The sequence below is a fragment of the Sporosarcina soli genome (genome assembly GCF_042655805.1).
GTDB classification, from domain to species: Bacteria; Bacillota; Bacilli; order Bacillales_A; family Planococcaceae; genus Sporosarcina; species Sporosarcina soli.
The window spans coordinates 115,343-173,013 of the sequence record NZ_JBHSNO010000005.1 but is presented as its reverse complement, the minus strand read 5'-3'; the positions used below and the strand labels follow the sequence as shown (position 1 = coordinate 173,013).

61 protein-coding genes and 1 other RNA gene (1 of these 62 cut by a window edge) are annotated in these 57,671 nt (G+C 45.7%); 54 read left to right on the top strand and 8 right to left on the bottom strand.

Features of this window, described 5'->3' with window-relative positions; genetic code table 11:
* Positions 1 to 406 precede the first annotated feature (406 nt).
* From folE to ACFPRA_RS05065, 21 genes are all read left to right on the top strand, one after another.
* Complete coding sequence (folE, locus tag ACFPRA_RS05165; protein ID WP_381431426.1) at positions 407 to 976, top strand: GTP cyclohydrolase I FolE; 570 nt, start codon at positions 407 to 409, stop codon at positions 974 to 976.
* Between the two features lie 69 nt (positions 977 to 1,045).
* Complete coding sequence (gene mtrB, locus ACFPRA_RS05160) at positions 1,046 to 1,270, top strand: trp RNA-binding attenuation protein MtrB (protein WP_381431424.1); 225 nt, start codon at positions 1,046 to 1,048, stop codon at positions 1,268 to 1,270.
* A 50-nt stretch (positions 1,271 to 1,320) separates the two neighbouring features.
* On the top strand, positions 1,321 to 2,046 hold the full coding sequence (locus ACFPRA_RS05155) for a heptaprenyl diphosphate synthase component 1 (protein ID WP_381431422.1): 726 nt from the start codon (positions 1,321 to 1,323) through the stop codon (positions 2,044 to 2,046).
* Between the two features lie 93 nt (positions 2,047 to 2,139).
* The gene (locus ACFPRA_RS05150) at positions 2,140 to 2,838 is read left to right on the top strand and encodes a demethylmenaquinone methyltransferase (RefSeq protein WP_381431421.1); all 699 of its coding nucleotides are present in this window, start codon (positions 2,140 to 2,142) and stop codon (positions 2,836 to 2,838) included.
* Positions 2,839 to 2,861: 23 nt separating this feature from the next.
* Entirely contained in the window at positions 2,862 to 3,836 is a 975-nt protein-coding gene (locus ACFPRA_RS05145) for a polyprenyl synthetase family protein (RefSeq protein ID WP_381431419.1), read from the top strand.
* Between the two features lie 84 nt (positions 3,837 to 3,920).
* Complete coding sequence (gene ndk, locus ACFPRA_RS05140) at positions 3,921 to 4,367, top strand: nucleoside-diphosphate kinase (protein ID WP_381431417.1); 447 nt, start codon at positions 3,921 to 3,923, stop codon at positions 4,365 to 4,367.
* A 188-nt stretch (positions 4,368 to 4,555) separates the two neighbouring features.
* On the top strand, positions 4,556 to 5,326 hold the full coding sequence (locus ACFPRA_RS05135) for a CheR family methyltransferase (RefSeq protein ID WP_381431414.1): 771 nt from the start codon (positions 4,556 to 4,558) through the stop codon (positions 5,324 to 5,326).
* 226 nt (positions 5,327 to 5,552) lie between these two features.
* Complete coding sequence (gene aroC / locus ACFPRA_RS05130) at positions 5,553 to 6,734, top strand: chorismate synthase (RefSeq protein WP_381431412.1); 1,182 nt, start codon at positions 5,553 to 5,555, stop codon at positions 6,732 to 6,734.
* Position 6,735: 1 nt separating this feature from the next.
* On the top strand, positions 6,736 to 7,842 hold the full coding sequence (gene aroB / locus ACFPRA_RS05125; RefSeq protein WP_381431410.1) for a 3-dehydroquinate synthase: 1,107 nt from the start codon (positions 6,736 to 6,738) through the stop codon (positions 7,840 to 7,842).
* Positions 7,839 to 8,204 carry a chorismate mutase gene (gene aroH / locus ACFPRA_RS05120; RefSeq protein WP_381431408.1) on the top strand — a complete coding sequence of 122 codons (366 nt, stop codon included), beginning with the start codon at positions 7,839 to 7,841 and terminating at the stop codon, positions 8,202 to 8,204. Before aroB ends, aroH begins: the two co-directional genes overlap by 4 nt.
* A 32-nt stretch (positions 8,205 to 8,236) precedes the next feature.
* On the top strand, positions 8,237 to 9,349 hold the full coding sequence (locus tag ACFPRA_RS05115; RefSeq protein WP_381431406.1) for a prephenate dehydrogenase: 1,113 nt from the start codon (positions 8,237 to 8,239) through the stop codon (positions 9,347 to 9,349).
* A gap of 18 nt (positions 9,350 to 9,367) precedes the next feature.
* Positions 9,368 to 10,675 carry a 3-phosphoshikimate 1-carboxyvinyltransferase gene (aroA, locus tag ACFPRA_RS05110; protein WP_381431404.1) on the top strand — a complete coding sequence of 436 codons (1,308 nt, stop codon included), beginning with the start codon at positions 9,368 to 9,370 and terminating at the stop codon, positions 10,673 to 10,675.
* A gap of 38 nt (positions 10,676 to 10,713) precedes the next feature.
* Positions 10,714 to 11,979, top strand: coding sequence for a tetratricopeptide repeat protein (locus tag ACFPRA_RS05105; protein ID WP_381431402.1), 1,266 nt, complete (start codon positions 10,714 to 10,716; stop codon positions 11,977 to 11,979).
* A gap of 1 nt (position 11,980) precedes the next feature.
* Positions 11,981 to 12,532, top strand: a complete 552-nt coding sequence (locus tag ACFPRA_RS05100) for a ReoY family proteolytic degradation factor (protein ID WP_381431400.1) — start codon at positions 11,981 to 11,983, stop codon at positions 12,530 to 12,532.
* A 65-nt stretch (positions 12,533 to 12,597) separates the two neighbouring features.
* Positions 12,598 to 13,047 (top strand): DUF2487 family protein, encoded by a 450-nt coding sequence (locus ACFPRA_RS05095; protein ID WP_381431398.1) that lies wholly within the window; start codon positions 12,598 to 12,600, stop codon positions 13,045 to 13,047.
* Positions 13,048 to 13,221: 174 nt separating this feature from the next.
* Positions 13,222 to 13,359 carry a hypothetical protein gene (locus tag ACFPRA_RS05090; RefSeq protein WP_381431396.1) on the top strand — a complete coding sequence of 46 codons (138 nt, stop codon included), beginning with the start codon at positions 13,222 to 13,224 and terminating at the stop codon, positions 13,357 to 13,359.
* Positions 13,360 to 13,605: 246 nt separating this feature from the next.
* Positions 13,606 to 14,112, top strand: coding sequence for a QcrA and Rieske domain-containing protein (locus ACFPRA_RS05085; RefSeq protein WP_381431394.1), 507 nt, complete (start codon positions 13,606 to 13,608; stop codon positions 14,110 to 14,112).
* A gap of 23 nt (positions 14,113 to 14,135) precedes the next feature.
* Positions 14,136 to 14,810: a menaquinol-cytochrome c reductase cytochrome b subunit gene (qcrB, locus tag ACFPRA_RS05080; protein WP_381431392.1), complete on the top strand. Its 675-nt coding sequence runs from the start codon at positions 14,136 to 14,138 to the stop codon at positions 14,808 to 14,810.
* A 40-nt stretch (positions 14,811 to 14,850) separates the two neighbouring features.
* Positions 14,851 to 15,618, top strand: coding sequence for a menaquinol-cytochrome c reductase cytochrome b/c subunit (locus ACFPRA_RS05075; RefSeq protein WP_381431390.1), 768 nt, complete (start codon positions 14,851 to 14,853; stop codon positions 15,616 to 15,618).
* Between the two features lie 112 nt (positions 15,619 to 15,730).
* On the top strand, positions 15,731 to 16,339 hold the full coding sequence (gene lhaT / locus ACFPRA_RS05070) for a lipoprotein heptaprenylglyceryl N-acetyltransferase LhaT (RefSeq protein WP_381431388.1): 609 nt from the start codon (positions 15,731 to 15,733) through the stop codon (positions 16,337 to 16,339).
* A gap of 59 nt (positions 16,340 to 16,398) precedes the next feature.
* A complete protein-coding gene (locus ACFPRA_RS05065) occupies positions 16,399 to 17,070 on the top strand; it encodes a zinc metallopeptidase (protein WP_381431386.1) in 672 nt (223 codons plus the stop codon).
* A gap of 119 nt (positions 17,071 to 17,189) precedes the next feature.
* Here ACFPRA_RS05065 and ACFPRA_RS05060 read toward each other — a convergent pair whose 3' ends face one another.
* Complete coding sequence (locus ACFPRA_RS05060) at positions 17,190 to 18,062, bottom strand: YitT family protein (RefSeq protein WP_381431384.1); 873 nt, start codon at positions 18,060 to 18,062, stop codon at positions 17,190 to 17,192.
* A 106-nt stretch (positions 18,063 to 18,168) separates the two neighbouring features.
* On the opposite strand from ACFPRA_RS05060, the gene ACFPRA_RS05055 reads away from it, so the two are divergent.
* The 15 genes from ACFPRA_RS05055 (at position 18,169) to ACFPRA_RS04985 (ending at position 31,989) form a co-directional block, all read left to right on the top strand.
* Positions 18,169 to 18,507: a nucleotide pyrophosphohydrolase gene (locus ACFPRA_RS05055; protein WP_381431382.1), complete on the top strand. Its 339-nt coding sequence runs from the start codon at positions 18,169 to 18,171 to the stop codon at positions 18,505 to 18,507.
* Complete coding sequence (gene dapB / locus ACFPRA_RS05050) at positions 18,504 to 19,304, top strand: 4-hydroxy-tetrahydrodipicolinate reductase (protein ID WP_381431380.1); 801 nt, start codon at positions 18,504 to 18,506, stop codon at positions 19,302 to 19,304. Before ACFPRA_RS05055 ends, dapB begins: the two co-directional genes overlap by 4 nt.
* A gap of 37 nt (positions 19,305 to 19,341) precedes the next feature.
* The gene (gene bshA, locus ACFPRA_RS05045) at positions 19,342 to 20,475 is read left to right on the top strand and encodes an N-acetyl-alpha-D-glucosaminyl L-malate synthase BshA (protein WP_381431378.1); all 1,134 of its coding nucleotides are present in this window, start codon (positions 19,342 to 19,344) and stop codon (positions 20,473 to 20,475) included.
* Complete coding sequence (locus ACFPRA_RS05040) at positions 20,472 to 21,662, top strand: CCA tRNA nucleotidyltransferase (RefSeq protein WP_381431376.1); 1,191 nt, start codon at positions 20,472 to 20,474, stop codon at positions 21,660 to 21,662. The genes bshA and ACFPRA_RS05040 overlap by 4 nt, the downstream gene beginning before the upstream one ends.
* Positions 21,640 to 22,623 carry a biotin--[acetyl-CoA-carboxylase] ligase gene (locus ACFPRA_RS05035; protein ID WP_381431374.1) on the top strand — a complete coding sequence of 328 codons (984 nt, stop codon included), beginning with the start codon at positions 21,640 to 21,642 and terminating at the stop codon, positions 22,621 to 22,623. Before ACFPRA_RS05040 ends, ACFPRA_RS05035 begins: the two co-directional genes overlap by 23 nt.
* Before the next feature lie 231 nt (positions 22,624 to 22,854).
* On the top strand, positions 22,855 to 23,700 hold the full coding sequence (panB, locus tag ACFPRA_RS05030) for a 3-methyl-2-oxobutanoate hydroxymethyltransferase (protein WP_381434731.1): 846 nt from the start codon (positions 22,855 to 22,857) through the stop codon (positions 23,698 to 23,700).
* Positions 23,690 to 24,577, top strand: coding sequence for a pantoate--beta-alanine ligase (gene panC, locus ACFPRA_RS05025; RefSeq protein WP_381431372.1), 888 nt, complete (start codon positions 23,690 to 23,692; stop codon positions 24,575 to 24,577). Before panB ends, panC begins: the two co-directional genes overlap by 11 nt.
* 174 nt (positions 24,578 to 24,751) lie before the next feature.
* Complete coding sequence (panD, locus tag ACFPRA_RS05020; RefSeq protein WP_381431370.1) at positions 24,752 to 25,132, top strand: aspartate 1-decarboxylase; 381 nt, start codon at positions 24,752 to 24,754, stop codon at positions 25,130 to 25,132.
* Between the two features lie 339 nt (positions 25,133 to 25,471).
* On the top strand, positions 25,472 to 28,249 hold the full coding sequence (dinG, locus tag ACFPRA_RS05015) for an ATP-dependent DNA helicase DinG (RefSeq protein WP_381431368.1): 2,778 nt from the start codon (positions 25,472 to 25,474) through the stop codon (positions 28,247 to 28,249).
* 40 nt (positions 28,250 to 28,289) lie between these two features.
* A complete protein-coding gene (locus ACFPRA_RS05010; protein WP_381431366.1) occupies positions 28,290 to 28,517 on the top strand; it encodes a hypothetical protein in 228 nt (75 codons plus the stop codon).
* A gap of 27 nt (positions 28,518 to 28,544) precedes the next feature.
* Positions 28,545 to 29,024, top strand: a complete 480-nt coding sequence (locus ACFPRA_RS05005) for a cell wall elongation regulator TseB-like domain-containing protein (RefSeq protein WP_381431365.1) — start codon at positions 28,545 to 28,547, stop codon at positions 29,022 to 29,024.
* 14 nt (positions 29,025 to 29,038) lie between these two features.
* Positions 29,039 to 30,232: a pyridoxal phosphate-dependent aminotransferase gene (locus ACFPRA_RS05000; RefSeq protein ID WP_381431364.1), complete on the top strand. Its 1,194-nt coding sequence runs from the start codon at positions 29,039 to 29,041 to the stop codon at positions 30,230 to 30,232.
* 41 nt (positions 30,233 to 30,273) lie between these two features.
* A complete protein-coding gene (locus tag ACFPRA_RS04995) occupies positions 30,274 to 30,987 on the top strand; it encodes a DnaD domain-containing protein (RefSeq protein ID WP_381431362.1) in 714 nt (237 codons plus the stop codon).
* Between the two features lie 10 nt (positions 30,988 to 30,997).
* Positions 30,998 to 31,645 (top strand): endonuclease III, encoded by a 648-nt coding sequence (gene nth / locus ACFPRA_RS04990; RefSeq protein ID WP_381431360.1) that lies wholly within the window; start codon positions 30,998 to 31,000, stop codon positions 31,643 to 31,645.
* Positions 31,642 to 31,989 carry a YpoC family protein gene (locus ACFPRA_RS04985; protein WP_381431358.1) on the top strand — a complete coding sequence of 116 codons (348 nt, stop codon included), beginning with the start codon at positions 31,642 to 31,644 and terminating at the stop codon, positions 31,987 to 31,989. Before nth ends, ACFPRA_RS04985 begins: the two co-directional genes overlap by 4 nt.
* Positions 31,990 to 32,302: 313 nt before the next feature.
* Here the strand turns inward: ACFPRA_RS04985 and ACFPRA_RS04980 are convergent, their stop codons facing one another.
* The 3 genes from ACFPRA_RS04980 to ACFPRA_RS04970 form a co-directional block, all read right to left on the bottom strand.
* Complete coding sequence (locus ACFPRA_RS04980) at positions 32,303 to 34,999, bottom strand: PBP1A family penicillin-binding protein (RefSeq protein WP_381431356.1); 2,697 nt, start codon at positions 34,997 to 34,999, stop codon at positions 32,303 to 32,305.
* Positions 34,996 to 35,631 (bottom strand): Holliday junction resolvase RecU, encoded by a 636-nt coding sequence (gene recU, locus ACFPRA_RS04975; protein ID WP_381431354.1) that lies wholly within the window; start codon positions 35,629 to 35,631, stop codon positions 34,996 to 34,998. Before recU ends, ACFPRA_RS04980 begins: the two co-directional genes overlap by 4 nt.
* Positions 35,632 to 35,949: 318 nt before the next feature.
* The gene (locus ACFPRA_RS04970; protein WP_381431351.1) at positions 35,950 to 36,573 is read right to left on the bottom strand and encodes a hypothetical protein; all 624 of its coding nucleotides are present in this window, start codon (positions 36,571 to 36,573) and stop codon (positions 35,950 to 35,952) included.
* Positions 36,574 to 37,087: 514 nt separating this feature from the next.
* On the opposite strand from ACFPRA_RS04970, the gene ACFPRA_RS04965 reads away from it, so the two are divergent.
* The 7 genes from ACFPRA_RS04965 (at position 37,088) to ACFPRA_RS04935 (ending at position 45,179) form a co-directional block, all read left to right on the top strand.
* Positions 37,088 to 37,459 (top strand): YppE family protein, encoded by a 372-nt coding sequence (locus ACFPRA_RS04965; RefSeq protein WP_381431349.1) that lies wholly within the window; start codon positions 37,088 to 37,090, stop codon positions 37,457 to 37,459.
* Positions 37,456 to 39,738, top strand: coding sequence for a DEAD/DEAH box helicase (locus ACFPRA_RS04960; protein ID WP_381431347.1), 2,283 nt, complete (start codon positions 37,456 to 37,458; stop codon positions 39,736 to 39,738). Before ACFPRA_RS04965 ends, ACFPRA_RS04960 begins: the two co-directional genes overlap by 4 nt.
* Positions 39,728 to 41,008 (top strand): ribonuclease H-like domain-containing protein, encoded by a 1,281-nt coding sequence (locus ACFPRA_RS04955; RefSeq protein ID WP_381431344.1) that lies wholly within the window; start codon positions 39,728 to 39,730, stop codon positions 41,006 to 41,008. Before ACFPRA_RS04960 ends, ACFPRA_RS04955 begins: the two co-directional genes overlap by 11 nt.
* Before the next feature lie 139 nt (positions 41,009 to 41,147).
* Complete coding sequence (gpsB, locus tag ACFPRA_RS04950) at positions 41,148 to 41,444, top strand: cell division regulator GpsB (protein ID WP_381431342.1); 297 nt, start codon at positions 41,148 to 41,150, stop codon at positions 41,442 to 41,444.
* A 63-nt stretch (positions 41,445 to 41,507) separates the two neighbouring features.
* Positions 41,508 to 41,891, top strand: an RNA gene (gene rnpB, locus ACFPRA_RS04945) — RNase P RNA component class B.
* Positions 41,892 to 42,077: 186 nt separating this feature from the next.
* The gene (locus ACFPRA_RS04940) at positions 42,078 to 43,205 is read left to right on the top strand and encodes a THUMP domain-containing class I SAM-dependent RNA methyltransferase (protein WP_381431340.1); all 1,128 of its coding nucleotides are present in this window, start codon (positions 42,078 to 42,080) and stop codon (positions 43,203 to 43,205) included.
* A gap of 63 nt (positions 43,206 to 43,268) precedes the next feature.
* Positions 43,269 to 45,179 (top strand): ATP-dependent DNA helicase, encoded by a 1,911-nt coding sequence (locus ACFPRA_RS04935; protein WP_381431338.1) that lies wholly within the window; start codon positions 43,269 to 43,271, stop codon positions 45,177 to 45,179.
* A 47-nt stretch (positions 45,180 to 45,226) separates the two neighbouring features.
* Here the strand turns inward: ACFPRA_RS04935 and ACFPRA_RS04930 are convergent, their stop codons facing one another.
* Positions 45,227 to 45,685: a chemotaxis protein CheX gene (locus ACFPRA_RS04930; protein ID WP_381431336.1), complete on the bottom strand. Its 459-nt coding sequence runs from the start codon at positions 45,683 to 45,685 to the stop codon at positions 45,227 to 45,229.
* A 128-nt stretch (positions 45,686 to 45,813) separates the two neighbouring features.
* On the opposite strand from ACFPRA_RS04930, the gene ACFPRA_RS04925 reads away from it, so the two are divergent.
* The 4 genes from ACFPRA_RS04925 (at position 45,814) to ACFPRA_RS04910 (ending at position 51,628) form a co-directional block, all read left to right on the top strand.
* Complete coding sequence (locus ACFPRA_RS04925; RefSeq protein ID WP_381431334.1) at positions 45,814 to 49,452, top strand: dynamin family protein; 3,639 nt, start codon at positions 45,814 to 45,816, stop codon at positions 49,450 to 49,452.
* Positions 49,453 to 50,274: a sulfurtransferase gene (locus ACFPRA_RS04920; protein ID WP_381431332.1), complete on the top strand. Its 822-nt coding sequence runs from the start codon at positions 49,453 to 49,455 to the stop codon at positions 50,272 to 50,274.
* Positions 50,275 to 50,339: 65 nt separating this feature from the next.
* Positions 50,340 to 51,011 (top strand): DUF421 domain-containing protein, encoded by a 672-nt coding sequence (locus tag ACFPRA_RS04915; protein WP_381431330.1) that lies wholly within the window; start codon positions 50,340 to 50,342, stop codon positions 51,009 to 51,011.
* A 20-nt stretch (positions 51,012 to 51,031) separates the two neighbouring features.
* Positions 51,032 to 51,628, top strand: a complete 597-nt coding sequence (locus ACFPRA_RS04910) for a metallophosphoesterase family protein (RefSeq protein ID WP_381431328.1) — start codon at positions 51,032 to 51,034, stop codon at positions 51,626 to 51,628.
* 29 nt (positions 51,629 to 51,657) lie between these two features.
* Here the strand turns inward: ACFPRA_RS04910 and ACFPRA_RS04905 are convergent, their stop codons facing one another.
* Positions 51,658 to 52,050 carry a ribonuclease HI family protein gene (locus ACFPRA_RS04905; RefSeq protein ID WP_381431326.1) on the bottom strand — a complete coding sequence of 131 codons (393 nt, stop codon included), beginning with the start codon at positions 52,048 to 52,050 and terminating at the stop codon, positions 51,658 to 51,660.
* Between the two features lie 144 nt (positions 52,051 to 52,194).
* On the opposite strand from ACFPRA_RS04905, the gene ACFPRA_RS04900 reads away from it, so the two are divergent.
* Entirely contained in the window at positions 52,195 to 52,383 is a 189-nt protein-coding gene (locus ACFPRA_RS04900; RefSeq protein WP_381431324.1) for a zinc-finger domain-containing protein, read from the top strand.
* Between the two features lie 127 nt (positions 52,384 to 52,510).
* Here ACFPRA_RS04900 and ACFPRA_RS04895 read toward each other — a convergent pair whose 3' ends face one another.
* Entirely contained in the window at positions 52,511 to 52,720 is a 210-nt protein-coding gene (locus ACFPRA_RS04895; RefSeq protein ID WP_239388536.1) for a cold-shock protein, read from the bottom strand.
* A gap of 200 nt (positions 52,721 to 52,920) precedes the next feature.
* Between ACFPRA_RS04895 and ACFPRA_RS04890 the strand changes: the two genes are divergently transcribed.
* The 4 genes from ACFPRA_RS04890 (at position 52,921) to ACFPRA_RS04875 (ending at position 55,363) form a co-directional block, all read left to right on the top strand.
* Positions 52,921 to 53,550, top strand: coding sequence for an HD domain-containing protein (locus ACFPRA_RS04890; RefSeq protein ID WP_381431321.1), 630 nt, complete (start codon positions 52,921 to 52,923; stop codon positions 53,548 to 53,550).
* A 439-nt stretch (positions 53,551 to 53,989) separates the two neighbouring features.
* Positions 53,990 to 54,169: a YtzI protein gene (locus tag ACFPRA_RS04885; RefSeq protein ID WP_381431319.1), complete on the top strand. Its 180-nt coding sequence runs from the start codon at positions 53,990 to 53,992 to the stop codon at positions 54,167 to 54,169.
* A gap of 139 nt (positions 54,170 to 54,308) precedes the next feature.
* Positions 54,309 to 54,683, top strand: coding sequence for a CidA/LrgA family holin-like protein (locus ACFPRA_RS04880; protein ID WP_381431317.1), 375 nt, complete (start codon positions 54,309 to 54,311; stop codon positions 54,681 to 54,683).
* Positions 54,674 to 55,363 (top strand): LrgB family protein, encoded by a 690-nt coding sequence (locus ACFPRA_RS04875; RefSeq protein WP_381431315.1) that lies wholly within the window; start codon positions 54,674 to 54,676, stop codon positions 55,361 to 55,363. Before ACFPRA_RS04880 ends, ACFPRA_RS04875 begins: the two co-directional genes overlap by 10 nt.
* Before the next feature lie 27 nt (positions 55,364 to 55,390).
* Here the strand turns inward: ACFPRA_RS04875 and ACFPRA_RS04870 are convergent, their stop codons facing one another.
* A complete protein-coding gene (locus ACFPRA_RS04870) occupies positions 55,391 to 55,930 on the bottom strand; it encodes a transcription repressor NadR (RefSeq protein ID WP_381431313.1) in 540 nt (179 codons plus the stop codon).
* Between the two features lie 446 nt (positions 55,931 to 56,376).
* On the opposite strand from ACFPRA_RS04870, the gene proB reads away from it, so the two are divergent.
* Together proB and ACFPRA_RS04860 are read left to right on the top strand one after the other, a co-directional pair.
* Positions 56,377 to 57,477, top strand: a complete 1,101-nt coding sequence (proB, locus tag ACFPRA_RS04865) for a glutamate 5-kinase (RefSeq protein ID WP_381431311.1) — start codon at positions 56,377 to 56,379, stop codon at positions 57,475 to 57,477.
* Positions 57,478 to 57,492: 15 nt separating this feature from the next.
* On the top strand, positions 57,493 to 57,671 hold the beginning of the coding sequence (locus tag ACFPRA_RS04860) for a glutamate-5-semialdehyde dehydrogenase (protein ID WP_381431309.1). It continues 1,069 nt past the right edge of the window; only the first 179 of its 1,248 coding nucleotides appear in the window; it begins with the start codon at positions 57,493 to 57,495; the stop codon falls past the right edge of the window.

The following is a 57,671-nucleotide window of genomic DNA, read 5'->3' as shown; positions in this document are numbered from 1 at the left end:
ATAGGTGCCAGCTGCTACAATTCGAAGCATGCGAATTGTAGCAGCTGGCACCTTTAGGCGAACAGGGTTAGTGAACTGTACTGAAATAGGGGAGTATGCTACTATTCTTGATGGAATGGCTTTATCTTCATTCAGCGAGACACCTGCTGAATGAAGATAAAGCCTCCGGCGGATGTCACAGATTTTGATAGGAGTTAAAGGGAAGGCAGTCTAAGTTCGCGACGTCCTAAAAGGAAAGTGCCTTAATTTCTGCAAAGATCGCAGAAATACGGCAAATCGAACCCTTCGCTGTTCGATTCGCAACGACTGCATGACCTACTTCCAGTAGGCCTCAGGCTCGTTTCAAAATCTGGACGCAATTACGCCGAGGCGTATTTGATTTTGGTTTGAGGAGGATTCAGAATAGATGAGAGATGTTGATTATGAAAAAATAGAGAAGGCAGTGACAATGATCCTTGAAGCGATCGGTGAAGACCCCGAACGCGAAGGATTGATTGATACCCCTTCACGGGTCGCCAAGATGTATGCTGAAGTATTCGAAGGGTTGAATAAAGACCCGAAAGACTATTTCAAAACTGTTTTCAATGAAAATCATGATGAAGTGGTCTTGGTGAAGGATATTCCGTTCCATTCCATGTGCGAACATCATTTGGTTCCGTTCTTTGGACATGCACATGTTGCTTACATACCGCGGGATGGGGTTGTTGCCGGTTTAAGCAAATTGGCAAGAGCCGTCGAAACGACAGCTAGAAGACCTCAGTTGCAAGAGCGGATTACGTCAACTGTGGCCGATGCGATGATGGAAATGCTTAATCCTATAGGCGTTTATGTCGTCATCGAGGCGGAGCATATGTGTATGACGATGCGCGGGATCAAAAAACCCGGAGCTAAAACGGTGACGACCGTAGCAAGGGGAATTTATGAACACGATGATGTGAAACGCGCTGAAATCCTATCATTGATAAAAATGGATTGAGGTTTTTGCGGACACCTCCTTTTCTATGGTATGATGAAGACCGTATATGAACAGACAGGAGAGGTAAAGATGACACAACAATCCGATTATATCGTCATTAAAGCGAAAGAGGATGGCGTGAATGTCATCGGACTGACGAGGGGGAACAACACGAAGTTCCATCACACGGAAAAATTGGATGCCGGTGAAGTGATGATCGCACAGTTTACCGAACATACGTCAGCGATGAAAATACGCGGCAAAGCCGACGTTCATACTGCATATGGTGTCTTGTCAAGCGACACTAAAGAATAATTCGTCTTTGACATACTCTTCCGGAGACGTCTTTGAATGGAGATTCGACGATGGAAAGACAAAAAATGAAACAACATATCGAACACTATAGAGTTGAAGTCGAACAGGCGATTCACGAACCGATCGTCATTCGGGATGTCGGTCGGATGACGATCGACGACGCAAAAGCGTTTTTCACGCTTCTCCCATTACTCAATGGGGAAAGGTGGACAGATCCTATGAACCGGGCTGCTATCGCAGTCGGTGCGGTCCATGCGGCATTTGCTGCACACGATGCGATTGATGTATCGGATGCTACGTCCACCAGACAACAACTTACGGTGTTATCCGGTGATCATTTCAGCGGCATTCATTATCGGTTATTGGCATCGGTACCGGCATACGGCTTTATCCGTTCCCTTTCTGGAATGATTGGTCAGATAAACGAGATGAAAACGACATGCCACCACGAGCCGCCGAGTGGACCTGCTAAAATGATGAAAGCGGTCCGCGTTATTGAAGCGGGGTGCATTGCCGATTTTTTACATACATTCGGTTTCTCCCGATACGTCCCACTCGCTGAATCCGTATTGTCGCTTCTGCGTCTTGACAGTGTGCTGACAGAAGAGACAGGAAGCAGTGTGTATCATTTTTGGAATCCGGTTGATGTTGACCGATCGATGGTTACGTTTCAATCGGAATTGCAAGAAGCACTTGACACAGCGGTTTTCCTTGCGCCTTTTTTACAGCAAGAAATTATGAAGATGGCTACGTCGCTCCTGGGCAAACCGATTTGATTTCATGTCCGGATCGTGCGATTTTCCGCAACGCAGACGAAGCGGCAGTCATGATTACGCCGAGGCGTAATGGATAGAAAAGAGGTTTAAGACTTGGCACTATCAAAAGAAGAGAAGGTCCATAATGTTTTTGAAAAGATATCCGGTGACTATGATAAGATGAATTCCGTCATCAGTTTCAAGCAACATAAAAAATGGCGTGATGACATCATGGCGCGCATGAACGTACAAAAAGGGGACAAGGCGCTGGACGTCTGTTGCGGCACGGCCGACTGGACGATCGCCTTGGCGAATGCCGTAGGGCCCGCCGGAGAGGTGACGGGGCTCGATTTCAGTGAAGGGATGCTGGAAGCGGGACGACCGAAAGTACAAGCGTACCCGAATGTCAAACTCATACAAGGGAATGCCATGGAATTGCCGTTTCCGGACAATACATTTGATGTGGTCACGATCGGTTTCGGTTTGCGCAATGTACCGGATTATTTGACTGTTTTAAAAGAGATGAATCGGGTATTGAAGCCGGGTGGGATGATTGCCTGCTTGGAAACGTCTCAAACGGAGATCCCGGTTTATCGTCAATTATTCCGTTTTTATTTCAAGTTCATCATGCCGTTATTCGGAAAAATTTTTGCGAAAAGTTATCAGGAGTATTCATGGCTACAAGAATCCGCAGATGATTTTCCGGGGATGAAAGAGCTTGCCCAATTATTCACAGAAGCCGGTTTCGTCGATGTGTCCTATAAGCCGTACAGTGGCGGTGCGGCAGCGGGTCATGTAGGATACAAACAATAAGCATGCAGGGGAAGGTAATCGTTTTGGAGAAATTGAAGTTAATGACACTTTATGCTGATTTCCGCAAGGATCTCACTTATATAGAAAAGGAACTTGAACGATCCGTCAATTCATCTTCCCCGATCATCAGACAAGCATCATTGCATCTTCTCCGTGCAGGCGGAAAGCGGATTCGACCTATTTTCGTCATCTTGGCCTCTCAATTCGGTACGTATTCATTGGAAGATGTTGCAAAAGTGGCAGTTTCATTGGAATTGGTACATATGGGGTCACTTGTGCATGATGATGTGATCGATGATTCGGATATGCGCAGAGGTTTTAAAACGGTAAAAGCCCGCTGGGATAACCGGGTTGCGATGTATACAGGCGATTTCATCTTTGCACGGGCGCTTACTTCCATCGGGGAAATAGAGATTCCTGCAGTCCATGAATTGCTTGCTGAGACGATGCTTGAAATCTGTAAAGGCGAGATTATTCAAATCGATCATCAGCGGAGGACCGATCAGACTACGCGGGATTATTTGAGACGCATCAAACGGAAGACAGCTTTGTTGTTATCATCCAGTTGCGAATTAGGAGCACTCGTTTCCGGAGCAGAGCCTTCCATTGTTCGGAAATTGCGTCGTTTCGGCTATTTTGCAGGGATGGCTTATCAAATTATTGACGATATACTTGATATTATTTCGACGGATAAGGCGCTTGGGAAGCCGGCGGGCAGTGATCTGCTCAATGGCCATTTAACGTTGCCGATCTTTTTCATAAAAGACGACGAGGAGTTTCAACCATTCATGGCACGTGCGTTCGATGGCACATTGACGGAAACGGAACGTTTTGAAATGCTTGCCTATATTCGGAAAACGGGTGCCATTGAGAAAGCGCAGGCAGTCAGTGACCTGTATTTGGAAAAAGCGTTAGCTGAAATCGCTTCTCTTCCTGAAAACGATGCTAAAAAAGCATTTATGCAAATCTCGGCCTTTATTGGTAAGCGCAAATATTGATCGGCTAACAGTTGAAAGATCAGGCCCTGGATGGTACGATCGATAAGGGAAAATCCCTATACATACACGAAGGAGTGTTAATACATGGAAAGAACATTTTTAATGGTCAAGCCTGACGGCGTACAACGCAATTTAATCGGTGACATTGTCAGCCGTTTTGAAAGTAAAGGATATCAACTAGTAGGCGGAAAGCTTATGCAAATTTCACAAGAGCTTGCTGAGCAGCACTACGGTGAACATAAAGAGCGCCCGTTCTTCGGCGAACTTGTAGATTTCATCACTTCAGGTCCTGTTTTCGCTATGGTATGGGAAGGCGAAAACGTCATCTCAACTGCACGTCTTATGATGGGAGCGACAAACCCGAAAGAATCAGCACCTGGGACAATCCGCGGTGATTTCGCAGTGACTGTCGGAAAGAATATCATCCACGGTTCCGATTCACCTGAATCAGCAGTTCGCGAAATCGGTCTATTCTTCAAAGAAGAAGAGCTTGTCTCTTATGGAAAAACAATCAACAACTGGATTAACTAATCATTTAATCAAAAACAGCCATGCAGGTGAGCACGGCTGTTTTTTCATATCAAGTTTTCACATCCTGATACTGCACTTTTGTTTTCTTCTAGTCCCCAGACGTCTAAGCAGGCGCTCTACGCTTTTGTCCTTTCGAAACCATTTCCAATCCGTTATAATAAATAGAATATAGAAACGGAGGGGTTGGATTGCCGGATTATGCAACTTTTATCGGTAAGATTAAACAGAAAACGGGGATTGACCTGTCGCTCTATAAAGAAGCGCAGATGAAACGGAGACTCACTTCACTTTATGAAAAGCGGGGATTCCGGAATTTTATTGATTATTACGCTGCCATACATAAAGACCCCGTTTTACTTGAAGAGTTTCTTGATCGGATGACGATCAACGTCTCCGAGTTTTATCGGAACGCACAGCGGTGGGAAGTACTGGACAAAAAGATTTTACCGAAGCTTCTTTCCAACAACAAAAAACTGAAAATTTGGAGTGCGGCCTGTTCAACAGGGGAAGAACCGTATAGTCTCGCGATGGTATTATCTTCTCATGTGCCATTACGCGATATAGCCATCTTGGCAACCGATCTGGACGCGGGAGTCCTCAATCGGGCGAAAGTCGGTCTCTATCCGGAACGCGCATTGAAGGAAGTCCCCTCAGCAGTCGTCAACAAGCATTTTGTCAATGAAGGGCATTATTACCAAGTGAAAGATGACATTAAAAAAACCGTGAACTTTAAGCAGCATAACTTGTTGGACGACCGATACGATACGGGATTCGATTTGATCGTTTGCAGAAATGTGATGATTTACTTCACAGAAGAAGCGAAAGACCAGATTTACATGAACTTTTCCAAATCATTAAAGCCAGGTGGCATTCTTTTTGTAGGAAGCACAGAGCAGATTTTCAATCCCGCGAAATATGGATTTGAATCGGAAGATACTTTCTTTTATCGGAAGGTTTAACTTGCTTCAGCAAATCTTTTTGTACTGAAAGCGAAGCGTCGGCTACAGAAGTCCCCTGCTTCTATAAGTGGCGGGACGAATGCCAGAAATGCATTCAATTCAGTGGGGGTTCAAAATCCGAGGCATATCCATATGTTTTTCATAGCAACATATAGTCAAACTGAGTGTACTTTGGTAAAGTGCTATAAAAGAGAAGACAGCTCAAGCTGTCCAAGGAGGAAATGAAATGAGGTATTTCACTGCCGGTGAATCGCATGGTCCACAGTTGACGGCAATCATCGAAGGGCTTCCTGCCCAACTAGAATTGACAGCAGAAATGATCAATGTTGGACTGTCCAGAAGGCAAGGTGGACATGGACGCGGAAGAAGGATGCAAATTGAAAAGGACCAAGTGGTCATCTCATCGGGTGTACGACATGGCAAAACATTGGGATCGCCCGTCACACTTACGGTCGTGAACGATGACTGGAAACATTGGACATCGATCATGGGCATTGAGCCTTTGGGAGACGATGTGGACCCAGCTGATATTAAACGGCAAATCACTCGACCAAGACCTGGACATGCCGACCTCGTAGGCGGGATGAAATACGGGCATCGCGATTTACGGAATGTGCTCGAACGTTCATCTGCCCGGGAAACGACGATGCGTGTAGCGATCGGTGCGGTTGCCAAGCAGTTTTTACGGGAACTCGGCATCCATACAGTCGCTCATGTGACGGAAATCGGAGGCGTGACAACAAATCCGGATACATATGCAGGAAAAGGGACGGAAGCGTTACGTCCAATCATTGAAAATGATCCAGTCTATTGCGCGGATCCAGAAGCGTCTGCTCGGATGGTCCAAGCGATTGATGATGCGAAGGGGCGTGGCGATACGCTTGGCGGAGTCGTGGAAGTCATTATCGAAGGTTGCCCGCCAGGAATCGGGAGCTATGTCCAATTCGATCGAAAGATGGACGGCAAGCTTGCAGGGGCCATGATGAGCATCAATGCGTTCAAAGGCGTTGAATTCGGTTTAGGTTTTGAAATGGCCAAAAAACCGGGCAGTGAAGTGCATGATGAAATCGCTTGGAATGAGGAGCTCGGTTATTACCGTAAATCGAATCGTCTGGGCGGGTTGGAAGGTGGCATGACAACAGGGATGCCGATTGTCATAAGAGGTGTTATGAAGCCGATCCCGACTTTATACAAACCGCTTGAGAGTGTGGATATTGATACGAAAGAGCCGTTTGTTGCGACGATAGAGCGATCCGATCCTTGTGCTGTGCCTGCTGCTTCTGTCGTGGCGGAACATGTCATTGCAACTGAAATGGCAAAAGCAATCATGGATGAGTTCCGTTCCGATACGATCGACGGACTAAAAAGAGAGATCGAACAATATAGACAGTATGTTAAGGAGTTTTAATATGGGCAAACTTGCAGTCAATATATTGAACCACGAATACGATGTCCATATAGGCCCTGATACTTACCAGCTTTTCCTAACCGAGTATGCCGCACTGCTTGACAGTGCGGATCGGATTGTAATCATTGCGGACAGCTTGGTGGCGGAGGCTCACTTACCGATTCTATTGCAAGCATTGGAAACGGAAGGTCGGGAAGTGCTTGTAAAAACGGTACCTTCCGGAGAAAAATGTAAAACGCCGGCTGTCTATACCGATTGCCTTTCTTTTTTGTTGAATGCGAACTGCACCCGGGACTCGCTCGTCATCGCATTTGGCGGTGGCGCTTGCGGAGACTTGACAGGTTTCGTGGCAGCGACTTTCATGCGGGGAATCCGCTATGTACATTGCCCGACTACGATTTTGGCGCATGATAGCGCGGTAGGCGGGAAGACGGCCATCAATATGCCGGAAGGGAAAAATATGGTCGGAGCTTTCCATCAACCTGCGGGTGTGATTTTCAATACAACGCTTTTTAAAACGTTACCACCACGGGAAATACGATCAGGTATGACAGAGCTGTTAAAGCATGCTTTCATATCGGATGCGGAGTGGACTCAACAGCTACTGAGCAACCCGGACTTCTCACAGCCATCCATTGAATGGCTTGATGTGGAATTGTTAAAAGGGATCGAAGTGAAAGCGAAAATTGTCGCGGAAGACGAATTTGAACGCTCTACTCGGAAGTTTTTGAATTTTGGCCATACGTTTGGTCATGCGGTGGAAGCGGTTTGTGGCTTTGGCGATTTGAGCCATGGGGAGTGCGTCATGATCGGCATGGCGTATAGTTTGATTTTAAGTGAAGAGAACGGTTCGATTGAAAAGGGGCAGACAACTCGGTTGATCGACTTTGCAACCGAACACGGCTATACGTTCCAACCTGTGCATGATCATACTTTTGACGTATTCCTGAATTATATGGAAAAAGATAAAAAAGTTACTTTTGGTAAATTGAATTTTGTGTTGCTTGACGGAATTGGAAAGCCATACGTTACAGAATTGACAAGTGAGCGCTGCGAGGAGGCATTCAACCAATTGAGGCAACGAACGGAAAGGAATGGAACAAAATGACGGTAAGAGGATTAAGAGGTGCAACAACAGTCGAACGTGACGAAGAACAAACCGTTCTACAAGCAACGGAAGCGTTAGTCTCTGAAATGGCAGAAGTGAACGGAATCGATCCACAAGATATTATTTCCGTTCTCCTCTCTACAACAACAGACATCAAATCGACTTTTCCAGCAAAAGCGGTACGGATGATAGAAGGATGGAAGTATGTCCCTGTTATGTGTACAAATGAGATTGATGTTCCGGGTTCCCTGCCATTATGCATTCGTGTACTTATGCATGTGAATTCGGATATTGCACAACAGGATGTCAAGCATATTTATCAAAACGAAGCTGTGAAACTACGTCCTGATTTACAACAATGAGATGAATTACTGACTATCAAGGAGAAGCAAGTATGAAAACAAATGTGACCATCTTCGGACTGGGCTTGATCGGCGGCTCGCTCGGCCTTGCGTTAAAAAGAAACGACGCTGTCCATGTGATTGGATTCGACCGTTCCTATGCGACGGCAGACGAAGCTTACCGCAGAGGGATTATTGATTCGATTGCCCCCTCAGCCCAAGCTGCTGCTGAACAGGCCGATTTTATTATTTTTGCGACACCGGTCAATACGACGGTTGCACTTATGCAAGAGGCGACAACATGGAAATTGAAGAAAGAAGTCATTTTGACGGATACGGGTAGTACAAAAATGCCGATTATGGAAGCCTCTTCCTTGTTGAACGAGCAAGGGCTTACTTTCATCGGTGGACATCCGATGACCGGTTCCCATAAGAGTGGGGTATCTGCTGCTAAGGAGCATTTGTTTGAAAATGCTTATTATATTTTGACACCTTTTGAAGGGACCGATGAAGGGAAAGTTAAACAGCTGCAGCGTTTGCTTGCTCCGACAAAAGGAAAAATTGTTGTTATCGATGCACATGAACATGATCGGATGACAGCGATTGTCAGCCATTTTCCTCATATTATCGCTTCCTCCCTCGTTGGAAGGCTTGCTGACCAGCAGGAAGAACAACCTTTTGTGAAGCATCTCGCGGCAGGAGGATTCCGTGACTTGACGCGAATCGCCTCTGCGGATCCTACGATGTGGCGAGATGTAACGATTCAGAACCGGACAGAATTGTTAAAGCAATTGGACGGATGGCTTGAGGAGATGGGACATATCCGGGAAATGCTTCTTACGAATGATCCGGAAGAAATTTTTGATTTTTATGCACAAGCGAAAGCGTTCCGCGATGCATTGCCGACTACATCACAAGGTGCTGTACAAGGTGCTATCTATATGACATTTGACTTACATATCGATATTCCGGATCACCCAGGTATTATATCGGAAATTACAAAAATTCTTGCCGATGAACGCATCAGTTTGACCAATATTCGAATCGTCGAAACGAGGACTGATGTATACGGGATTCTTGTCATCAGCTTTCAGACGGCCGATGATCGAGAGCGAGCAAGGGTTGCGCTTATGAAGGAGACGGAATTCAGTATGCACATCATCTAAATAGAGGAGCTGTGAACAATGGCAATGAAAAAAGTGGAATTCCAACAGGCTACATTGCAGGGAGAGTTGGTTGTACCGGGAGATAAATCGATTTCTCACCGGGCGGTTATGCTCGGTTCCATTGCGGAAGGGAAAACGGAAATTAGCGGTTTCCTCGATGGGGAAGACTGCTTACAAACCGTTGATATTTTCCAGAAGCTCGGAGTTGTGGTTACGAGGGAAGGGACAAATGTTACCGTCGAGAGCCCTGGCATGAATGGATGGCAAACGCCTACTGAAGAATTGTATGCCGGCAATTCAGGGACGACTGCACGCTTGATGCTCGGTATATTGGCCGGATCGCGTGTGACGTCCGTTTTGACGGGAGATCAATACTTATCCAAGCGACCGATGAATCGCGTAGCGTTACCTTTAGCTTCGATGGGGGCGAACATCGCTGGGGAGGAGGGGAGCAATCTTCTACCTCTTACGATTACGGGCGGATCGCTTGTTGCGATCGATTATGATATGCCGATTGCAAGTGCCCAAGTAAAGTCGGCCATTTTATTTGCCGGTCTGAACGCTGAAGGCACAACGTCCGTTACAGAGCAAACGGTATCTCGTGATCATACGGAACGGATGCTAGAACAATTTGGGGCCTCCATTCAAAGGGAAGGCAATACAGTGCGGGTGGAAGGCGGGCAGTCTCTCCGCGGAACAACGGTCAAAGTGCCTGGCGATATCTCGTCCGCAGCCTTTTTCATGGTAGCCGCGGCTATGACGAAAGGGAGTGCCGTCAGCTTCAAAGATGTCGGGCTCAACCCGACAAGAACCGGCATACTGGACGTCTTACAAGCGATGGGGGCGAACATCCAAATAACGGAACAATCCGATTCGATAGGCGAACCGTTCGGGACTGTCCATGTTTCACATAGTACGTTACGGGGAACGGAAATCGGTGGTGAACTCATTCCACGACTGATCGATGAGCTGCCGATCATCGCTTTGCTGGCGACGCAGGCGGAAGGTACGACCGTTATTAAGAATGCCGAAGAATTACGCGTCAAAGAGACGGATCGAATTGCCGCAGTGACGGCGGAGCTGAAGAAAATGGGTGCGCAAGTAGAGGAGACGGAAGATGGGATGATCATCCACGGGCCGACCGCTTTAACGGGTGCTTCACTTGCATCCTATGGAGACCATCGTCTCGGAATGATGGCCGGCATTGCTTCACTTATTACGACTGGACCTGTTACAATTGATGATGCATCTTGCATCAATATTTCCTACCCAAGGTTTTTCGACGACTTGGAAAAGCTTGCTGTCCCAGCGATCACAAATGGGTGATGGGTAGAGGTATACATTGGGAAAGAACAGGTGAAAATATGGTACAGTTACAAGAAATCGAACGGTATATAGTCGAAGGGGATGTAGAAGCACTTCAACGGATCGTAGAGCAGTTGAACGACTCCATAGATTTGGATTTGTTGTATGAAGCTGCTGGCCTATTTGCCGAGTATGGCTTTATACAAGAGGCGGATCGACTCTATGAAACGATGCGGTTTCATTTGCCCGATGAAGCGCAACTGAAAATCGATCGTGCGGGTACATTGCTTGAGCTCGGCGAAGAAGATGAGGCGCTCCTTTTATTGACGGATGTTCGTCCAGAAGAAGAGGAGTACGTGCAAGCCTTGCTGGCACTCGCTGATTATTATCAGTTAACCGGTATGGCCGAAGCAGCGCTCGAAAAAATCAAGGAAGCGCAAACGATCGCTCCGCATGAACCGGTAATCCAGTTTGCCTATGCAGAGTTGTTACTTGATGCCGGTAAATATGGAGAGGCGGCACGCCACTATGTGAGTCTTCTTGAAGAAACCGATGAGATCGGTGGTGTGAGCCTTGTTGCAAGACTGGCCGAAACGTATAGTGCAGGTGCGGCTTATGAAGAGGCGATACCGTTTTACGAGGAGCTATTGCAGGACAATGTATCCCCTGATACGTTGTTCGGTGCCGCATTTGCCAATTTCCAAAGCGGATATGCAGAGAGAGCGATCCCTCTTCTTGATCAGCTCATTGATATGGATCCAGATTATTATTCCGCTTATATGCTGGCCGGCCAAGCACAGGCAGCGGTAGGGGAAGATCGCAAAGCGTATGATCTATTCAAGGATGGCATTCGCCGAGACGAATATGACAAAGAATTGTGCTTAGCGGCAGGTAAATCTGCATTGAAGCTCGGACTACCGGAAGAGGCGGAAGCTCATTTACGTGAAGCGCTCGTCCTGGATCCTGAATATGTGGAAGCACTCATTACGCTTGCTTCTTTGTATGACCAAAAGGAACAGTCCGAGGAATTGTTGGAGTTGTTGGCTTATTCGAAGGAAGAGTACGGAGACATTCCGCTGTTGAGCGCATTTTCTGCCTACGCGTATGAACGTGAGGAACAATTTGAAGACGCATACGCATCCTATAGTAAGGCATATACTGGAATGAAAGACGATCCGGATTTCCTTGGAAAATACGCTCGTTTTCTCTTGGAAGACGGAAGGCGTCTTGAAGCGGTGGCGGTTGTCAAGGAATTGTTGAAACTGGATCCTGATCATGAGGATTGGAGTGCTTTTCTAGAAGCAGAAATTGACGAGGAGGTGTGACATGACGGCCATGGTTCCTGTCGCTGCTAAAAAGGACTTCGTGCGATGGTTCTTAAAGCGGTACAAATTGAAGCGCCGTGAATGTGTGTGGATTTTGAATTATCTTCTTAGCCATGAGCACCTTCTGCAGAACGTTCACTTTACGGATGAGGCCCATTATTGTCCGCGTTCGATGGTCATGTCGGTAACAGGTACAGAAAGCATCCCGTTCCGCTTTTACAAAGGGAATTTAATGACGGCCGATGCTGAGAAGTCGTTTCATGATTTGCGACTTCATCCCGATGATAAAATGTACATCCAGCTCAATTTCCCGAACAGCCATGCATGTCCACAATATGCAAGTGTCAGGGAAGAAAACCCGTTCCTGCCTGCTTATTTGCAAGTGAGTGAAAGTGACCGGAAAATCGCAGAGAGGTTAATCGAAGAAACGGTTGCGACAATGACTGCGGATATGTTGATGAAAAGGATTGATGAAGCGCTCGACGCCAATGACAAAGAGCGGTTCATCGCGCTGTCGGCTATGTTGAACGATATGAAGATAGCGAAGGATTGACGACTCCATCTCTCTTGATGGAGTTATTTTCACTTTGAGATACGCATTTGATGAGGGGGATTAATGTGAACTGGACAGCTAAAGATATGGATACATATATGCAACAGAAAGAGTATATTGATACGTTGATTGTTCCGCTCTTGAAAGTAGAAACGGCACCGGAAAAGATGAAAAACAGCGCATCCTCTTCGGAATTTCTGATGCATCTAACGACTTATATGGAAACGCAATTCAAAGGTCGCATGATGCTCATGCCGCCTATTTCTTATACGGAATCGATTGAACCAGTTGAAATGGCGAAGAATCTTACACGTGATATGACATCCGCTCCATTCAAACATCTGTTTTACATCACGACGGATTCTGCATGGACAAGCGTTCAAATGGAAGGTGAAGTAATCTGGTTGCCTTCGATTCCATTGGAAAGTATGGATGCTTCGTTGCGGAAAACGATTATGGAAGATCAGCTTCGTCAAATATTGCCCCGACTGACCGAAAAATGGGCGCAATCGTAAAATCAATTACGCCTCGGCGTAATTGCGTCCAGATTTTGAATCGAGCTTGAGGCGCACACGATGTGGGTCATGCAAGCACTGCGACAGGACGTCGCGCATTTAGCTTGCCTTCATTAAAACTCCTTTCGAAATCTGTGACATCCGCCGGAGGCTTGGGCCAACAGGACGTTGGTCATGCAGACGTTGCCACAGGAAGTGGCGATCTTAGCCTGCGTTCCACCTGTTCAGCGGACATTTGAACATCCGCTGAACGGGAAAACAAAACCGGCATTCATCTCGCCACCTTTAGAGGTGGGAGTCTTCTGTAGCTGACGCTTCGCTTTCAGTACAAAAACATTTGCTAAATGAAGATAAAACCTGCATACATCTCAATATCTATAGATGTGAGAGACTTCAATATGAATTCAGATAAAATTCAATAATTGTTCACAAAGTGTTCCCGAGAGATGGAAAGCATGATTGAATTTCGACAAGTATTGATATATCATAGATATGTCCTAGTATTACAATTAGCAAAAGTATGTCCGTTGGACTGACCTTTAAGTAAGAGGAGGGAAAATGATGAGCAACAAAGTGTCAAGACGCCAATTCCTTAGCTACACACTGATGGGTGTCGGCGGATTCATGGCGTCTGGAATGCTGATGCCGATGGTCCGTTTTGCGGTCGATCCTGTCTTGCAACAGAGTGGTGGGGGAGACTTCATCCCGACTCCACAAAAAGTGGACGAGCTGACGGAAGTGCCTGTACGTGTCGATTTTACGATCAAGGATCGGGAAGATGCTTGGTATAAATCCGACGTGTCGAATACGGCTTGGGTTTACAAAGATGGCGACAATGTCATCGCACTTTCTCCTGTTTGTAAGCACCTGGGTTGTACAGTAAACTGGGGCGGCGACGAGAAACACCCGGATCAGTTTTTTTGCCCATGTCACGCAGGACGTTATTTGAAAAATGGAGACAACGTAAAAGGAACACCACCGTTGGGACCGCTTGATGAGTTTGATGTAAAAGTCGAAGGCGGTTATGTGTATCTTGGAGCAACAAAACCGAACACATTAGTTTAAAAATGTAAGGGGGTACGACCGAAGTGCTAAATAAAATTTATGATTGGGTTGACGAACGGTTGGATATCACCCCGATTTGGCGCGATATCGCAGACCACGAAGTACCTGAGCACGTAAACCCTGCACACCATTTTTCTGCATTTATCTATTGTTTTGGTGGACTGACGTTTTTCGTCACAGTCATCCAGATCTTATCCGGAATGTTCCTTACGATGTACTATACACCGGACATTGAAAATGCATGGAAATCCGTTTATTACCTTCAAAATGAAGTAGCATTCGGTGAAATTGTGCGTGGGATGCACCATTGGGGGGCGTCACTAGTTATCGTCATGATGTTCCTACATACATTACGTGTTTTCTTTACAGGTTCTTACAAAAAACCTCGTGAGTTGAACTGGGTTGTCGGAGTGTTGATCTTCATGGTCATGCTTGGTCTCGGTTTCACAGGTTACCTATTACCATGGGATATGAAAGCATTATTCGCTACAAAAGTAGGAATTGAAATTGCAGCTTCAGTCCCGTTCATCGGTGAATCAATCAAAGTCCTGCTTGCTGGGGACTCAACGATTCTAGGTGCACAAACATTGACACGTTTCTTCGCGATTCATGTTTTCTTCCTACCGGCTGCTTTGCTTGGGTTGCTTGCAGCACACTTTATCATGATCAGAAGACAAGGTATTTCTGGACCTCTATAAGAAATAGGGAAGTCCGAGGATAATAAAAGGAGGGGACATCATGCAACGCGGAAAAGGGATGAAATTTGTCGGAGATTCGCGCATTAAGGCTTCGAATAAAATGCCGAACGTCCCGAAAGATTACTCAGAATATCCTGGGAAAACAGAAGCATTCTGGCCAAACTTTCTATTGAAAGAATGGTTGATCGGTGCAGTTTTCCTTATCGGTTACTTAGTTTTAACGGTTGCCCATCCATCCCCGCTTGAACGTCAGGCGGACCCGACGGATACGCTGTACATGCCTGTGCCGGACTGGTACTTCCTTTCAATGTATCAATTGCTGAAGTATGAATTCGCTTCCGGGCCATACAATATTATCGGTGCCATCATTATGCCAGGTTTGGCTTTCGGTGCACTGATGCTTGTTCCGTTCATGGATACGTCTAAAGAACGTCGTCCGTTCAAACGACCACTTCCGACAGCGTTCATGTTATTAACATTTGCGGCATTGTTCTATTTAACATGGGAATCATATGTGAACCATGACTGGGAAGCGGCAAAAGCACAAGGTGCAATCGTTGAAGAAGTTGAGTTTGATCCGGAGTCTGAAGGCTATCAAATTTACGCTGGAGCATCTTGTATTGGCTGTCATGGTGATGCATTCCAAGGTGGACTTGGTAAACCGTTAACAAACACGGGCCTTACAGCTGAACAAATTGTTGACATCGCGCATAACGGTATTGGAGACATGGCTCCTGGATTATGGGATGGCACGGATGAAGATTTGCAAGTCCTTGCTGAGTTTATCGAAAACTTGAAAAGTGAGTAAATAAGAAAAGCGTAGGGCGTCTAAATAGGCGTCTGGAGTCTAGACATTGAAAAAGAGTCAGGTATCTGACTCTTTTTTGTATACATATCAAGTTTTTTATGGAGAGGTGCCTATGGGATTATTGTTGCAAAAGATTTGGCTCATTCTTTCTCATAAATCGTTTCTTTGGATCTTATTATTTATTAACGTGCTCGGTACGGTATACGGCTATGATTGGTATATGTGGCAACTGGAAATAACCGAGCCAAAGTTTTGGATTTTTGTCCCGGATAGTCCGACTGCTAGCTTGTTTTTCTCACTTGCAATCATCGGATGGTTAATTAATCGCAATTTCAAATTGATTGAAGCGCTTGCTTTCATCACGCTGATCAAGTATGGGCTTTGGGCAGTTGTAATGAATCTCCTGACATTGCTCGAAACAGGTTCGATTGGTTGGGTGGGCTGGATGCTCGTCGGTTCACACTTTGCCATGGCGGTGCAAGCCATACTTTACAGTCCTCTTTATCGCTTTCGACTTATTCATATTCTCATTGCTGCTGTTTGGACCCTTCATAATGACGTCATCGATTATGTATTCGGCCAAATGCCCATTTACCATGATTTGATGAGGCATATCCATTCGATCGGTTATTTTACATTTTGGTTATCAATCGTTTGTATCGCTTTAGCTTTCTGGAACTGGAAAAGTAGATCCGCGGCCGTCAGGCCCGGGGGTAAATAGTTGCGAGAGGGAGCCAGCCGTTATAAAATAGAAACTATAGAGAAAAAGGGAGGAAACTGATGATGTTTTGGATTTACTTTGCGGCCATTATCATTTTGCCGATTTACGCCCAATTTAAAGTGAAACGTACTTACAACAGATATTCACAAGTCCGCTCGACGTCAGGGATGACCGGTGCGGAAGTTGCTCGTCTTATACTTGACCAAAATGGTTTGCACAACGTCAAAGTTGTGGAAAGCGAAGGCTTTTTGAGTGATCATTACAATCCGCTTACGAAAATCGTAGCATTATCCTCACATAACTACCATGAAGCTTCCGTAGCAGGTACAGCGGTTGCAGCGCACGAGGTCGGGCATGCAATCCAGGATAAGGAAGCCTACTCCTTCCTTCGCTTCCGTCACCGCTTAGCGCCAGTTGCGAATCTCACTTCGAATGCATCATGGATCTTTATCATGATCGGGCTGATTTTCAGCAGCATGAACTCACTGCTTGGCATCGGGATTTTATTGATGGCTGTAGGAGTTCTGTTCCAAGTTGTAACATTGCCGGTTGAGTTCAATGCATCGTCCCGTGCGATGGATCAAATCGTTTCACTTGGCATCATTCGTAATGAAGAAGAAGGCCATGCGAAAAAAGTATTAAACGCGGCAGCGATGACATATGTTGCAGCAACGGCAGTAGCTGTTCTTGAGCTCGTTCGTTTGATTTTTATTTTTACAAATAGAGACTAAGGACAGGCAAAATCCGCCCCCAATTTTAAAGGGGCGGATTTTTTTGAAAGTAGATGGCGGGAAGGGTGCCTCTCGTAACGATAAAAAGCACAGTCTAGATTTACCAGGGCTACGCTTTCTCAGCGTTCGAGCGGTTTTTTTTGTTCGTCCAATGTAAATCCTTCTCCCATTACTTCATGGGCGTCGATGAGGGAGACGAATGCATACGGATCGACGGAGTTAATGATCGATTTCAAGCGCATGATTTCGTTCTTTCCGACGACACAATAGAGGATTTCCCGGTCCGCTTTGGTGAAATGTCCATAGCCTTTGAAGACGGTGACACCGCGGTCCATTTCGTCCGTTATTTTAGTCGCGATTTCTTCCTGTGCTTCTGAGATGATAAAAGCCCCTCTCGCTGCATAGGCGCCTTCTTGTACGAAGTCGATGACGCGTGCCCCTACGAAAAGAGCAACGAGTGTATACATCATCGAACGATGATCCAAATAAACCGCCCAAGAAACGAGGATGACTAGCGCATCAAATAGAAACATCGTTTTCCCCATGCTCCAACCGATGTATTTATGCCCAAGACGTGCGATGATATCCGAGCCGCCTGTTGTCCCGCCGTATCTGAAGATGATACCGAGTCCGATGCCGATAAAAAGACCGGCGAACAATGCGACAAGAAACATATCATCTTGCAGATGGATATCGATTTGATTGGCCATGAAAATTTTTAAAAAAATGGAGACGGAAACGGTTCCGATCACGGTATAGATGAATACTCTTTTCCCTAAAAGCTTCCAACCGATGATGAACATCGGAATGTTGAGGACTAAGTTCATCATGGCGGGATCCCAATTGAAAGCAAACAGAAGGATGAGTGTAATTCCGGTAAAACCGCCTTCGGCAAGTTCATTTTGAATATTGAAGTGAACAAGACCAAAGCTGAAAATAGCCGCACCTATAATGATGAAAATGCTATTTTTGATTTTTATGCCTTCAAACATCTTCTGCCCCCCTTCTGCTGATTGAAGATAAAGTCATTATCAGCCATATATTTTATTTTGACAATAGTGTTGTTAATTTATACGATAGTAGAGGGAGTTGACGCAAATGGAAAAACCGAGGTCGATGCAAGATCTGCAACAGGAAGTCGATAAGTACATAAATGGTTTTGAAGAAGGATATTTCCCTCCGCTTGAACTCCTGGCACGCTTGACGGAAGAGCTTGGAGAATTGTCGAGGGAAGTTCAGCATGTATACGGCATGAAAAAAAAGAAGTCGAGTGAGGCAATCCGTTCACTTGAAGAGGAAACAGGCGATTTGCTTTTCGTACTCGTCTGTTTTGCAAATTCGCAAGGGATTCGTCTGGACGATGCGTTGGATACCGTGTTACAAAAATTCAAAGATAGAGATGCCGATCGGTGGACGAAGAAGGAGGAAACAACATGACAATAACAGTAGCCATTGCAGGAGCACGAGGCCGTATGGGAACCGCTGCTGTAACCGCAATTAGCAACGCAGCCAATATGGAGGTCGTTGCCGCCCTTGATTATAAATATGACAATCACTATCTCCATAATGGTGAGGTGACGATGGAGCCGAATGGAATCCCGATCTACACATCACTTGAAAGCCTTGTGGCAGATGGAAAACCGGATATCTTATTGGATTTGACGGATCCGAATGCCGTTTTCAATAATACGTACCAAGCGCTCACGATGGGAATCCGTCCAGTGATAGGGACATCCGGACTGACAAAACAACAGATCGAGACATTGAGTGAAATGGCTGCTGAGAGCCGAATCGGAGGAATCATTGCACCGAACTTTTCAATTGGAGCTGTATTGGCGATGAAATTTTCGGCAATGGCGGCACGCTATTTGCAAGATGTCGAAATCCTAGAAATGCATCATGATAAAAAGGTTGACGCACCATCGGGAACTGCGGTGAAAACGGCGCAAATGATTCAGGAAGTGAGAGAGGCGCATAAGCAAGGCCACCCTGATGAAAAAGAACATTGGGAAGGCGCTAGAGGTGCGGATTTTGAGGGGATGAAGGTCCATAGCATCCGATTGCCTGGATTGCTCGCCCATCAGGAAGTATTGCTCGGCGGCGAAGGCGAATTGCTGAGCATCCGCCATGATTCATTTGACAGAAAGTCTTTCATGCCGGGAATTTTGATGGCGATCAACAACGTCATCGAACGGGAAAATCTCGTGTATGGTCTTGAAAATATTTTAGATTGATTGGAACGATAATCTATAACCGGAAGGGGTCCTGTGATTGGAAAGATTGAAAGTCGGTGTCATCTGCTACCCCTCACTCGGAGGATCGGGCGTTGTCGCAACTGAACTTGGAAAAATGATGGCGGATAAAGGGCATGAAATGCATTATATTTCTTCCGGTAAGCCGTTTCGATTTTTGGACGTTCATCCGAACATCCAATTCCATGAAGTGAAAATTGATGGCTATGCGGTCTTTAAATATCCACCGTTCGATATTGCATTGGCGAATCGGATTGCGCAAGTCATTGAATCGGAGGAATTGGATCTTCTCCATGTCCATTATGCGGTACCGCATGCTGTATCGGCAGCGCTCGGTAAAGATATGGCGAACTCCGATATAGGCATCATTACAACGCTTCATGGAACAGATGTAACGATTCTCGGTCATGATCCAGGATTGCGAAATACAGTGCGCTACGGTATCGAAAAATCAACGATTACAACAGCCGTTTCCGAGTCGCTACGACAAGAAACGCTGGCGTTGATCGGACCGGAAAAAGAATTGATAACCATCTATAATTTCATTGATGAGCAGAAGTACCGTCCAGTCGATCCGGGGACATTGAAAGCAGACCTTGGTATAGGAATCGATGAGAAAGTCATCATTCATATTTCAAACTTCAGGAAAGTGAAACGGATTCCGGATATTATCGATAGCTTCTCGCTTGTCAGAAAAGAATTGGATGCCAAGTTGGTACTGGTTGGGGATGGTCCTGAGCGGATGGATATGGAAGCGCTAGTTGTGGAAAAAAATCTTCAGGAACATGTCATCTTTACCGGGAAAAGGGATGATTTGCCTGAGTTACTTGCGATCAGTGATGTCATGTTTCACTTGTCGGAAAAAGAAGCCTTCGGATTAGTGTTACTAGAAGCGCTCGCTTGCGGTGTACCGTGTATTGCGACAGATATCGGCGGCATTCCGGAAGTGATCGATGAAGGTGTGAATGGCTATCTTGTTCCACTAGGAGCTGTTCAACAGGCTGCTGATCGGGCAATCGTATTGTTAAAGGATGAAGCCTTGCAGAAAAGCTTCAAGCAACAGGCAAAGGTGACAGCGGCGGAAAAATTCCATTCTTCAACCATCGTGGACCAATATGAAAAACTGTATTACGAAGTGGCGAGGCGACGATGAAAGTATTATTTGGAACGGAATCGAGCCGTAAAGTCATTCGGTTACTTGAAGATGCTGGACATGAAGCGGTTTTTGTCGGCGGAGCCGTACGGGATCATGTGTTGGGAAAACGGGCGTCCGATATCGATATTGCGACATCTGCGGAACCACAGGAAGTGCTGGCGCTATTTCCGCTGACCGTTGACGTCGGAAGTGCGCACGGGACGGTGATCGTGCTGATGGACGGGGAACCGATCGAAGTGACGACGTACAGAACGGAAGGTACGTACACGGATCATCGCCGTCCCGACGAAGTGCGTTTCGTGAAATCATTGCGCGATGATCTGCTGCGGCGCGATTTTACGATGAACGCACTTGCCATGACAAAAGAGGGCGAGCTCATTGATTTGTTCGGGGGGCAGCAGGATCTGGCAGGTGGACTGATACGGGCAGTCGGCAATGCGGCAGAACGCTTTGCAGAAGATGCCCTCAGAATGTTGCGGGCCATCCGTTTTACGGCTGTCCTCGGTTTCCGGATTGAAACGGAGACATTCGAAGCGATTCGGGTAGAAGCGGAACGGATTCAGCATGTATCCGTAGAGCGTGTGAAAGATGAGATGGATAAATTGTTCAAAGGACCATATCCTTTGAAAGCTTTTCAATCGTTTCAAGATTCAGGGCTTGCGGCATATTTGCCCTTATTCCCAACGGACATTGAAAAGTTGAATCGATGCGTCCCATTCCGATCGGTACTGGAAGGATGGGCTGCTTTCATGCTAGCCGGAGATTTTACACCGGCAGAGCTCACCCGCGCATATAAACTGTCCAATAATGAAAAAACGTTTTTAACGGCGGTCCATCATGCTGTAGCTATCCGGTCCACCCGAATGTATTCAATCGATGATTATTACCATTTTAACGAGGATGTATTGATCACGGCCGAAAAGCTATCCACCATCCAACCAGGAGTGGTGCAAGCATTGTCTCCGCAAGAAATTATGCAGAACAAACAGTTACTGCCTATCCAATCTGCGGCGGAATTAGCCGTCAAAGGAAAAGATTTGATCCAATGGACGGGGATGAAAGGCGGTAGATGGACCGGCGAATGGCTGGCGAAAATCGAAAAAGCCGTCCTCCACAACTGGTGTGAAAATGAGCCGAACAAGATAAAGGAATGGTTTAGCCATGAATATAAACGTGAAAACTGAATTGCTTAAAAGGTTATTTGACGCGAATGGGGAGCCGGTATCCGGACAAGAAATCGCGGATGAATATGGTTTATCGAGAACCGCCATTTGGAAATATGTCAGGGAGCTCGAACAGGAAGGCTATGAGATTGGAACGATTCGGAAAAAAGGTTATTACCTCATTTCCTCTCCGGATCGCATCAATGCGGCCAATATTCAAAAGCATTTAATGACGAAAAGATATGGTCAGCATATCCATTATTACGAAACATGCCCATCCACGCAGCCCATTGCGCATGAAGCGGAACAGAACGGCGCGCTGGACGGAACCGTCATCGTGGCGGAAAATCAGACAGCGGGTAGGGGACGGATGGCGCGCCCGTGGAACTCTGTAGCGGGGAAAGGGATTTGGATGAGCATCATTATCAGACCGACTTTGACGCCGCAACAGGCTCCTCAAATGACGCTCGTTGCAGCTGTTGCTGTGACGCGTGCCGTTGAAGAATTGACGGGCATTGAGGCGAATATAAAATGGCCGAATGATGTATTGATCGATGGAAAAAAAATAACCGGTATTCTGACGGAATTGCAAGCGGATCCCGATCAAGTGACAGCGGTCATTTTAGGAATTGGCGTGAATGTCAATCAAGATCTTGAAGATTTTCCGGAGGAGTTGCAGTCCATCGTTACCTCGTTGAAGCTGATAACTGGCAAAACGGTTGACCGTGCTCGATTAATCGCCAAGATTTTCAGTTATCTTGAATTATATACGGAGATGTACGAGAAACATGGTTTCGGACCGATCAAGATTTTATGGGAAGGTTATTCGAATACGATAGGTAAACGGATTCGCGCGGTCATGTTGAATGAGACGATTACTGGTACTGCAATCGGCATATCCGATGAAGGCGTCCTTCAGTTGAAATTGGACGACGGAACGGTACGGGGTATTTATTCTGCAGATATTGAATTATCAAAATGAACAGTATACAAAGAACTTCCAATTTGTTATAGTAGTTTCGAAGGGCGGTATCAATGCTGAGCTGCACCTTAGGTGAGACTAACAATTGCATAGTTCAATGATGATCTGCCTTGATCTATTAACAGACAGGGACGGAGGAAACCAGTGATGATAATCCACCCTTCTGTCCATTTTTGGGCAGAAGGTTTTTTTATATTCGGTTTTCTCCCCGAGAAGGGAGTAAAAGAAGAAATGAAAAGTACACTTGATTTCCTGAAGATGAAAAAAGAAGGCGAGAAAATCGCGATGTTGACGGCATACGATTATCCGTCCGCAAAACTGGCGGAAGAAGCGGGGATGGACGTCATTCTTGTCGGCGATTCGCTTGGCATGGTAGTCCTCGGGTATGAGTCAACGGTCTCAGTAACGGTAGATGACATGATCCATCATGGGAAAGCGGTGAAACGCGGAGCAAGAGATACCTTTATCGTTGTGGACTTACCATTCGGTTCGTATCATGGTTCTGCAGATCAAACATTGGCTGAAGCGGTACGTACGTTTCAGCAGACAGGCGCGCATGCGCTTAAATTAGAAGGCGCTGGACAAGTCATTGAGAAGATCCGTCTGTTAACTGAAACAGGCATTCCAGTTGTGGCGCATCTTGGGCTTTTGCCGCAATCTGCCGGAGTTGTCGGTGGTTATAAAGTGCAAGGGAAGACGGCGACTGCAGCACAGCAACTGATCGACGAGGCACGTGCTTGCGAGGAAGCGGGAGCCTTTATGATTGTGGTGGAATGCATTCCTTATCAGCTTGGGGAAGCGGTGTCGTCGGCTGTTTCGATTCCGGTGATTGGCATTGGCGCAGGTGCAGGGACGGATGGTCAAGTGCTTGTTTTCCATGATACCGTCAAATACGGGAGCCATCATGTGCCAAAATTCGTCGAGACATTTGCAGATAGTGCTACGCTTATCCGTGAAGGATTATGCGCCTATAAATCGGCAGTGAAAAATGGAACTTTCCCGATGGAACGTCACCGTTTTACGATGCAGGAGGAAGAATTGGTATCTTTATATGGGGGACAGGAAAATGGTCGCTAAAACGAGAGGGATGAAGATTGTCCATTCGATCGAAGTGCTTCAACACATGCTCAACCGGGATGAGCGGATTGGACGGACGGTCGGTTTTGTTCCGACGATGGGCTTTTTGCATGAAGGCCATTTGGCGCTTGTCGAGCAAGCACGAACGCAAAATGACCTTGTTGTGATGAGTATTTTCGTCAACCCGGCACAGTTTGGTCCAGGGGAAGATTTTGAAGCGTACCCGCGCGATATAGAACGGGATTCACGGCTTGCGGCGGAAGCGGGCGTCGATGTTCTTTTCATGCCGACTCCGGAGGAGATGTATCCGCAAGACGGCGGCATCCGCATTTTGCCTGGACCGCAAGCGACTGCCCTTTGCGGGGCTTCCCGGCCAGGGCATTTTGACGGAGTGCTCAAAGTCATTTTGAAGCTCTTTAATATCGTGGATCCGGATCGCGCTTATTTTGGCATGAAAGATGCGCAGCAATTGGCCATTATCGAAACATTTGTCCGAGACTACAACTTACGGACGGCTATTGTACGAGTTCCCACCGTTCGTGAACCGGATGGCTTGGCGAAAAGCTCGCGTAATGTCAACTTGTCGGAAAAAGAAAGAGAGGAAGCCCCTGTCATTCAACAAGCGCTCCAGAAAGGTGCGGCATTATTCCATACAGGCGCATCTGCAGAGCAAGTGGAAAAGGAAGTCGCTCAATATATTACGGAACATAGTTCAGGGCGCATTGATTACGTTTCTTTATTGGCATACCCTGAGTTGACAACTAGCAGTGAAACGAGCCGTGAATGGATTTTGGCTTGTGCTGTGAAATTCGAGAAGACAAGATTGATTGATAATTCCATTCTATCTGTATTCAGCAAGGAATTTCCAACTCAATAGGTGGTGAGTGTCTGCAGTTTGTTTCCTGTTCAGCGGGTATCCAAACGCCTGCTGAATAAAGACAAGCCTCCGGCGGATGTCACAGATTTTGAAAGGAGTAAATTGAGCTTTGCTCAATTCAAAATCTGGACGTAATTACGCCGAGGCGTAATTGATCAGAAAAGGATGAGTATAATGTTTAGAATGATGATGAATAGCAAGTTACACCGGGCAACTGTGACAGAAGCCGATCTCAATTATGTAGGAAGCATTACGATTGATCGCGATTTGCTGGATGCTGCAGGTATGCTACCGAATGAAAAAGTGCATGTTGTCAACAACAACAACGGTGCTCGCTTTGAAACGTATATTATTGCAGGGGAGCGAGGCAGTGGCGTCATTTGTGTGAATGGGGCTGCAGCGAGACTCGTCCAGCGTGGGGATATCGTCATCATCTTGTCTTATGTCTACATGACAGACGAAGAAGCACGCACGCACGAGCCGACAGTTCTGATCATGGATGAAAACAATGGTGTGAAAGAAGTCATCAAAGAAAAACAAGGCATGACTGTCTAAGCATGTTCATACAGAAAAGTCCTTATGGAATCAGGCGTCTCGATTCCATAGGGGCTTTTTTGTCGTCTAGACTCCGGACGCTAGACTGTACGAAGGCTCACAGGAAGCGATCAGGCATCCGTTGCCAATCGAACAGCGAAGGGTTCGATTGGCCGTATTTCTGCGTTTTTTTACGGTAATTAAGGCACCTTACAGGATGCGGCGATCTTAGACAGCCTTCCTATCGATCCGCCTTATGCTTGTCGCGTCTAATCAGGCGTCCTACGCTTTTGTTCGTTTTTGAAAGTCCAGATATGATACAATTTGTTATAGTATGTCAGACAGGAAGTTGGTAATCGCATGAACAATACAACGTATGCGGTCGTCGATTTGGAAACAACCGGTCATTCACCTGCTAAAGGAGATCGAATTATCCAGATTGCGATTGTGTTTATTAAAGATGGGGAAATCGGTGAGCAATATGTTCGATTTGTGAATCCTGGTCAAAAAATCCCCACTTTTATCCGACAACTGACAGCCATTTCGGATGACGATGTTGCGGATGCGCCGCAATTTGAAGAAATTGCAGCGGAAGTGGCGAAATTGCTGGATGGAACGATCTTTGTCGCCCATAATACTGATTTTGACTTGTCCTTTTTGCAAAGCGAGTTTGCGAGGTGTGGTGTCGGCAAATGGTCCGGGAAAAAAATCGATACGGTTGAACTGTCTAAAATCGTCTACCCTTCTTCACCAAGTTATCGGTTGCAGGATATTACGGAAGAGTTGGGCATTTTATTGGCATCCGCGCATCGTGCGGATGATGATGCTAAAGCGACCGCGGAGCTTTTTATCGCTTGCATGAAGAAATTACATACATTACCGGAAGATACGTTAAATCTACTGCATCGTCGATCATTTCAATTGAAGTCCAACCTATCGACATTGTTCTATGAAGCGTTGAAAAAGGTGCGAACAAAACGTGCCGAAACGGGCTTTGCCTCTTTCCGGGGCATCCCTTATCGCATCATTCCGCTACCGCAACCGAATGATGGTGCCCAGCCGGTGTATCCGATCGATGACAAGGAAAAGATGGTGGTATTGAAAAAATTCAATCCGACATTTGAACGTAGAGATGCGCAATTCCGTTTTATGGATGCGGCTTGGCAAGCCTTGTCTACACAGTCTGAAACGATTGCGGAAGTACCAACAGGGATCGGTAAAACGCTTGCTTATCTTCTGCCAGCTTCGGTCCATGCCATCACGACCGGAAAACCGGTTGTCATCAGTACGTTTACCAACCATCTTGCCGACAAAATCATAGAGGATGAGTTGGACAAAGTGCGTGCGATGCTTGGAGCGGACGTGACGGCAACAGTGCTGAAAGGTAGACATCAATATATCTCGCTCAATAAATTTGAAGAACTTCTTCGAATTACCGAAGAATCTTATGATGAAACATTTACGATCATGCAAATTCTCGTTTGGCTTACAGTAACCGATACAGGGGATTTGGAGGAACTGAATGTCTCAGGCGGAGGACAGTTATTTATCGACCGTATCCGTAAACGGTCCAACCGACTTTCACCGGACGAACAAGTTGCGGATTTCCATTATCGCCTGCTCGAAAAGTGCCGCCATTCGCATCTGATTGTTACGAATCATTCCATGCTGCTTTCCGATATGAGCAGGGGACAAGCGGTCTTCCATTCACTCGGCGGACTCGTTGTCGACGAAGCGCACCAATTCGTCAAAACTGCCGAGCGGATCAATGAAACGGTATTTTCCTATCCCAATTGGAAATATGTCATGGGACAGATTTCTTCCGATGCAAATGGACAATTATTGCAACAGGTAGACACCCTGATCCAGCAGTATGGCGTCAATCATTTTCACGCGAAAGAGCGGTTGGATGCAGCTTATGTAAAGTTCTCGACATTCTTTGACGATGCTGTCGGGATGTTGACAGCCTATCAGCCGGCGGACAATAAAAACCAGCAAGGCAACCGGATCGTCTATTCGTTAGCGGAAGTGAACGGGGATCGCAAAATTTTCACGAATATGCTGGAAGCGATGTCTGCCTATATTGACCAGGCAGCATCATTTACGAAAGACATCGCGCAACAAATGGATCATCTGACGGAAAAAGAGCAAGCGATTTTGGCCGAATGGGATTATTGGATCAGAGAATTGAAAATCAAAGCCGGTGAATGGGTGTCCATTTTCATCGAAGATTCTTCGACCCGTTTTTCCGTATGGTTGGAAAAGGATCGGCGGAGCATCCCTGGCAGTTTAACGGTCATCAAACGGGCGCTCGATGGCTCGGCCACCATCCGCAATTTTATTGATGGATTAAAGCAAGAACAGACGGGCATCGTGTGGACATCAGGGACATTGGCGGTTCCTGGAAATGATCGTTTCATCGCCCGGCAGCTCGGGATTGCTGATTCCATTCCGTTATTGACGTTCGACGCACCTTGGCACTTTTATCAAGGGGCGGAAATCTTCATTGTTGACAATATGCCTGATATCCAAGAAGTCGCACAATCTGATTATATCGAAGCGGTTGCGGATGCTGTTGTGCAGACGGTCATGGCAACAGGTGGTCGATTATTTGTCCTATTCACTTCGCAAGATATGTTGCGCAAAACGTTTGAGTTGATCACGGAAAGTGAACAGTTGGAAGACTATGCCTTAATTGCCCAAGGTATCAGCTCAGGCAGCCGTGTGAAACTGTTGAAATCGTTTCGCCAGTTGCCGAATGCGGTGCTATTTGGAACGAATAGCTTTTGGGAAGGGGTTGATGTGCCGGGGGAAGCCTTGACTGCAGTCGTTGCTGTCAGACTCCCGTTTTCATCGCCTGACGAACCGGTCTTTAAAGCGAAAGCGGCACAAATGACGGCCTTAGGCATGAACCCATTTACGGAGTATGCGCTTCCTGAAGCGATGATGCGTTTGCGGCAAGGCTTTGGTAGGCTGATTCGTTCATCCGATGATAAAGGATTTTTTATCATTCTGGATAGACGGATTGAAACGAAGTCTTATGGACGCCGTTTTTTAGAAGCGTTGCCGGATGTCCCCGTAAAAAAAGTGTCACTCGAACATATGGTGAATGTACTTGAAAATTGCTATAATGAGTAAGTGTAAGAGGAAAGAATCAACCAGATTCGGATTTGAGAAAATGAGTTTATCTTCATTCAGCAAATCTTTTGTACTGAAAGCGAAGCGTCAGCTACAGAAGGCTCCCGCCTCCACAGGTGGCGAGATGATGCGGTTTGGTTTACCTGTTCAGCGGGTATTCAAATGCCTGCTGAACGAAGATAAAGCCTCCGGCGGATGTCACAGATTTTTAGAGGAGCTTTTCGGGCAAGCCCGAAAAAAATCTGGACGCAATTACACCGAGGCGTAATTGATGATGTATGGGACGTGAAACACAATGCTGAATTGGATTAAATTCATCGTCGTCTTTCTGTTGACATTGACTACGGTAATTACCGTCATCGTGCTTTATAATGCCAATCAACCGATTTCCGCTGCAAAAAAAGTGGCAATCGAAGCCGCACTTACATCCGGACAACTTACCTCTGCAGGATCCGCCGAAATCTTTAATGGGACAACTTCGTTTGTGACCGTTTATGGAAAAGGGGAGGACGGGGTAGAAAAAGCCGTTTTCGTTGGCGGGAATTCGGAGGACGGTTTTCCGGAAGTGACGATGGCGGATGGCATTTCGGCAGATCAAGCTGTGGAAAACGTCAAACAAGAATTGAATGTGAAAACGATCCATCATGTAGTACTCGGGATGGAAGAAAAAGGACCCGTTTGGGAAGTCACATTCCAAGGTGATAATGGGAAATTGAATTACGTCTATGTTTTTTTTGAAGACGGACAATGGTGGAAACGAATTTTGAACCTATGAAGGGGCGATTTGAGTTGACAAAACGATTAGCGGCTAGGGTGAGCACTTTATCACCCTCTACAACACTGGCAATTACAGCAAAAGCAAAGGAAATGAAAGAATCGGGAATCGATGTGATTGGGCTTGGTGCAGGAGAGCCTGATTACAATACACCTGAAAATATTTTAGAAGCAGCTTATGCCTCCATGAAGGAAGGCAAGACGAAGTATACACCTTCTGGCGGTTTGCCTGCTTTGAAAGACGCCGTTATTCAAAAGTTGGAGAGAGACCAAGGATTGGTTTATTCCAGAAAAGAAATCATGATTGGCATCGGAGCTAAACATGTCTTATATACATTGTTTCAGGTCATACTGGATCCGGGCGATGAAGTGATCATCCCGACACCTTATTGGGTGAGCTATCCGGAGCAAGTGAAATTGGCGGGGGGCGTGCCTGTCCATGTCGAAGGGACTGCCGCGGCGCAATTTAAAGTGACAGCCGAACAGATCCGGGAAGCCATTACAGCGAAAACGAAAGCCGTTATTATCAATTCACCGGGCAATCCGACAGGAATGGTGTATTCCAAAGAGGAATTGCAGCAAATCGCAGCTGTTTGCCAGGAAAAAGATATTTGGATCATCTCGGATGAAATCTATGAGAAGCTCCTCTATGGCGGAGCAAAGCATGTGTCGATCGCGCAGCTCTCAGAAGATGCGAAACTACGAACACTGATCATCAACGGGGTATCCAAATCACATTCGATGACGGGATGGCGAATCGGCTATATTGCGGGTGATGCAGAAGTTGTCAGCGCGATGACGGACCTTGCCAGTCATTCGACTTCCAATCCCACGACAACATCCCAGTATGCAGCTCTTGAAGCATATAATGGTCCTCAAGATGCTGTTGAAATGATGCGGCAAGCTTTTGAATCACGCTTGGAGCAGATTTACCCGAAACTATCTGCCATTCCAGGTTTCAAGGTGATTAAACCACAAGGTGCGTTCTATCTCCTGCCTGAAGTGTCGGAAGCAGTTGCGAAAACGGGCTATGCAAATGTGGATGAGTTTGCTGCAGCGCTTCTGACGGAAGCGAAAGTCGCTGTGATTCCTGGATCAGGTTTCGGCTCGCCGGATACGATCCGTTTATCATATGCAACATCGATTGAACTGTTAGAAGAGGCGGTTCAGCGAATCCACACGTTTGTTGAAAAGAACTGGAAAGAATGATTTAACCATCAATACCTTATAGAGAAGAGAGGAGTTCGGGCATGCAACACGAAGAACGGCTCCGAATTTGGATTGAGCAGGGAAATGTTAACATTTCCCAGCTTTTTTTTCACCATTATAAAGAATTGGGCATTCAAGATGTAGATGCCATGCTGATTATGCATATGGCTGCATTTCAATCAGGAGGCATTCAATTTCCGACACCGACGGATTTTTCCAATCGGATGAATTTGACGGAAAACGAAGTGTCCATGATTTTGCAACGCCTTATGCAGCGAGGTTTTTTACAGATTGTGCAAAGCAAAGATCCACAAGGTGTCTTAGTGGAGATTTTTTCATTACAGCCTTTATGGGATCGGTTGGTCGATCAACTAGCGCTTCAAGCGAACGAATCGGAAGAGGAAGATCAAAAGAAAGCGGAAGGCGAAATTTACGCCTTATTCGAGCAAGAATTTGGGCGTTTCCTGTCGCCGATGGAATGTGAATCAATCGCGATGTGGCTGGATGAGGATGGCCATTCGGTCGAGATTATTCGAGCTGCCTTGAAAGAAGCGGTTATTGCGCAGAAGTTGAGTCTTCGCTATATCGACCGTATCTTATTTGAATGGAAAAAGAAGAACGTCAAAACATTAGCGGATGTTGAACGACAAACGAAGTCTTTCAGGACGATCGGCATACGTTCAGGACAAGTGCAACAGAAAACAATGTCGGTTAAACGTGTGCCGTTCTATAATTGGTTGGAAGAACGGGATTAGGAGGGGGAACTTGCTTACAAAGAAACAATGGCAGGAATGTCTAGAGCAATTCGGGATTATGTTTCCAGACGCACATTGCGAGCTCGTCCATGACAATCCATTCGAACTGCTCATTGCAACATTACTTTCAGCGCAATGCACGGATGTACTTGTCAATCGGGTGACCGCAGATTTGTTTAAGAAATACAAAACGCCGGAGGATTATTTATCGGTGGATATTGAAGAATTGCAGACCGATATCCGTTCCATCGGCTTGTACCGCAATAAGGCAAAAAACATCCAAGCGTTGAGCCGGATGCTCATTGAAAACTTTGGTGGGGAAGTGCCCGCCGATCGTGATGTAATGACGACGTTACCGGGTGTCGGTCGGAAAACGGCGAATGTTGTCGTGTCAAATGCATTCGGTATACCGGCGATGGCGGTCGATACACATGTGGAGCGTGTAGCCAAACGATTGGGCATGAACCGATGGAAAGACAGTCCGCTTGCAGTCGAGGAAAAGATCATGCGTTGGACACCAAAGGAAAAGTGGACGGATACCCATCACCAAATCATTTTTTTCGGAAGATATCATTGTAAAGCGCAAAATCCGGGATGTGACGTCTGTCCGCTCTTGCCGCTTTGCAGGGAAGGGAAGAAGAGGATGAAAGCGATATGATCAGTGAAATGAAACCGATCGATAAGGAATTGTTCAGTCCCTATTTTGAAAAGTGGGAAGCTATCCGGGAAACGATCGAACTGTTTTACACTCAAAAAGATCGTCAAGCACTTGAAATGATGGGAGAGGCCATTTTGGCATTCGATGAATTACTGGAACGCGGCGGGAAAATGTTGGACGAGCGAAAAGGGAAGTGGGTCTATACGCTTGAGCCACTGAATGGTGAGGAGCGTCTCGCTTTCGTAAAAGCTAAAATTTCGAGCCATTACGCATTTGTCCAATTGGATGCACTGTATACGGAAACGAAAAAGAAAGTCGCCCGCTTGTCGATTATGAAAAATTGAATAAGAAAAAAACAGCACCATGGATGCCGATTGGATCATCCGAGGTGCTGCTTTTTTTTTATCAATTACGCCTCTGCGTAATTGCGTCCAGATTTTGAATTGCGCATAGCGCAATTAATTCCTTTCAAAATCTGTGACATCCGCGGGCCTACAGGATGTAGGTCATGCAATCGTTGTCGCAGGACGCGACGAACTTAGGTTGCCTTCCATTCTTTGTTCAGCGGGCGTTTGAACACCCGCTGAACGGGAAACAAAACTGGATTCATCCCACCACCTATAGAGGAGGGAGTTTTCTGCTCAATAAAGATAAAGTTTAAGGAGTACCAGCTTCGCTGGAATTTCCTTCTTGGCCATTAGGAGTAGTATTGGCGCCTGGATCTGTCCCTCCACTATTCGAGGAATCATTCTCAGGGGTGGTTTCATTGTTATTCCCGTTGTCCCTATTATTCCAGTTGCCATTGTTCCAATTATTGTTTTTACCGTCGTTCCAGTTGTTTTTGTTATTCCAATTACTGTCGTTACCGTTATTACCGTTATTGCCGTTATTTTCATTATCCCCATTAACATTATTCCAGTCGTCATCAGGATTTTCGGAACCATCATCGAATTCTCCATCTGGCACATCTTCGACGGCATTGTCAATTTGGAGTGTTGTGCTGGCTGGTCCGCTTTCCAATTCACCAAGTTTCGCGACGACGGAGAATACATAGGTTCGGCCCGGTTCGGCGCCTGAGAAGGTGACGGACATGTCTTTCGTCTTGGTCATTTCTTGCATATCGCCGCCATCGACACCTACAAAGACCGTAAAGTCAACTTCACCCATAACCGCTTCTGAAACAGGTGCATGATGCGTCCAGTTTAGGGAGACAGAATTTGTCTCTGGATCGTATTGAGCCGATAAATTACTAGGATCTTCAAGTTCAATGATCTCTTCTTTCGCCATCTCCGTCGGAACGGTACCGCGTACGAATAATTCGGTTCGTTTCATGCTAGCTGGCGTTGTAGAGCTGGCGAGTAGGAGCGGGTTCGATCCGTATTCAATCGTCGCTTCTTCCACCGATCCAGGTTTCTTGAAGCGTGCTGTCTCTTTCCCAGCTGAAATTTCGCTCATGACCATCCGGAATAAGTTTTGAGGAACATATCGTCCTCGGTCATACGTTGTGATTGGTGTTGTATATTTTTCATAACCGCCCCATACTGCAATCGTGTAATTGGTCGTATAGCCTGTAAACCAAGAGTCGGGGACGTCTGTATTTTTTAACCCATATTTGCTGATAATTTCAGAAGGATAGTTCGTTGTTCCTGTTTTTCCTGCGATATCAAGACCAGAAATATTCGCCTTTGTACCCGTACCTGAAGTCAGCACGCCACGTAAAATATCGGTTACCATATAAGCAGTCGAATCTTTCATGACAATTTCAGGCTTGGAAGCCATATTTCGTTCCGTTTTGCCATCCCTGAACGTGATTTTTTTAATGGCATATGGTTTCGTATAAATGCCGTCGTTGCCGAATGCCGCAAAAGCTCCGGCCATTTGGACGGTCGAAAAGTCATATTCGCCTCCACCTAATGCGTTGGAAGAATTCAGTTTGTCATAAGGAAGACCAAGTTTTCTTGCGAAGTCGCCGGCTTTTTGTGTACCCACTTCTTCAAATACTTTAACAGCCGGGATATTACGCGATTTGTATAGTGCTTCGCGAATCGTCATGGACCCTAAATATTTGCCATCGACATTGCGGATCGCCTGATTAGTCCCTTTGTAATTATACGGTTCATCGACGATTGTATTCCCGGTTGACCAGCTGAGATATTCAATCGCAGGACCGTAAGCAAGCACCGGTTTGATCGTGGAGCCAGGCTGGCGTTTCTGGTCGGATGCAAAGTTCCAGTCAAGACCGGAATAGTTACGCCCACCACCGACCGCCACGATGCCGCCCGTCTTCGTATCGACGACGGTCATGCCGGCTTGCATGTCGTCCGATTCATAGAGTTCGGATGTATTGATCGCTTTTTCAACTGCCTGTTGCGCAGAAGGGTCCAATGTTGTCTGGATTTTCACCCCTTCGGCTAAGAGATGGCTCATGCCCGCATCTTCCAATTCAGCTAAGACGAGGTCGACGAAGGCTGGATATTTCGTTGTGGCTACTTGTCTCTGATCTTCCGGAAGTAGTGTTGCGGTGACCGGGATCGCCTTAGCCGCATCCATTTCTGCTTTTGTAATTTTTTTATGCTGATACATTAGACCGAGCACGATATTGCGTCGTTTCTCGGCACGTTCCGGATTTTTCGTCGGGTTATAGCCGTTCGGACTTTGTGGAATGCCAGCTAACATAGCCATTTCATGTAATTCTAGTTCGTTCAACTTTTTCCCGTAATAAAATTCAGCCGCAGTTCCGAATCCGTAGTTATTGCCACCCATGAGAATCTTGTTGAAGTACATTTCAAAGATCTCTTCTTTGTCATACTTCCGTTCCAGTTGGAAGGCGAGCCATGCTTCTTGCGCTTTCCGTTTCAATGTTTTCTCATCTGTCAGGAAAGAGTTTTTGATCACTTGTTGGGTGAGGGTACTTGCCCCTTGCGACCCGAAACCGCTTCTGAAGTTCGCAATCACCGCGCCTCCCAATCGCCAGAAATCCATACCATGATGCGAATAGAATCGCACGTCTTCCGTCGCTAAAATCGCATCTTGCAATTCTTGCGGGATATCGGCGTATGGAACAAATTCTCTTTTTTCAGAACCTGTCTTCATGAATACATCGCCATTAATATCGAGCAATTCGGATGACAATGGATCTTTCAATAGGTCTTCATCCAGTTTCGGCGCTGAACTTGCATAGTACGCAAATAAGCCAAAACCGCTTAACAGTCCAACCAAGCCTATCACAAAGATCGCCAAGATTATTTTTTTGAATAACCCTTTTGGACCGTTTGGCTTTTTGCCTTTCTTTTTCGAGCGCTCGGCTTCGAGTGCTTTTCGTCGAGCCGCTCTTGAATGTATAGGTTCACTCATAGTTCTTCCTGCCCTTCAATTGTTTCTTCGGAGACCATCATTAAGATGGACACCGCATGTAAATAATCGATTCGCGGATTGAATCCAGGCGAAATTTCTATGCCGGCTTTCTCAAATTCGGCAAGGGTGATGGATTTCCTTCCACCCGTCTCCATTCTTTCCCAGAAGCGCTCAAAACGATCATAAGGGACGATGAAATAGCGGTCGAGCAGTGTAAATTTGATGATAAAAAAAGCAAGTCCACCTTGCTTCCAAACGCTTTTCATATGATCGACCTGATGCGCATGAATATTTTGAAGCGGAAAAGAAGTGGAGCTTTTCGTTTCTTTCGCTTCGAAATCGATGTATTTCCCATTCCAGACGCCGTTGAAATCGGTTGTGGAAGGTGTCCGGAAATAAGCTTCCGTTATTACGGCGGCACTTCTGGCCGGGTAATTGACATTCACCACTTGGATCGGAACGGGTTTTTTATGGATGACAGCGATGCCGCGGCTTAAATAGAATTCATTGGACTCATTCAATTCTTCTTCCAAAGCCATTCCGCGATTACTAAAAGAGAAATCCGTCTTCCGTTGGACAGTCGACTTCTGGACGGGCATATATTTCTTCCCGTTCGGATAGCGTATCGTCATCAATACCACCTCGCATCTCAATATCATACCACATGATTTAGACGAGTTAACCCGCAGAAAGTTGCAATTTGATGGCTAGCCTTCCAATAGACAATAATCTCCACCTGATAGGTTTGAGTAATATATTTGTTGGAGAATATTCCGCCATTTGATGTTGATGTGATGGTAATGATCTCAAAACATCGGGAATGTTAGAAGGTGTGGATTATTTGACGCTTACACTCCTCATTACTTTCTAAGGTGTGATTTTTGCCGTTTATGTCTACAATTGCAAGTAGCTTGTATCTAATTTGACTGAATAGTCAGATGAGTAAAGGTTTATTTTTTGATGAACTCCATTGTGAATTCTTGCTCCTCCAGTATATCATCTCCGTTATTTTTTTCGTCCCAAGCGTTTGGCAATGTAAAGCTTAGTGTCTTCACGTCGGGATTGTCGATTATCACTGCAAATTGAGATTTGTAATCAACTCCACTAGCCATCACTGCGCCAAACTCATCACCAAACAAGATGTCCTCTGTATTGATGCTGACATTCATATTGTTGCCTTCCTTCATCTTATAAACGCCACTAAACACAAGAGGGCTGTCGGTTTTATTTTTCATCTTCTCCGTGCCAATAACCATGTATAGCGACTCTGGTACCTCATTGATATCAAGAACACCATGCTTTAATGTTAATGGGAATTCAGCATGCTCAGTGTAGTTTTCAAGTTTAATTATTTTCACATCAGATAACTCATAGCTTAGGCTTTCATTCTCTTCAAGTACGAAATGCTCTGCTTCACTTATAATAGTAGCTTCCCCATAGTCAGTGATATTCCCCAATCCTTCTTCGGTATATTCTTTCTCCTTTTCAACCTTGGTCTCTTCGACTTCGATCGTGCATCCTGCCAAAATAATTCCTGCCAGTAGTAGTGTGATTGCTAATCCTATAAACTTCATGCTTTTACCTCCTCTGTCCATCAAGCAACGTACAGACGAGTATTTTCAGAAACAGTTTCAAAGATTTATTAAAAAGTATTGGAGAACGGGAGAATTTATGTACAATTCTTGCAGGCCAAAGACATTTTATCTCCTCCCACCGTGCGTACCTTTCAGTATACGGCGGTTCAACTTTTTAATTCCGTGAGTGGCCTCAAAAACGATCTTTGAATGCCTAATGACTCTAGTAAGCTAAGGAATGTCGCAGCTGTCACCGGTCCTCCTAACCGGGTAATCTCCCATCTTCACAGCTGATTGGGCGCTGTTGCTAGATGACTTTCGGGGATTCTACAATAGTCGGATCCCCGTTACATTCCAATATAATCTGTTGTTTGTAGTGCTGTGGATTTTGAGTAAAGTAATATCGGCGTTGTAGCGCTTTTGTTCTCGAGGAATATACGTTCCCTTCTAATATGGTGCATTTCCTTCGTTTCTGCTAAAATAAAAGAAACGTACAGGGAGGATGCATAACCTTATGAATTTAAAAGAAAAGACGGAGATTCTCCTTTCTGTTTGTGGGGAATGTCGTGAACGTCATGCACAGATGAGGGAACTCGATCGGGAACCTGATTTTTTTATAGAAGTGAAGCCGTATGCGGATCGGTATCATACGATGTTGGATGAATGGACGGAAGAAGTATCGGAATTTGTCAAGACGGCAAAGCCGAAGTATGTTCATCCAATCCAGATTGAATCATTGAATGATTCAATGAAGCAATTTATTGTACAGTCGTTTTATCAGAAGACAGGGAAAAAAAGATTTGTGTTGTCGATCAATTCGGCTGAATATACATTGAAAACCATTTTGGATGCATTGAACGCAGAGAAGGACGAGGATGTCACATGACTAAGAAGAACGCAATCCATGAAGTGTTGGAGAAGTTGCGGACGGACCCTTCTTTTTCTAGTAATGTCATTCATTATAGGACGATTGAAGGGAAAGAAGCGGTCTATGCGGATTTTCCGGACAAGCTTCATCCGTCCATCATTAAAGCGTTGGCGTCGAAAGGCATCCAGCAACTGTATAGCCATCAACGGGAAGCTTTCGAATTGGCGGCTTCTAGAAAGTCATTTACTGCGGTGACGCCGACTGCTTCGGGTAAATCACTCTGCTACCATTTACCGGTCTTGCAAAGCATTTTGGAGGACGAAGCGTCGCGAGCTATCTATTTATTTCCGACGAAAGCATTGGCACAGGATCAGCTGGCGGATTTGCATGAGCTGATCGAAGCGAGTGGGGAGTCGATTCTCAGTTACACTTATGACGGTGATACAGCGCCTGGGCTCAGGTCCAAAGTGCGGAAGTCCGGGCATATCGTCTTGACAAATCCTGATATGCTACATTCGGGCATTTTGCCGCATCATACGAAATGGGTGTCGTTGTTCGAGAACTTGAAATATATCATCATAGATGAACTGCATACGTATAAAGGCGTTTTCGGCAGTCATGTTGCACATGTGTTAAGACGTTTGAAGCGGATTTGTCAGTATTATGGCAGTGATCCGGTGTTCATTTGCACGTCGGCGACGATTGCGAATCCGCAGGAGCTTGCGGAGTCATTGACAAATACAGATATGCAATTAATTGCCAATAATGGGGCTCCAGCAGGGAAGAAGCATTTTGTCTTTTACAATCCACCTGTCGTCCATCCGACATTTGGCATCCGGAGAAGTGCCGTGTTGGAAGTGCGCGATGTTGCTTCATTACTGTATCGCGAAGGTGTCCAAACGATCATTTTTGCGAAAAGCAGGGTACGTGTTGAAATGCTTGTCACTTATATGAAAGAACTGACAAAGAAGAAACTGTTTGACAATACCGTAATGGGGTATCGTGGCGGTTATTTACCTTCGGAGCGACGGAAAATCGAAAAAGGTTTACGCGAGGGGGATATCCGGACGGTCGTCAGTACGAATGCGCTTGAGCTTGGCATCGATATCGGGCAGCTACAGGCATGTATCATGACGGGGTATCCGGGAAATATTGCGAGTGCGTTCCAACAGGCGGGGCGCGCAGGGCGGAGGCAGGAAGAGGCGCTGATCATTTACGTCGCGCAATCTTTGGCACTCGATCAATACATTATTGAGCATCCCGACTATTTGCTCGGTCAATCGCCGGAAGAAGCGCGCATCCATCCGGATAATATGTTCATTTTAATGGATCATTTGAAATGCGCATCGTTCGAACTGCCTTTTACGATGACAGAAACGTATGGGGAATTTGAAGTGCAGGAGCTGCTCGCTTTTCTGGAAGGTGAAGGGATCTTAGTGAAAACGACGGACAAATGGCATTGGATGACGGACAGTTTCCCAGCGAGCGAAATCAGTCTACGGTCCGCATCACAAGAAAATGTTGTCATTATTGACAAAACACATCCAAAAGAAACGACGGTCATCGGCGAGATGGATCGTTTTAGTGCGATGACGTTGCTTCACGAAGAAGCGATCTATATGCATCAAGGGACGCAATTTCAAGTGGAAATGCTTGATTGGGAGGAAAAGAAAGCATATGTCACCGAAGTTGATGTCGATTATTTCACCGATGCCAATCTGGCGGTGGAATTGAAAGTGATGAGTGAAGACGATTTGCGGCATTTCGGCGGAGGAGAAGCGGCATACGGAGACATAGCTGTGCTGGCGATCCCAACGATTTTCAAAAAAATCCGCTTTGATTCTCATGATAATATCGGATCCGGTCCGATTTCATTGCCCTCGGAAGAACTGCATACGTCTTCTACATGGTTTTCGTTCGATATTCCGGATGGTTGGACAGGCGCCGGGTTAACAGATGCGATGACAGGTGCAGCGTATGCCATCCAGTCTTTTATCCCGCTGTTTGTGCGTTGCGATCGGACGGATATCCATGTTGTGCCGCAAGTGAAGGCAGTCCATTCCGGAAAGCCGACTATTTTCATTTATGACAGTTATCCTGGTGGTATCGGTTTAAGTGAAAAAATATTCGATCGCTGGGATGACTTGTTCCAACAGGCAGCCGATCATGTAGCTAGCTGCCGTTGTGAGGCGGGATGCCCGGTTTGCATCGGCGCACAAGAAGCTGGAATGGGCATGAAGCGAGACGTCGGATCCTTGCTTCAAACGCTGGCGGGAGGGAATTCCGATGTCCTATGAACAAAAACTGATGCAGATGAAGAAGTTGCTAAAAAAGAAAACGGTAGATAAAGTGGTGCCCGAAGTGAAAAAGGAAATTCCAGCACCCTCTTATGAACAGCAGTGGCTTGATGCGGGTTTGACGAAAGAGCAAAATGAGCATGGCATTGTCTATAAACGGATTGTGGAATATCATTCCGATCATCGACATGGCGATATCGTCCTTTTTGGTCTGAAAGCAACTGTCGATGAATGGAGGAGATCCGGTGAGCCGCATCCGTTGTCTCCGGATTTCTCCAAGCCACTGTTGTTTTTCGATACGGAAACGACTGGATTGAAAGGTGCCGGAACGCTCATTTTCCTGATGGGGTTCATCGAACAGACAGCCTCCAGTTTTAAATTGACGCAATATGTCCTGCCGGGGCCTGACCATGAAGCGGCCTTTCTTTATGCGTCGGATTTGTGGAAAGAATCTGCGACACTCGTGACGTATAATGGAAAAAGTTTCGATGTTCCGCAGTTGGAGACGCGTTGGACGATGAATCGAAATGTGCTTCCACCGCTGCTCACGCATACACAAATCGACTTGCTGCACGGCTCGCGTCGTATTTGGAAAGATGAAATGGGAACATTCCGGCTGCCAGCTATTGAAGAGAAAAAGCTTGGCTTCAAGCGGGAAGGGGATATTCCCGGGCATATGGCGCCGATCATTTATCAAGATGCCGTAAAAAATGGTCGTGCGGAACTTCTGATGAAAGTGCTCGACCATAATGAATGGGATATCTTATCCCTTGTTGCTTTATATATCCGTTCGACGGATCTGTTGCTGAAAACGGAAGTGTCAGCGTCTGCCGTCACCCAGACGAATATCGGAAAGTGGTTTGCGGACTTGAAATCATATGAGCGAAGTAAACTCATTTTTGAACAATCCATTGCGGAATATGGCGTGGATCATCCGATGACACATTTTCATCTCGGTTTTATTTTAAAACGGGAACAGGCATATCAGGAGGCAGTCCGATCTTTTACGATCGCATCGACGGGTCTGACGGGCAGGGAACGGATTATTGCCCTTGAGGAATTGGCCAAGCTGTATGAGCATAGGGTGAAGGAGTGGGAGGAGGCAAACCGAGTAACGAAAGAGGCGATTTGGCATCTGCAAGTGGATCCCGAACTGTCGGAACGGTTTCGGAGTCGTGCGAGTAATGCGTTTGCAAAACGGGAAATAAGAATCCAACGAAAATTATTTCCTGGGGAAGCGCAAGAAACGACATCGGGCGCCAATAGTTGACATGTGTTTCGGGTACGGCTGATTGAAAGCATTTTCCTACGTGGAATGGGTCGGATAGCCCGCGCCGCTTGGCAAGACAGATCGGAGTGTATTATGCTATAATCGACCGTATGTAAACATAGACGGAAGGGCGATTTTCATGGAAATTAAATTGGATTCAAAAAAGATTCTTGAAAAAGAATTCAAAACGGGCCTGCGCGGGTATAACCAGGAAGAAGTCGATCTCTTCCTTGATGATGTCATCCAAGATTATGAAACTTTCAAAAAAACGATTGCAGAATTGCGCAATGAAAATGCAAAACTACAGGAAGAGTTGACTGCCGCTCAAAGACGTCCGGCAGCAGGAAGTGCAGGCACGACAAACTTTGATATTTTAAAACGAATTTCCAATTTGGAAAAGCATGTGTTCGGCAGTAAACTTTTCGATCAGGAATAAAAAATTGGACATCGGGATTGAAAATAGATCCGATGTACTGTATACTGAACAATACCATAGAGTGAATTCAGGTAATCGCTGCAAAACTTGTTTTTGTAGAGGAAAGTCCATGCTCACACGGATCTGAGATGACCGTAGTGTTCGTGCTCGGCGAAACGATAAGCCGGGGCATCGCGCTTTGCGCGTTGACGGCGGGAATAAATCCTAAGTCTTCGGATATGGATGAGGTTCCCTGAACAGTGCCACAGTAACGTAGCTGATCCGGAAACGGATCGGATGGAACGCGGTAAACCCCACGAGTGAGAAACCCAAATTATGGTAGGGGCACTCTTCTGAAGGAATTGAACAGACGAAGGGACAAGCATCCGCTTGTAGATAGATGATTACCACCCTAAGTACGAGGCGTAAGCCGCTTGAGTACACGGGAACAAAACATGGCTTATCGGATTTTCTATGGTTTTATTGTACAAACGACCGCTCTCCTAATTATGTGGAGAGCTTTTCTTTTGGAATCAACGAAGTTTAATAATGACGAATGCCGTACAGAATAGATATGGGAAAGCAAACTTGCTTCCTTATGTATACTGATATTTTATAAGTTTGTTTGAATGCTGGGATTGGAGTTGGATAAATGTGAGTGAATATAAATTGGTCGCCACTTCCGCAATGGGATTGGAATCGATCGTAGCGGATGAAGTGAAAGCACTTGGATTTAATACGACATCGGATAATGGAAAGATCTATTTCCAAGGGGATGAAACGGCCATTGCCAAAACGAATATGTGGTTGCGTGTCGCGGATCGTGTTCGGATTATCGCGGGGGAATTTCACGCGACGACGTTCGACGACTTATTTGAACAGACAAAAGCGATCCCTTGGGAACGTTTTTTACCGGTCGATGCGGCATTCCCTGTTGCAGGGAAGTCAGTGAAGTCGACATTGTACAGCGTACCGGATTGCCAAGCGATTGTGAAAAAAGCGATTGTGGAACGTTTGAAAATGGCTTATAAACGAATCGGCTTTTTGGATGAATCAGGTCCATTGTTCAAATTGGAAGTCTCGATTTTAAAAGATAAAGTGACGTTGACGATCGACTCCAGCGGTACGGGGCTGCATAAGCGTGGCTATCGTGTTGGACAAGGGGATGCCCCATTGAAGGAAACATTGGCGGCAGCGCTTGTCAAATTGACGCGCTGGAATCCGGATCGGCCATTCGTAGATCCGTTTTGTGGTTCGGGAACGATCGCAATTGAGGCGGCGATGTTTGGACAGAATATCGCTCCGGGTTATAATCGGGAGTTTTTGAGTGAACAATGGCCATGGATTAAGAAAAGCGTCTGGGATCAAGTTCGGGAAGAAGTGGAAGACGTTGCAAACTATGACCAACCATTAGCGATTACAGGCTTCGATGTGGATCCACGTATGGTCAAGGTCGCCCAGGAGAACGCAATGGAAGCGGGCTTTATGGATTTAATCCAATTTCAACAGCGCGATGTGAGGGATTTGACCGTAGAAGGATTGAACGGCGTCATGGTCGGTAATCCGCCATATGGCGAGCGGCTCGGTGAAATTGAAGAAGCCGAGGACATAACGCGCGTGCTCGGGCGTATAATGAAGGAGCATCCGTCTTGGTCCGTCTATATGCTTTCATCATTGGAAAACTTTGAAACGATGTATGGGAAAAAAGCGACGAAAAAGCGGAAATTATTTAATGGTTTTATCCGTACTGATTTTTATCAGTATTGGGGACAAAAGCAATAAGTCAGCATTTGTGGAAGAGGAGATGCCTCTTCCTTTTGCATGTAAAGTAGGAAGGGGTTCCATATGAAAAGTAAGATGCCATTCCCTTTATCGAAAGAGAAATCATTCTATGAATCATTGAATGATTGGATTGGGGATACGTTGTACGACGACCTGACAGAAAAAGGATTTGAATGCCGAGATGAGCAAATCTTCATGGCGTTCCAAATCGAGCAGGCATTGAAAGAAAAACAAGTCCTTTTTGCGGAAGCGGGCGTCGGGACAGGAAAAACGATCGCTTATTTGTTGCCGGCCATTGCTTATGCCCGTTACACGGGAAGGCCTGCACTGATTTCCTGTGCGGATGAAACACTCATTGATCAGTTAGTGAAAGAAGACGGCGATATTAAGAAAGTCGGGGAGGCCCTTGACCTAGATATCGATGTACGTTTGGCCAAAGCAAGAGATCAGTATTTATGTTTGAAACGTTTGGAAGAGACGGGAGATACGTCTTCCGAAGAATATATTGAATGGATTGAAGACAGCTTGCCGGAATTTGTGCATGGCAATGCCTCTTTGCAGTCCATCAGCCCGTATGGCGAACGATCGGATTTTCCGGATTTGAGCGATGAACAGTGGAAAACGGTCAATTTCCACCCGATTCAGCAATGTGCAGCATGTGATGTCCGCAATCGATGTGGGCAAACGATCCATCGTAACCATTACCGGGAAGCGGTAGAGATCATTATCTGTTCCCATGATTTTTATATGGAGCATATTTGGACAAAAGAATCCCGGAAGCGCCAAGGGCAATTGCCGTTGCTACCGGAAGTGTCCATGATCGTCTTTGATGAAGGGCATTTGCTCGAGTATTCCGCTCAGCGTGCGTTGACATATGAAGTGCAAAACAGTACCTTGCTGAACTTATTGGAACGTATTATGGTGGATGGCATCCGTGAACATACATTGCAGCTGATGGAGCGGCTTATCGATACGCATGAAGCCTTTTTCACCATGCTGGTCGCCTTTGCAGAGGCGACGGATAATGAACGGAAAGCGCTGGAGAAGACGCCGGAATTGCTCGAAATCGGGAAAGAAGCGGTCCGCATTTCCACCGAACTGCTGGAAGAATTCGTTTTCGAAGGGGAATTGTTTATCATTCCGGAATATGATCTGAAAATGGTCGAGGAGTATTTGGACCAATATATTTATTCGATGGAATTGTTCACTTCCCAAAATGACGCGGTCGATTGGCTGGAAGATCGTAAAGGGGAAGCGACACTCGTCATCATGCCACGCCTAGTGACCGATATTTTGAAAGAAAAACTGTTTTCATCCAAGACGCCGATCGTCTTTTCATCAGCCACACTATCTGTCGGGAAGGATTTCTCCTATTTGGCGGAGGGGCTCGGTATTCAGGATTTCATCTCATTCTCTGTAGACTCGCCGTTTGATTATGAGGAAGTGATGAAAGTCTATGCGACTGATGTGACAGTGGAGGAAAAAGCCGCTCGCGCACTCGAATTGTTGGCGGATGGCGAACAGACGCTCATCCTCTTTAAATCCGAGAAATCGATGAATCGCTTCAAGGAACAAGTACCTGCCGTTTGGCAAGACCGGATTGCATTTGAAGGCGATCGAGAGCTTTCGTCGCTTGTTCGCGATTTTCAACAAAAGCAGGTTCCGGTTCTCTGTTCGTATCATCTGTGGGAAGGGTTGGATATCCCGCAAGATGCCTTGACCCGCGTCATCATTTATGACTTGCCATTGCCGCCATCCGATCCGCTCTTTGATGCGAAACGGAAGCAAGCGGAAGACCCATACCGTGAAGTGGATGTGCCATTCATGTTGTTGCGGTTGCGCCAAGGAGCAGGAAGACTTATCCGGACATCGGAAGATTCAGGGACGATCCATCTGTTCTTAGATGACAACGATCAAAAAATGAAAGCCGAAATCGAAGGGATTTTCCCTGTGGATATTCAAACGATCAAATAAACATAAAAAGGATTCTCCGCAATACCGGGAGAATCCTTTTTGGTTATTTAAGCTGGTTCATCCATTGTCAATAAAACGTGTAGCATTGTCCCATCTTCCAGCCGGACGGGCAATTTGAAAGCTTGGGTGAAGCCGAAAAATTTCGTTTCCCCCGCCATCACAGTAGGAGGAGAAATATCGAGGTGCAAACCATCTTTTTCAAGGATGGTACATAAGTTTCCGGCGACCATATTGCCGAGTTCGCCTGTGAATGATTCAATCATTTCCCCTTCGATCGACATGCCGAACATCGCTTGTCCGATTGTATCGATCCCTTGCTGTGAAGTGTCAATGATCAATCGGCCTTTGATCCCCCCGACAAGCCCAATGAGAACACTTAGTTCCTTTTGCATATAAGGTTGAACGGTGAGAGTTGGGGGGAGAACGTCTAATTTGACGGGAATAACAGTTGTTAAAGAAGTAATGGTGCCATTTAAGATCATTTGTACATATTTGGATGTACTCATTTATCTTTCCGCCTTTCGTCGCAACTCAATGGGTCTATCATATCATGAATAAATGCTAGAGTACGAAAATTCGACAAAAAATTTTCTCTAAATTTTTTTCCATTATTCAGAGCGTGAAAAGTGGTATGATGGGAAGAGAAATTGAGGAAGGGATCGAAATGTACATGCCTGAATTGGACAATCTATTGCAACAAGCTGCCTTATATGGACAGCTCTTCAAACAGAATGAAGACGAAGAACGTTTTAAGAAAACGGTATACTTCGCCAATAAATTAATCGATAAGGAATATACAATCGGCTTTGCCGGCCATTTTTCTGCTGGGAAATCTTCGATGATCAACGCATTGACTGGGGATGATCTGTTGCCATCCAGCCCGATTCCGACAAGCGCCAATATCGTTAAAGTGCGGAAAGCGGAAACGGACTATGCCATCATCCATCGCTCGGATGGAACAGCTGCGAAATATGCAGGGCATGGTTTCCCGGCGGCAATTAAATCATTCAGTAAAGACGGAGCGGCGGTTTCCCTCGTAGAAATCGGCCATACAGAATCGAAATTGCCGGATGGGATCACCGTTATGGATACGCCAGGTGTCGATTCCACGGATGATGCGCATCGACTTTCGACGGAATCGGCACTCCACTTGGCGGATCTTGTCTTCTATACGATGGATTATAACCATGTGCAATCGGAATTGAACTTCCGCTTTACGAAAGAGCTAATGCGCTATAACGAAAATGTTTATTTAATCATCAATCAAATCGATAAACACCGGGAAAGCGAGCTGCCATTCGAAGATTTCAAAAAATCTGTTGAACATTCTTTTGGCCTGTGGGGCGTCGTGCCAAAAGGGATTTTTTATACGTCATTAAAGGATGCCGCACATGCACATAATGATTTCAATAAAGTGAAGGCGATCGTTGACGGTTCGATGGAAAACTGGCAAGAGCGGTTTGTGGAAAATGCGAAACAAACACTTGTCAAATTGCGTGATGAACATCGTCAATTTCTAACGGATGAACTGGAAGAACGAAAAAACACCTTCTCTGACAGAATGACAGACGATGAATGGGATCAGAAAGAAGAACTGTTGGCGGAGCTGGCAGAGACGGAAAAGATGCTCTCTTTACTATCGGAAGATGCATTCGCTTCGAATTTTGATCGGGCACAGAACGATTTGCTGCAAAGCGCAGCGATTACACCATACGAAACACGCGAACTGTTGAAGGACTATTTGGAATCATTGTCTTCACGTTTCAAAGTCGGATTTCTATTCGGGGCCAAAAAAACGGCGGAAGAAAGGGAACGTAGGAAAAACGCGTTAGCCGAAAATATCGGGAAACTTGTCCATGCCCAGATCGAAGTCCATTTGAAGGCATTGATGAAAAAGTCTTTGAAAGAAGCGGGGATTTTAACCGATGACCGCTCACTCTCCATCGATGGGATGGATTTTACGGTTCCATTTGCAGAACTGGAGAAAGAATTCAATGTGTCGGAAGTGATCACGGGCGATACCGTCTTGAACTATTCCGAACGGATGCGGACCGTTATCCAGCATGCTTTCCGTAAAATGACAGATGACTGGAAGCACGAAATGGCTCGCATCACAGCCCAATCTGGAAATGAACAATCAGGCCCCCTTGAACAGAAAGTACGCCTTCTAGAAGAAAAACGAATGGCAATTCTCCAAGTCGAAGAAGTGCAACAGCAACTGGAAAACGTGGAAAAAGAAATGGCTAACCCATCAAAACAGATGACGATCGCGCGCGATGCCCTTCTTGAAAAGTGGAATATGCGTGAAACGTTGCAAACGCTTGAATTTAGTGGGACAGATGAAGGGGATCGTACACAACAAGAGGCAACACAGGAACAGGAATTGGTATCGCCTCATGCAGAATCCGATGTTGCTGACGCTGGATCTGTTGCTGAGCAGGCCATGCAAGTGGCACATGCAGTGGAAAAGATCCCTGGTTTTCTGGAAGCGGCGGAATATTTACGTAAAAAAGCGGATCGATTGGATGGTCAGGAATTTACTGTAGCATTGTTTGGTGCATTCAGTGCGGGAAAATCATCATTTTCCAATGCTTTGATCGGAGAAAAGGTCTTGCCGGTTTCCCCGAACCCGACAACGGCGGCGATTAACCGGATTCGTCCGGTTTCCGCCGGAAAAGAGGATTGCACGGCGGATGTCCTGTTGAAAACAGAGGAGCGGATGACGGAGGATGTCCTACGTTCATTGGAGGCGCTAGGCATAAAAGCTTTGTCATTGGAAGATGCATTCCAAAAGGCAGAGGCTGCGCTCCAAACGGAATTGCAGGAAGAGCATCTCCATATCCATAAAGCGTTCATCAGTGCATTCCAAAAAGGCTATCCTGTGTACCGCGATGCACTCGGTACGGTCGTCAAAGCGGAACGCGATGAATTTGTGAAATTTGTGGCGGAGGAAGATAGAAGCTGTTTCGTTGAATCGATCGATTTCTATTATGATTGCGAATTGACAAGAAAAGGAATTACCTTGGTGGACACGCCAGGAGCCGATTCCATCAATGCGCGTCATACTGACGTTGCTTTCGAATATATCCGCAACGCCGATGCCATACTTTTTGTCACGTACTATAATCATGCATTTGCAAGGGCAGATCGGGAGTTTCTCGTCCAATTGGGACGTGTGAAAGATGCGTTCGAACTTGATAAGATGTTCTTTATCGTCAATGCGATCGATTTGGCGGCGAATGAAGAGGAAGCGGAAGACGTCAAAACGTTTGTTGGGGATGAGTTGCGAAAGTTTGGCATCCGCCATCCACGCGTGCACGGCATTTCAAGTTTGCAGGCGCTTGAAGCGAAAGTGAACGGTCAAGCAGATCCTCACATGACTCCGTTTGAAAAGGAATTCCATCATTTCTTGGAGAATGATCTGAAAGGGCTCGCTGTCCAGGCGCTGGAAGAAGAAACGGTGAAAACGATCGAACGGTTGGCCTCGCTTATTTCCCGTACGGAAGCGAACCGGACGCGCAAAGCGGAGCGATTGGAGGAGTTGAACCAGTTGGAAGGGGAATTGCGCCGCCACTTCGCTTATCAGTTTGCGGAAGTGTTGACGAAAGCGACCCATAACGAATTGGAAGAGCTCATTTATTACATTTTGCAACGCGTATTCCTACGTTACAGCGATTTTTTCAAAGAGGCGTATAGCCCATCTGTCTTTGTGAACAACTCGGCTGAACGGGCATTGAAAGGGGCGCTTGCCGAAGCGGTCGGGATGATTGGATTCGATTTGACACAGGAATTGAAAGTGACGAATTTACGGATGCTGAACTTCATGAAAAAGCAAATCATGGATCGACAACGCATCGAATTGAACCATTTGAACAACTTGGACAATTCCATCGTCCCTTCCCCATATGAGCCGCAAGAAGCGGAGATGCTGACATTTGCAACACCGTTTGAGGATCCGGGTGTCTATGGCAGTGTCAATAAGCTGTTTAAAAACCAAAAAGCATTTTTCGAAAAAGGGGAGCGGGACGTCTTGAAAGACCGTCTCGGTGAACTGCTGAAACAGGATGCTTCCATTTATCTTGGCCAGGAGAAAGAAGAACTGGGCAAATGGGCGGACAGTTGGATTGATAGCGAAGCGGAAGGGCTTAGGCAGCATTTATTGAAAGAGAGCTTGAACCAAATCGCTTCGGAAAGGTCTTTGTTGCAAGGGACGGAACAGTTGGAGGAATGGAAGAAAGTGTATGATCGCTTACGCATAAAGGAGTTGGTCTGATTGGCGGAAGTATTTAAGTCGGCGAGTGAGGTTGATTTCGAGAAAACGAAATGGATTGATACGCGTTTCAATTTGCAGGATGCACAGGAAGGGAAGCGCAAGTATGCGGAAAGTCATGTAGCCGGAGCGATCTATTGGGATTTGGAAAAAGATCTTTCGGATATGACCAAGCGAGAAGGGCGGCATCCGATGCCTGAGAAAGAAGCGCTGACTGAACTTTTCCGGAAAAGTGGACTTTCCCTCGACGATTCCATCATTGTCTACGATGATGGTGGCAGTCCTTTTGCAGCACGTGCTTGGTGGCTATTGCAATATGCGGGATTCAAACAAGCGTTTATCGCGCTGGAAGGTTTTGAAGCGTTGAAAGAGGCAGACATCCCTGTCGATGACCGTCTTCCACAACCGACTCCGACCGCTGTGGCGCCTCAATGGAATGAGACGATCTATGCATCAAGACAATATGTCGAACAAACGGTGGAGGGGCAGACGGCAAGTCATTTGCTGGATGCCCGCTCTGCTGCCCGTTATCGCGGCGAACAGGAACCGATCGATCCGATTGCCGGGCGGATTCCGGGTGCCTTGAATTTCGATTGGGAACAGCTGAAGAACGAGGGTGTCTATCGACTGGGTGGGGCAGTGAAAAGCGAGTTGCATCAAGTCGTCGCTCCTTTTCAAGAAGTGACGGTCTATTGCGGAAGCGGTGTGACGGCAGCCCCGCTCTATGCGATGTTGAAGCAGCATGGATACGATAAGGTCCGACTGTATGTCGGCAGCTATAGCGATTGGATTTCAAAAGAGGGGAACGAAGTCGAGAGAGGGTAAAGAATACAATTTGGTAAAAAGGGGTATAAGCCTGTAACTCGGTAAGTTGAGGGGGTTACGAAAGGATGTATCTCGATACTTTACTAAAACTTGTCATCGGCCTATGTGCGCTGCTCGTCGTCGTGCGTCTTCTCGGCAAGAAAGAATTAGCGCAATTGACACCCTATGATTTCGTCTATACGCTTGTGCTCGGGGGCATTTTGGAAGAAAGCCTCTTTGATGAAAAAATTAAAATTACACACTTCTTGTTTGCCATTGCATTATGGGCAATACTCATCTATTTCATTGAAAGAGCGACGAAAAAATGGAATCCGATTCGGCTTTTATTGAAAGGTGAGCCTGTCAAGCTGATTAGTGATGGCGAACTCGATATGAAAAAGTTCAATAAGCATCATCTTGAGATGGAACAGTTGCGAACAGCTTTACGGAAGCAGGGAATTTTCACGCTTCGGGAAGTGCGGGATTTGTTTTTAGAACCTGACGGAGATGTGACGGTCAATCAATATGCCCGCTACGAACCGGTAACGAACGGTACGTTACAAGAAGGGGCGGCAGAGGAAGAACCGACCGTGCTCCTGATCGATGAAGGTGAAGTGAAGGAGGAAGTGCTAGCGTTTGCCGGGAAAGATCGCAAATGGCTTATGGACGAACTTGTGAAAAAAGGGTATCCTGATCTGAAGCGAATCGCATATGGTGAATGGTCCGAAACGGAAGGCTTATTCATTAAAACTTATTAACCGATGATGGAGGCTATACATTGAATTACGCATTATTGGGAGATATTCATTCATCCAAAGAAGATCTGGAAAAAGTGCTTGCCGATATTACGGAGAAAGCACCTGAAGCCATCCGGGTCGGAACAGGAGACTTGTTTGAATGTACAATCAGTAAAAAGGATATAACAAATAAAAAGTTCTTGACATTGGAAGAAGTCATGGTTATTCCGGAAGGATTTCCTGAATTGTTGACGTTTTTTTCTGTGAGGGGTAATCAGGAAGAACGAATTGTTCAAATTACGGAAACGGAAGACCCACTACGGGAAAAGCTATCCACTTTGCCCGAGACATTGGAGCTCGGCCAAGCAGAAGTGATCCATGGCCATCAATGGCAGTGGGGCGGTGAACCGTGGTCGCTCATCCAGGCGAAGGCGGATACATCACCTGTTTTTTATGGGCATAGCCATCAGTCAGCCTTATCGAGGGATGGCGTCGAGCAAGCTATCGAATTCGGCGTTCCCTATGACGCCACAGGGGAACAAGTGCTGGTCAACGTCGGGGCTGTCATTGGAGATCGTGAATGGGTCTTGTACGACATGAATGACCATACAGTCACGTTTATGAAAGTGGGCATATGATGTTCTGAAAAAGAAAACTAACGCTTAGGTTAGTTTTCTTTTTTATGGATGGCTGCTCTGGCCAAGGCATCTGCGGCCCGGTTCTCTTCATCAGGAATCCATTTGATAAAAAAGAAATCGAACGTTTTGGCGATATCGAGAATTTTTGTCAATAGATCTTTATATTGCTCATTTTTGACGAATTCCTTTTCAACGGCCATGACGACAACTTGGGAATCTGAACGGACTGAGACAATGCCTGTTGTCAGTTTTGCTGCTTCTTCCATTCCACGTAATAATGCATGGAATTCGGCCGTATGATTATTCGTGGGCTCGATCCGTTCGGAAATTTTAAGGTGATGTCCTTCCCCTTTGATAAAAATACCAATACCGCTCTTACCTGGATTCCCTGCACTCGCTCCGTCCACATATACTTCCAGCATGTTTTCAACTCCATTGGTTAAATTATAAAGTGACAGGCATACGTATTGTTGACAATGTCCTGTTCCTATCGGTTTGCGTATGGAAAGTTGCAACCTAATACAAAGCATATTAAAATAAATGAATCGTGTCTATGGGAGGGTGTTATGAACAAAACCAATGTGATGAATGAAATCACTGAAATATTGGATGTCTATTGTGAAGAATGTTTTGTGAAACGGCAATTGTCCAAAGAAAAAGGGAAGACCGGTGCACATCGATTTTGTATTACAACTTGTACGATTGGTGAGCAATTACAGTTTTTAGGACAGGAATTAAATAAAATAACAAAATAATATCCCGCTGCAATAGACATCAGCGGGATTTACTCTTTAGGATTTACTGCTTAACTTCATTTTACAAAAGAATAGGGCGCCCGTAAATTTTGAAGTGCAAATCAAAATCCAGGCGCCTAAGATCTAATTATTCATCGTCAATTTTTAAGACATTTGCCGCCTGAGGTCCACGATTCCCTTCGATGATTTCGAAGGATACGGATTGCCCTTCATCGAGCGACTTAAAGCCATCTGATACTATACCGGTAAAGTGGACGAACACATCTTCCCCGTCATCCGCTTCGATGAAACCATAGCCTTTGTCATTGCTGAACCATTTCACTTTTCCCTGGTACATGTATACTCCTCCTCGGCGTTTCAATGTCTCATCCATCATATGGCATGGATATTTAAACTATACATGAATCGACAATTTGCGTCAATCATATGCCTAAATTTTCAGACGCCTTCTTGATTAATTTTACATAAAGGTAAGTTAATTTGACTGACCTATCACGGCAATTACTTTTCATATAGACAGACAAATGGAGTGATCTGATGAATACCCTTATAGAGAAATGTGAACAACTCGTCGAAGAAATATACAATCAATATGATGCCAGTCATGATTTCGCGCATATTGAGCGTGTACTGCGGAACGCGGAAATGATATTGCAGCAAGAATCGGACGCCGATCCACAAGTTGTCCGATTGGCCGTATTGTTGCATGATATCGATGATGTTAAGTATCAATCGGACGACCAACCGACCGCTACCGAACTATTACAGACGATCGGGGCAGACCGGCAACTGTCTGAGCAAGTGTTGACCTGCATTGAAAGTGTGTCATTTAGTGGCGGTCATGCAAAAGAACTAACTTCCATAGAGGGAGCGATCGTCCGTGATGCAGACCGTCTTGATGCGATCGGTGCCATCGGAATTGCCCGGGCGTTTGCATTCGGTGGAGCAAGGGGACGAAAGTTGTATGACGCCAACGAAACCGCAAGGGAAATTATGTCCGAAGCCGAATATCGGAGTAAGGAAACCGCCTCCGTCACCCATTTCTATGAAAAGTTGCTGTTACTAAAAGACTTGATGAGTACAAAAGAAGGAAAGCGACTTGCGGAACAGCGACATGCCTTCATGGAAACATTTTTGAAACAATTGAATAGTGAAATTGGCTTCTGACAATGGTTAGCACACGGATCGTCAAAAAAGCGTGTCCGCTCTTCATCATATGATAGATGTCCGTCAAATCATTCATCTTGCAGGACGTTAGTGCTATTTGAAAGAGATGATTGGAAGTAGTTTTTTGATAAAAATCTAGCCAACCAGCAGTTGAAACTGAAGGTCGGCTAGAAAATGGGTGCTGGAAATAGTGGAGGGGAGTTATCATTAATAATCATTTATTTAAAATGATTGGGAATGAAACAGATACTTACGCTTACGTCCTTGGAGATGCGACCATTAAAGTGTGGAATGATAGAGCTCGCAATTGAGCATCATGGTGAATTGTCAAGAGGGAATTATGACTAATTCATGTAATTTCAGTCAATCAACTAGGAATTGTGAAAACTTTGTAGTAGACTATTACTGATGAGTATTTAGACGGGAAGGTGAGCAGTAATTGAGTACTATGGGATGGATTTGGATTATGATTGCTTTCTTAGTTGTGGAGCTCATATTTATTTACATTGTTATTCATAAAGCTTATCGATTTAAACATACAATCGATCCAATTGACGCAAACGGGAAAGAAATGAAGGAAAATGGATCGGATAACCATCATACGGAGTTCACTAAATAGGAGCCCTAGATGTACACTTAATGTGTACATTTTTTTATTCTTCTTTTAGCATTTATGGAATCGGGTCTCTGCATTATTATAATTCGAATTGATGGTAGTCTATATATGAATAGTTAGAGAAAGGATGTCGTTATAAGTTTTGAAATATGTAAAAATAGCATTACAAATTATCATATTATATGTTTTTGTGCTTGTCGGGAATTGGATTCAAAGTTATTTCCATCTCCCGCTACCGGGAAGTATAATCGGGTTGTTACTGATGTTGGCCGCGTTGTCCTTGAAAATTGTTAAGCTACCATGGGTAGAATCGGGTTCAAGGGCTTTACTGTCATATTTACCAATTTTTTTCATTCCTGCTACGGTCGGTGTCATCGATTATGGTGGAGTCTTCACCGGGAAAGGCATTTTACTCATTCCGCTTATTGTGCTGAGCACTTTCGCGACAATGTGGGTTTCCGGCTATGTGAGCCAGACGATCGCCCGTAAGAGCAAGGAGCGGATCGCATGCAAATGATCGGCATTTCCCTTGGTTTTGTTTTAATGACCGTCATATTCTATTTGGTGACAAATGCGCTGTATTTCAACTATCGTCGGGCGTTTCTCGTTCCGGCCTTTGCTTCGTCGGTTCTCATTATCCTGATTCTTCTCGTGTTCCGAATCCCCTATGATACCTATATGCTTGGTGGACAATGGATCGACCGGTTCCTGGGACCAGCGATTGTTGCGTTGGCAATACCGCTCTATAAACAAAAGGATTTGTTGAAGTTGCATGTGTTCCCGGTGCTTGGCGGTATCGCTATAGGTGTCTTTACCGGCCTTTTCAGTGGTGCTTTGTTTGCACAGCTCTTCGGATTTTCTCAAGAGATCATTCTCACGTTACTGCCGAAATCCATCACGACGCCGGTTGCTATGGAAATCGCGGCAAGTGTAGGTGGGATCGCTCCATTGTCGGCTGTTTTTGTCATGATTGCAGGTTTTACAGGTGTTTTATTCGGACCGGTATTTTTGCGATGGACTCGGATCGATACCCCGATCGGTCGCGGAATCGGTTTGGGGACGTCTTCGCATGCGCTTGGTACATCCAAAGCGCTTGAGTTGGGCGAACGGGAGGCTTCGATGAGTTCGGTGGCGATGACGTTAAGTGCATTATTTGGTTCAGTAATGGCCCCGATTGTCGTCTGGTTGTTTTATTGAAGCAAGAAATAGCAAAACGGATGATCCTCATTCAACGAGGATATCCGCTTTGCGTAATGCATCTTCGGCATTGGTAAGCTGAGCATCGGTATCTGCCAAGACGGTGTGGAGATGGGTGCCACCTTCGGATAAGTTCAATAAAAAAGAGGCATTCGCTTCTCGCACTTTTTTGATGAACTCTTTCACTTCATGCCGATTCGAAACCATGATGGATGCACTAAGATCACCATAGACAGGATGCTCGATCTTGACGTCTTTCACTGTGAGTCCGTGATCGACGAAAATGTGTAGTTCTTCTTCCGTCTGTTCAGGTGTATGGCGACAGACAATCGTTTTTTCAATTTTTCCATGATCGCTTTGTGTCAGCATATAGACATACCCTTGACTGGTGGCGATGATCGGTTCATTTTTCGCCTTTAGCAATGTAATATCCCCAACAATGACTTGTCGGCTGACATTGGTCATTTCACCAAGCTCTCTACCTGAAATCGGTTTTTTGGATGCTTGCAATGTTTTGATGATCAATTCTCGACGTTCTTTTCCAAGGATTTTTTCGTTATCATTCATCATCGAGTCCTCCTTACACTGTTTAGTCTATCATAATTGGCAACTGGATACGGAGGAATGAAAGGTCTTGGCTATGCGTAGGCGAAGCCCTCTTGACAAATTCCGTTTCTGTTGTATGATAAATAGAAATCTTCACAAACGAATGTCGATGAAGGAATAGTATGCAGGCATTTGCTGTGCCAGAGAGTGGAGTTTACAAGCTGGAAGACTTCGCCACAGACAATCTGCTGAACCTACCTTCGGAGTCCTATGCTAAAACATAGGCGCTTCCCTCAGCGTTATGGGGTAAAGCGGGATGCATGCGTGCATCCAATTATGGTGGTACCGCGGAAGTGAAGCCCTTTCGTCCTTAATCAGAAGGATGGATGGGCTTTTTTTCGTTATCCTGCCTTCCACAACATCGGCGATGATTTGGCAAAAACATAAGAAATGGTAGGGATTTCGTGATGAAAAAACAACGGATTGTCGTAAAAATAGGCAGCAGTTCTTTAACGAATGATCGTGGGGAAATCGATCAACAGAAATTCGATGATCATATCGGGGCACTTGCCGCCCTTCGAAATGCGGGGCATGAAGTCATTCTTGTCTCTTCAGGTGCAGTGGCGGCAGGTTTTGCAGGTCTTGGCTATCCGTCGAGACCGCTCACGTTAAAAGGAAAGCAAGCTGCGGCGGCAGTCGGTCAAAGTCTACTCATTCAATCCTATATTGAGAAATTTAGTGCGTACAAAATTGTTCCTGCACAAATATTATTAACGCGCAGCGATTTTTCGAATCGCGAACGTTATCGCAATGCATTTGCAACGATGACGGAGCTGTTGGAACGCGGCGTCTTACCAATTATCAATGAAAATGACACCGTTTCTGTCGAGGAATTGACTTTCGGTGATAACGATATGCTATCTGCACTCGTAGGCGGTTTTCTCCATGCGGACCAGCTGATTATCTTGACGGATATCAATGGATTATATGAGTCAAATCCCCGAACAAATCCGACCGCCAAGCGATTTGATTATTTGGAAGAAATTACGGAAGAATTGATGGCCGGGGCGGATGAAAACGGTTCAAAAGTGGGCACGGGCGGCATGAAATCGAAATTGCTTGCTGCCAAAACGGCATCTTCACTCGGAGTATCGGTGTTTATCGGAACTGGAAAAGGTGATGATAAATTGATTGATATTGTGAAAGGGATGGGAGATGGTACGTATATTTCAAATCCGTCTATTGCGAAGCTCAATACGAATCGGCAATGGATCTTCCTCCATTCTGAAATTACCGGAAAACTGTACGTGGACGAAGGGGCGGAACAAGCGATTTTGTATAACGGAAAAAGCTTATTGCCTGCAGGCGTCTTTAAAGTGAAAGGGGAATTTCAAAAAGGGGATGTCGTGGAAGTGTTCGGCTTGAATGGTCTGTTAGGGAAAGGGGAGGTCAGTTATTCCTCTGAAGAATTAAAGCAGACGATTGAAAAACGTAATCGGGAACTGATGGCAGATTTACAGTCATCGACAGTTGAAGTCATTCACCGGGATCGGTGGGCAAAAATTTGAAATGGGGGCTATATAATGAGTGAAGTAAAGAGCAAAGGACTTGCTGCAAAGCAAGCAAGCTATCAGTTGATCAATTGTACGACAGAGCAAAAAAATGCGGCATTGGCTTTAGTCGCAGCGCAATTAACAGCGGATCACCAAATGATACTTTCTGCGAATGAACAAGATTTAGCGGAAGGGAAAGCAAACGGATT

Coding starts and splice junctions, on each gene's coding strand:
- dapB (WP_381431380.1), top strand. CDS start 18,504: ATGACAATAACAGTAGCCATTGCAGGAGCACGAGGCCGTATGGGAACC.
- ndk (WP_381431417.1), top strand. CDS start 3,921: ATGGAAAGAACATTTTTAATGGTCAAGCCTGACGGCGTACAACGCAAT.
- ACFPRA_RS04985 (WP_381431358.1), top strand. CDS start 31,642: ATGATCAGTGAAATGAAACCGATCGATAAGGAATTGTTCAGTCCCTAT.
- aroH (WP_381431408.1), top strand. CDS start 7,839: ATGACGGTAAGAGGATTAAGAGGTGCAACAACAGTCGAACGTGACGAA.
- ACFPRA_RS05010 (WP_381431366.1), top strand. CDS start 28,290: ATGAGTTTATCTTCATTCAGCAAATCTTTTGTACTGAAAGCGAAGCGT.
- ACFPRA_RS04965 (WP_381431349.1), top strand. CDS start 37,088: ATGAATTTAAAAGAAAAGACGGAGATTCTCCTTTCTGTTTGTGGGGAA.
- ACFPRA_RS04870 (WP_381431313.1), bottom strand. CDS start 55,930: ATGAATGATAACGAAAAAATCCTTGGAAAAGAACGTCGAGAATTGATC.
- mtrB (WP_381431424.1), top strand. CDS start 1,046: ATGACACAACAATCCGATTATATCGTCATTAAAGCGAAAGAGGATGGC.
- ACFPRA_RS05155 (WP_381431422.1), top strand. CDS start 1,321: ATGGAAAGACAAAAAATGAAACAACATATCGAACACTATAGAGTTGAA.
- dinG (WP_381431368.1), top strand. CDS start 25,472: ATGAACAATACAACGTATGCGGTCGTCGATTTGGAAACAACCGGTCAT.
- gpsB (WP_381431342.1), top strand. CDS start 41,148: ATGGAAATTAAATTGGATTCAAAAAAGATTCTTGAAAAAGAATTCAAA.
- ACFPRA_RS05035 (WP_381431374.1), top strand. CDS start 21,640: ATGAATATAAACGTGAAAACTGAATTGCTTAAAAGGTTATTTGACGCG.
- folE (WP_381431426.1), top strand. CDS start 407: ATGAGAGATGTTGATTATGAAAAAATAGAGAAGGCAGTGACAATGATC.
- ACFPRA_RS04900 (WP_381431324.1), top strand. CDS start 52,195: ATGAACAAAACCAATGTGATGAATGAAATCACTGAAATATTGGATGTC.
- ACFPRA_RS04890 (WP_381431321.1), top strand. CDS start 52,921: ATGAATACCCTTATAGAGAAATGTGAACAACTCGTCGAAGAAATATAC.
- recU (WP_381431354.1), bottom strand. CDS start 35,631: ATGACGATACGCTATCCGAACGGGAAGAAATATATGCCCGTCCAGAAG.
- aroA (WP_381431404.1), top strand. CDS start 9,368: ATGGCAATGAAAAAAGTGGAATTCCAACAGGCTACATTGCAGGGAGAG.
- ACFPRA_RS05085 (WP_381431394.1), top strand. CDS start 13,606: ATGATGAGCAACAAAGTGTCAAGACGCCAATTCCTTAGCTACACACTG.
- ACFPRA_RS04875 (WP_381431315.1), top strand. CDS start 54,674: ATGCAAATGATCGGCATTTCCCTTGGTTTTGTTTTAATGACCGTCATA.
- ACFPRA_RS04955 (WP_381431344.1), top strand. CDS start 39,728: ATGTCCTATGAACAAAAACTGATGCAGATGAAGAAGTTGCTAAAAAAG.
- panD (WP_381431370.1), top strand. CDS start 24,752: ATGTTTAGAATGATGATGAATAGCAAGTTACACCGGGCAACTGTGACA.
- aroB (WP_381431410.1), top strand. CDS start 6,736: ATGGGCAAACTTGCAGTCAATATATTGAACCACGAATACGATGTCCAT.
- ACFPRA_RS05005 (WP_381431365.1), top strand. CDS start 28,545: ATGCTGAATTGGATTAAATTCATCGTCGTCTTTCTGTTGACATTGACT.
- ACFPRA_RS04935 (WP_381431338.1), top strand. CDS start 43,269: ATGAAAAGTAAGATGCCATTCCCTTTATCGAAAGAGAAATCATTCTAT.
- ACFPRA_RS04915 (WP_381431330.1), top strand. CDS start 50,340: ATGTATCTCGATACTTTACTAAAACTTGTCATCGGCCTATGTGCGCTG.
- lhaT (WP_381431388.1), top strand. CDS start 15,731: ATGGGATTATTGTTGCAAAAGATTTGGCTCATTCTTTCTCATAAATCG.
- panB (WP_381434731.1), top strand. CDS start 22,855: ATGAAAAGTACACTTGATTTCCTGAAGATGAAAAAAGAAGGCGAGAAA.
- ACFPRA_RS05055 (WP_381431382.1), top strand. CDS start 18,169: ATGGAAAAACCGAGGTCGATGCAAGATCTGCAACAGGAAGTCGATAAG.
- ACFPRA_RS05105 (WP_381431402.1), top strand. CDS start 10,714: ATGGTACAGTTACAAGAAATCGAACGGTATATAGTCGAAGGGGATGTA.
- ACFPRA_RS05100 (WP_381431400.1), top strand. CDS start 11,981: ATGACGGCCATGGTTCCTGTCGCTGCTAAAAAGGACTTCGTGCGATGG.
- ACFPRA_RS04895 (WP_239388536.1), bottom strand. CDS start 52,720: ATGTACCAGGGAAAAGTGAAATGGTTCAGCAATGACAAAGGCTATGGT.
- ACFPRA_RS04980 (WP_381431356.1), bottom strand. CDS start 34,999: ATGAGTGAACCTATACATTCAAGAGCGGCTCGACGAAAAGCACTCGAA.
- ACFPRA_RS05075 (WP_381431390.1), top strand. CDS start 14,851: ATGCAACGCGGAAAAGGGATGAAATTTGTCGGAGATTCGCGCATTAAG.
- panC (WP_381431372.1), top strand. CDS start 23,690: ATGGTCGCTAAAACGAGAGGGATGAAGATTGTCCATTCGATCGAAGTG.
- ACFPRA_RS04960 (WP_381431347.1), top strand. CDS start 37,456: ATGACTAAGAAGAACGCAATCCATGAAGTGTTGGAGAAGTTGCGGACG.
- ACFPRA_RS05040 (WP_381431376.1), top strand. CDS start 20,472: ATGAAAGTATTATTTGGAACGGAATCGAGCCGTAAAGTCATTCGGTTA.
- ACFPRA_RS05115 (WP_381431406.1), top strand. CDS start 8,237: ATGAAAACAAATGTGACCATCTTCGGACTGGGCTTGATCGGCGGCTCG.
- ACFPRA_RS04970 (WP_381431351.1), bottom strand. CDS start 36,573: ATGAAGTTTATAGGATTAGCAATCACACTACTACTGGCAGGAATTATT.
- ACFPRA_RS04905 (WP_381431326.1), bottom strand. CDS start 52,050: ATGCTGGAAGTATATGTGGACGGAGCGAGTGCAGGGAATCCAGGTAAG.
- ACFPRA_RS04925 (WP_381431334.1), top strand. CDS start 45,814: ATGGGAAGAGAAATTGAGGAAGGGATCGAAATGTACATGCCTGAATTG.
- ACFPRA_RS05090 (WP_381431396.1), top strand. CDS start 13,222: ATGCAGACGTTGCCACAGGAAGTGGCGATCTTAGCCTGCGTTCCACCT.
- aroC (WP_381431412.1), top strand. CDS start 5,553: ATGAGGTATTTCACTGCCGGTGAATCGCATGGTCCACAGTTGACGGCA.
- proB (WP_381431311.1), top strand. CDS start 56,377: ATGAAAAAACAACGGATTGTCGTAAAAATAGGCAGCAGTTCTTTAACG.
- ACFPRA_RS05065 (WP_381431386.1), top strand. CDS start 16,399: ATGATGTTTTGGATTTACTTTGCGGCCATTATCATTTTGCCGATTTAC.
- ACFPRA_RS04930 (WP_381431336.1), bottom strand. CDS start 45,685: ATGAGTACATCCAAATATGTACAAATGATCTTAAATGGCACCATTACT.
- ACFPRA_RS04995 (WP_381431362.1), top strand. CDS start 30,274: ATGCAACACGAAGAACGGCTCCGAATTTGGATTGAGCAGGGAAATGTT.
- ACFPRA_RS05060 (WP_381431384.1), bottom strand. CDS start 18,062: ATGTTTGAAGGCATAAAAATCAAAAATAGCATTTTCATCATTATAGGT.